The organism is Arthrobacter sp. UYCu512 (genome assembly GCF_040547075.1).
Classification (GTDB): domain Bacteria; phylum Actinomycetota; class Actinomycetes; order Actinomycetales; family Micrococcaceae; genus Arthrobacter.
In genome coordinates, this window is the sequence record NZ_JBEPPA010000012.1 from 1 (window position 1) to 54,987 (window position 54,987).

Genomic DNA, 54,987 nt, shown 5'->3' on the forward strand with positions numbered 1-54,987 from the left:
GCTAGACTTCTACAACCACCGCCGAAACCACGCAGCCCTCGGAGGACGACCACCCATCAGCAGATGTAACCAACCTGCTGGCTGAGTACATCTAGCCCGCCCGCCGGCCCGCCCGCCGGACCAAATGGTGCCGGGCCAGGGCTTTACGGATGTGCCAGGGATGGCCGCTGTGTCAACCGGCATGGCGGCCATCTTTGTCAGCGCCGCCCGCACCCTGGCAGCGGCGGAAGTTGTCACGCCGGCGCCGGATTGGAGTGGCCGTGACGGATTAGAAGCAGCCTGGGCCCGGTCTCGTTGGGCCCGGACTATTTGACTTCGTCGGTACCCTGCGGGTCGCTGCTGCCGTGGGCCTCGCCGGACCCGGAGCCGCGTGCGCCCTTGCCGTCATCGTCGGTGCGCTCTTTGGCGTCCAGTTCGGCTTTTAGCTTCCTGAGCCGCTCTGCTTCGGCCTGGCTGCGGCGGCGGAGCTCGAGGTTGCGCAGAAAATCCGGGTCGTCGTCGGGCGCGCTGGTGTGGCTGTAGGCGGCGCGCACGGGGGCGGTGCCGCGGGGCCGGCCGATGAGGAACCACAGGATGGCGCCAATGACCGGGAGGACGATCTGCACCACAACCCAGGCCGGCTTCGAGATGCCTTTGGTCTGGCGGGGATCAGTGCGGATCACATCGACAAGTCCATAGACGAATACGACGAGAACAGCGACAACGACCACTACACGGAGCATGTAAACAGTCTAGTCGCCGCCGGCGCTCCCGGCGCTTCCCGGCCCACACCACAGAACGCCGGCTGCGGCCCCGGTGGGGTGGGGCCGCTTCCGGCGGCTAAACTGGGACCGTGGCCTTCCTGAGATACTCCCTGATCCGTCTGGTGCTGTTCGCACCGTTGTTCGCCCTGTTCCTCTACCTGCGGCTTGGTGTGCTGCTCGCGGCCCTGTGCGCCGGCATGATGGCCTTCGCGGTGAGCTACCTGTTTTTCCAGAAGCAGCGCGCTGCCGCCACCGCCTCGCTCCACAGCCGCTTCTCCGGAAAGGCAAAGCCGCTGCGCAGCGCCGGCGAAGTGGCGGACGCCGACGCCGAAGACCGGCTCGTCGACGAACACCCGGACGTAACGGTGCGTACGGACAGCCGGCCCAAGGACTCCTAGGCCCCTGGCGGCTGCCGACACCGCCGGTCAGGTCCCGGCCGTGGACGGTGGCTTAGAACCCGCGGCTGAGGATCAGGCCCAACGAGAACAGCACCGCATAGCCGAGGTTGATCAGGCCCGTCTGCTTGAGCACCGGAATCAGGCTCTTGCGGCGCCGGCCGGCGATCATAAGCCAGGACGGCATCAGGCTTGCCGGGATCAGCAGCAGCACGATCAGCATCCACGGCCGGGCCGGGGCCAGCACAATCGGCAGCAGGATGGCGACGGCGAGCATCAGCACGTAGCTTTCGCGGGCATGCTTGTCGCCCAGCCGCACGGCGAGGGTTTTCTTCCCGGCTTTCCGGTCCGTGGGGATGTCGCGGACGTTGTTGGCCATCAGCAGCGCGACGGCGATGAGTCCGGTGCCAATCGCACCGATGACCGCGGGCAAGCTGATCTGCGCGGCCTGCGTGTAGGTGGTGCCCAGCGTGGCGACGAGGCCGAAGAACACAAAGACGAACAAATCCCCCAGTCCGAGGTAGCCGTACGGGTTCTTCCCGCCGGTGTAGCCCCACGCTGCCAGGACGCAACCCACACCGACCAGGATCAGCCACCACGCCTGCGAGAGGATGACCAGGGCCAGCCCGAACACCATCGCCAGCCCGAAGGCGGCGAACGCGGCGTACTTGACGTGCGCGGGCATCGCGGCGCCGGAGCCGACCAGCCGAAGCGGGCCCACCCGGTCCTCGTCAGTGCCGCGGATGCCGTCCGAATAGTCGTTGGCATAGTTCACGCCGATTTGCAGCAGCAGGGCCACCAGCGCCGCCAGGACGGCGTTGACGGGACGAAACGCGTTCAAGGCGTACGCGGCAGCGGTCCCGATCAGGACAGGCGCAATAGCGGCCGGCAGGGTGCGCAGTCGGGCGCCTTGGATCCATTGAGCGGCTGTAGCCACGTGTCAGTACCTCGTGTTGGTTTGGCGGTGCCGGGAGTGCCCGGCTTGTCTATTTTCCCTGATGCAGCTCCGAGAGCCGAACCGACATGGCAAGACGGTCAGGTTTCCCGTTGGGCAGCAGCAGCAGTTCAGCGGCGGCAAGGACGGTTTTTGGCGCCAGCGTGCCCAGCGCCGCGGCCCATCGGGATCCTGCGGCGAAGTTGGCGAAGCCCTGCGGGCTGGTGTCCGCCACCGCCACGAAGGCGGCGAGGGCCTGGCCCCACTCGGCCGAGGGGACCCCGGCCACAAACGCGGCCCGCACGCCGTCGAGTTTCTCCAGTTCCGCCTGCACATGGGCGGCGGAAACCTTCACCCCGCCGGTGATAACAACGTCGTCGGCCCGCCCCAGGATCCGCAGCTTCCCGTCGCCGTCCAGCTCGCCAAGATCGTTGGTCCGGTACCAGCGGACGCCGTTGTCCGCCACGAATGCCGCCGCATCGAGTTCAGGGGCGCCCAGGTAGCCGGCTGCAATGGTTGCCCCGCCGAGCAGGACCCGCCCGTCCTCCGCAACGCGGACCAAGACGCCTTCCAGCGGGACGCCGTCGTACACGCAGCCGCCGCAGGTCTCGGCCGAACCGTAGGTGGTCACCACCTGCAGGCCGGCGTTACGGGCTGCGGCAAGCAGCGCCGGGGGCACCGGTCCGCCGCCGAGCAGGATCCCGTTGAACCGGCGGAGCGCTGCGAGGGTGTCAGTCGACGGCGCGTCCAGCAGCCGCTGCAGCTGGGTCGGCACCAGCGAGGTGAACCGCTTCTGATCGGTGAGCTCGGCCGCTGCGGCTGTGAAGGCCTCCGGTGTAAAACCTCCGCTGAGGTCCATCGCCCACGGCCGGGTTCCGGCAAAGAGCGAACGGACCAGCACCTGCACGCCGGCCACATATTGCACGGGCAGGGCGAGCAGCCACTGGCCTTCGCCCTTGAGCGCCAACGCGGTGGCCATCGAGGAGGCAGCCAGCGCGTCAACGGTCAGCACTGTAGCCTTCGGCACGCCGGTGGATCCGGAGGTTCGCACCACAACGGCGGCGTCTTCGATGCCGGGCGTTTCGGGGAAGGCCAGCACCGGGGACCCGTCGGGCCCGTCGGCGAGCTCGACGGCGGGTCCCTCCCCGTGGAGGGCCGCGGCCAGCGCCGCGAGGGCGGCTTCGATGTTGACAGCTCCGGAAGTCACGACGGCCGCCTTAGAAGTAGTAGGGGAAGCTGGACCAGTCCGGATCGCGCTTTTGCAGGAAGGCTTCCTTGCCCTCCACGGCCTCGTCGGTCATGTAGGCAAGCCGCGTCGCCTCGCCGGCGAAGACCTGCTGGCCTGCGAGGCCATCGTCGGCCAGATTGAAGGCAAACTTGAGCATCCGGAGGGCCTGCGGCGACTGCCTGGCAATGTCGGCGGCGTATTCCAGCGCCACATCCTCAAGCCGTGCGTGATCCACGGCCTCGTTCACCGCGCCCATCCGGACCATGTCCTCTGCGGAATATTCGCGGGCCAGGAAGAAGATTTCGCGGGCGGCCTTCTGGCCGATCTGGCGGGCCAGCAGCGCGGAGCCGTAGCCGGCGTCGAAGCTGCCGACCGTGGCATCGGTCTGCTTGAATTTGCCGTGTTCGCGGGAAGCGATGGTCAGGTCTGAAACGACATGCAGGGAATGCCCGCCGCCGGCGGCCCAGCCGTTGACAACGGCAATGACAACCTTGGGCATGGTGCGCATGAGCCGCTGGACCTCAAGGATGTGCAGCCGGCCGGCGCGCGCCGGGTCGATGGTTTCGGTGGTCTCGCCGTCTGCGTACCGGTAGCCGTCGCGGCCGCGGATCCGCTGGTCACCGCCGGAGCAGAACGAGTGGCCGCCGTCTTTGGCGGAGGGGCCGTTGCCGGTCAGCAGCACAGTGGCCACATCCGGGCTCATCCGGGCGTGGTCCATGGCGCGGTAGAGCTCATCGACAGTGCCGGGGCGGAAGGCGTTACGGACCTCGGGCCGGTTGAACGCGATACGCACCGTCGGCAGGTCCCGGACCACGGCACCGTCCGCGGAGCGCTCCACCTGCCGGTGGTAGGTCATGTCCTGGAAATCGTCGAAGCCGGACACGGTGCGCCAGCGGGTGGGGTCAAAGACGTCGGATACCTTGGCGGGGATTTGGTTGCTCACAGTCAGAGTCTAGTAATCGCCTCAGCTGATGCAGAACTCGTTGCCTTCAGGGTCCGCCATGGTGTGCCAGGAATGCGGTCCTTCGCTGGCGGTCCAAAGGAAGCTGGCGCCGCGGGCTTCCAATGCGGTGCGGAACGTGTCCTTGTCGGCGCCGGCCAGGTTAACGTCCCAGTGGATCCGGTTTTTAACTGTCTTTTCCTCCGGGGCCGTCTGGAAGAGGATGCGGCGGGCAGGGGCTGTGGCGTCGAGTTCCTCAGTCGGGCGGATGGCGGCACCGTCACGCCAAACGAGCTTGCCGTGGTGGACCTTGGTCTCCGCCTCGGTGGCGAAGCCCTGCTCGATCATGGAGCGGATGAAGCCCTCGTCCTGCGGCTCCACCGCCCACGCGAGGGTCTCGGCCCACCAGCCGGCCAGCTCATGCGGGTTCCGGCAGTCGACTGCGATCTGAATGTTGAGTGTCATGGAATGAAACTACGACGTCGGGACGCGCAGCGGTAGGGCCCGGACCACGCCAGCTGCGCGAGTTGACACCTCGTGGCAGTGTGTGTGCCCGCGACTGCCCTGATCTGCACATTCGACGGCGGTACGGACCCGCAGCGCTGCTGCCTGCGGCTAGCCCTGGACCTTCTGGAGCTGCTCCATCACATCCGGCGGGATGGCGTAGAGGAAAATGACCGCGAGCAGGTTCTTCGACGCGTGGACAAAGTAGGAGAACATCACATTTTTGCCGGTCCAGACGTAGACGAATACCAGGACGGCGCCCATCGCGAGATACGGCATCAGGACCGGGAGGGCCAGCGCCTCCTGGCCAATGATATGCAGGGCCGCAAAGAACACAACTGACAAGCCGGCGCACACCCAGACGTTGACCCTGCGGCTGAGCTTGCCGATCAGCAGGTGGCGGAAGATGTACTCCTCCACAAACGGACCCACGATCACCAGCAGCGGCACCATCAGCCAGGCCGACACCTGCTGCATCAGCGCCTGCAGGCCCGCCTGGTTGGCGGACGTCTGCGGCGGGCCGGTTACGGCGACGAGAATCGCGGTGAGAATCATCATCGCCACCACGGCGAGAGGGACCATCAGCAGGCTGAACCACGGCCGGGTGGCGAGGACCCTGAGGTCCCGAGCGGCGATGCGCCGGACGGCGGCCAGTGCCAGGATGCCGATCCCGCCGTAGAAGATCAGGTTCACCGAGTACGACGCCACCGCCGGGTTCGGCGAGAGCCGCAGCATCAGCGGCGCCAGCAGTGAGCCGAACACGGCAAAAAATCCGGCGACGGCGACGTAGAGGCCGGCCGTGAGGTAGTCGAGCCGCGAGAACCTGTACAGTTCCGGCCGCGGTGCTGGTGTGCGAAGAGCGGTGCCCATGCCTCCAGCCTAGCGCCACGGCCTGCCTGCTGACCGACCGGTACTTCCGCCGGCGCCGCAGTACCTCAGTAACCGCCGACGGTGTCATACTTGACGACTCAAGCCGCCGCCGGGCTGGCCGTGCACCTACTTGCGAGGACTCCTTGAGCGAACATCTCCGCCTTTCGGGCGTATCCCATGGTTACGGGGACCGCCAGCTTTTCGCCTGCGTCGACATTGCCATCAGCGCCGGTGAACATGTGGCAATCGTCGGCGAAAACGGCGCGGGCAAATCCACGCTGCTCCGGATTTTGGCCGGGCTCGAGGCCCCGGACGAGGGCACCGCCGTCAGCCAGGGCCGGGTGGGCTACCTTGCCCAAACCCTGGGCCTGCCTGATGCGTTCACCGTGTCCAACGCGATCGATGCCGCGCTGGAATCCCTCCGCGAAATGGAGGCCGAGCTGGAGCGCCTGGAAGACGGGCTGGCCGGAGCGGAAGCAGGCGAACTGGAGCGCTACGGAAACCTGCAGACGCAGTACCAGTTGCGGGAAGGCTACGCCGCGGAATCCCGGGTAGAGGCGGCGCTGGACCGACTTGGCCTCGGCGGTCTGGGCCGGACGCGGACCCTGGGCTCGCTCTCCGGCGGGGAGCAGGAACGCGTGGCGCTGGCCTGCGTGCTGGCCGATCCCGCGGACATCCTCCTCCTGGACGAACCCACCAACCACCTCGACGCCAGCGGCACGGCCTGGCTGGAGGCGCGGCTGGCCGCGCACCGAGGAACCGTGGTGGTGGTCTCCCACGACCGCGTCCTGTTGCGCAAAGTAGCGTCAACAGTGATTGAAGTAGATGCCGAACGCCTTACGGTCAACCGGTACGGCAACGGCTACGAAGGCTATCTGCGGGAGAAGTCGGCCGAGCGCCAGCGCTGGGCGCAGCAGTACCACGGGTGGCTGGACTCGATGGCGGCCGAGCGGCTCCAGGCGGACACCGTCGCGGGGACGATGGGCTACGCCCGCCAGCGCGACAATGACAAAATGGGGTTCGACTTCAAAGCCGGCACGTGGCAAAAGGCAGCCACCAGCAAGGTCCGCAATGCCCAGGAGCGTCTCCGCCGGCTGGAGGCAAACCCCATCGACCGTCCGCCGGTGCCCCTGAAACTGGCAACGAACCTTCGGGCGGACGTTGCGGCGGGTCCCGCCCTTGAAGCGACGGGAGTGACGGTACCGGGCCGCCTGGAACCGACGGACCTCCGGGTGGAGGCGGGCCAGAAGATCCTCATTACCGGTCCCAATGGCGCCGGCAAGTCCACGCTGCTCGCCGTCCTGGCGGGCACGCTGGAACCGGCCACAGGCACCGTAGTGCGGCACGGCCGGATCGGATACCTGCAGCAGGAACTGGAGCTCCCGCAGCACCCCGGGATGCGTCTCCTGCCCGCTTTCGCCGCGGGCCTGGGCGGCAACATCGATGAGCACGCCGAGGCGCTGCTGCGGCTCGGGCTTTTCCGCACCAGCGAATTCCACGTCCCGGTGGGGAGCCTTTCCGCAGGGCAACAACGCAGGCTGGCGCTCGCCCGCCTGCTCCTGGGCGGGTATGGAACGATGCTCGTGGATGAGCCCACCAACCACCTGGCGCCCGTGCTGGTGGAACAGCTCGAAGCGGCTCTTTCGGACTTCGCCGGGACGCTGATCCTGGTCAGCCACGACCGCGCCCTGGGGGAGTGGTTCAGCACGTGCTCCGGTCACGACACCGGGCGGGGCGCCGGAGCCGGAAACTGGCTCCGGTACGGGATGCGGGATGGCGCCCTGGTCTGATGGACGGATCCTTGGGGATTCAGCGGATGATAATCGAAGATTATTCGGGATTACAGCAGTAATGAGGTCGATAATTAGTACAAGTGCCTGCCCGGTGTTGTTCCCGTCACGGTTTGGTCTCAAATGCCAGTAGAATAGACGAGCCGCGCGAGCTTCGACCTTGTGAGGTTCGGTACACGTCGTGGCCCCTGTTGGGGGTCGGGGCCCGTTCATTTGTGTATGCGAACCCGCTGTCCCTGTCCCGGCCTTACAACGAACTGCAAGGAAACAGCTGTGCCATCAACTACCCCCACAGAACTTAAGAACCCCGAGGCGCAATCCGCCGTCGTCGACTCAACTCTCAGCGCCGAGGGCTACAAGAAGTCGCTCAGCGGCCGCCAGGTCACCATGATCGCGATGGGCGGCGCCATTGGCGTCGGACTCTTTATGGGCGCCGGCGGGCGCCTGGCCTCCACCGGTCCGTCGCTCATTTTCTCCTACGCCTTGGCCGGCGTCATCGCGTACCTGCTGATGCGCGCCCTGGGCGAGCTGATCATGTACCGCCAGACGTCAGGCTCCTTCGTCAGCTATGCCGGTGAAATGTTCGGCAAAAAGGGCGCTTATGTCTCCGGCTGGATGTACTTCATCAACTGGGCCATGACCGGCATTGCCGAGCTCATCGCGATCGGACTGTACTTCCAGTTCTTTTTCCCGAACGTGCCGGTTGAACTGTCCGCCATCGCAGCGCTGTTGCTGCTAGTCGGCGTCAACCTCCTGAGTGTCAAGGCGTTCGGCGAATTCGAATTCTGGGCCTCCGTCCTCAAGGTCGGTGCGATCCTCATCTTCTTGGCCGTCGGTACTTTTATGGTGATCACCAACGCCCAGGTGGGCGACGGCAACGCCTCGGTCAGCAACCTGTTCGCCGCTGAGGGGGGCATGTTCCCCAAGGGCGGGCTCGTGATGATCCTGGTGCTGAACGCGGTGATCTTCGCCTACAACGGCATTGAGCTCGTTGGCGTCACTGCCGGTGAAATGCAGGATCCGGCCAAAGAAGTGCCCAAGGCCATCCGCGCTGTTGTCTTCCGGATCGTGGTGTTCTACGTCGGTTCCGTGACGCTGCTGGCCATGCTGCTGCCGTCGGACCAGTACGTTGCCGGCACCTCGCCGTTTGTCACAGTGTTCGGCCAGATGGGCCTCGGCTGGATGGGCGATGTGATGAACATGATTGTCATCACCGCCGCCCTCTCCTCGTGCAACTCGGGCCTGTACTCGATCGGCCGGATTTTCCGGACCATGGCCAACAACGGGCATGCTCCGCAGTGGCTGACCAGGATGTCCAAGAGCCACGTGCCGTACGCCGCCATCCTGGCCATCGGCGGCGTTTACCTAGTCGGGATCCTGCTTAATATCTGGCTCGGCGGCTCGTATGCCTTTGACCTGGCGCTGAACTCGGCCTCGGTCGGTGTGATCTTCACCTGGGCTGCCATCTTCGCCAGCCAGATAGCGCTGCGGAAAACCAAGGGCAAGGTCTCCTCCCTGCTGGCGCCCGGCGGAGTCTGGGCCAGCTGGGCAGGCTTGATTGCCCTGCTGCTTATCACGGTGCTGATCGGCTTCGACACCATGACCAGCAAGGGCGGCGAAGTCTTCCACCTTGGTCTTTGGACATTGGCGACCATCCCGTTCTTCGCACTCCTGCTGTGGCTCGGCTGGCAGAAGGTCAAGGACAACGAACCGAAGAACGCGCTCTTCAACTAGCCTTCCGGGCAAGTGCGCAGGCGACGGCGGTCCTCCGGTGAGGGGCCGCCGTCGTTCGTTTAAGCTGCGGCGGCGCGAGTGGCACCAGAGCCCTGGGCCGGCACAAAAAAGCGGCGGTGGACATCCCCCAAAGGAATGTCCACCGCCGCCTTTTGTACGGACTAATCCTTCTTGAAGGCGTCCTTGACGTTTTCGCCGACCTTCTTTGCGTCGGCTGCGACCTGGTCCTTCTGGCCCTCGGCACGCATTTCGTCGTTGTTGGTGGCGTTGCCCGCAGCTTCCTTGGCCTTGCCGCCGAGGTGCTGTGCTTCGTTCTGAACCTTGTCGCCGATACCCATGGTGTAAACCACCTCTCGTTTCCGGTTGAAATACAACGTCTCCCCACCATAACACAAAGCATGCTTAGTAATTCAAGGGCCCGGCCGCGAACGAGGGATGAAATGCGCACCGGAGCCGGGCTAGGCTCGATGCCATGGACCACACAACCAGCCTGACCCAGCATGTCAACGCGTCGACGGACAAGGTATGGGCCGTCATTTCCGACATCCCCGGTTCGGCCGCGACACTTTCCGGCATCACCTCGATCCAGATGCTCTCGCAAGGCCCCTACAGCGAGGGGACGCGCTGGAAAGAAACCCGCACCATGATGGGGCGGGCGGAAACGGTGGAAATGTGGGTGGCCCGGGCCGATCCGCCCCGGAGCACAACGGTGAAGGCCGTGCAGGGACCGACGGAGTACACCACACGCTTTACGCTTGCCGAGCGCGACGGCGGCACGGACCTGACGCTGACGTTTAGCGCCGATGTGCTGAACCCTTCCCGGATGACCGGGCTGTTAATGGCACTTTTTGGAAAGCTGGGAATGCGCATCACCCGAAAGGCGCTCGCCAAGGACCTGGCAGAAATCGCGGCCAAGGCCGAGTCGCTCTGATGGGGCGCAGCACCGGGACGCCCCCGCCGCCCAAGGTGACGGCGCCGCGGCTCAGTCCGGTCCGGCTGACGGACCTCAGGGACGACCCGTCGCCGGCACTGCGTTCCGGTGAGCGCTACGACGGCGTCCGGTACGGCAAGTTATCCGCCGACGGCCTGGAACTCGGCGGCACCGACTTTGCCGAGTGCGACTTCCGCGGCGTTTCGTTCAACGAGACCCAGCTGCGGGGCGCCTCTTTCCGGGATTGCATCCTGGCCGAGGTGTACGCCCCGGTATTTATGGCGGCCCGAAGCACCCTGCGCGACGTCGAGATCGCCAACCCGCGCTGGGGTTCAGCGGAACTGTACGAGAGCGGCTGGCAGTCAGTACGGATCGACGGCGGCAAACTCGATTATCTGAACCTCCGTGGTTCCAAGCTCACGGACGTGCAAATCAGCGACTGCATCATCAACGAGCTGGACCTGGGTTCCTGCCTGGCGACGCGGGTAGCCCTGAAGAACTGCACCATCGGCACCCTCGACCTTGCCGGCGCCAGGCTGAAGGACTTTGACATCCGGGGCACGGACTTCCGCGCCATCGCCGGACTCGAAAGCCTCGCCGGCCTTGTGATCGACGACTACCAGCTGGGCCTGCTGGCGCCATTAATGGCCAGTCACCTCGGCGTCGTCGTCGCGTAATCCAGCCCGGCCCCGATTGACCCCCTTGCGGTGCCGTGTAATCTTTATAGAACGAACGGTCGGTAAATTGGCGCGCTAGCGGTCCGAACCTGGTTCCGCCGCCGATGAGAGTTCTTTTCGATGACAGTGCTGTTTATCGCGTGAAGGGTGTACCCATGGCATCAGCAGTTGCAGGACCTCAGGCATTTCTCGTAGGCGGTGCCCGCACCGCTGTGGGCCGGTATGGCGGAGCACTCTCCGCGGTCCGCCCCGATGACCTGGCCGCCTTGGTGATCCGCGAGGCCGTCGCCCGGGCCGGGCTGGACCCGGAGGCCATCGATGAGGTCATCCTTGGCAACGCCAACGGCGCCGGCGAGGAAAACCGCAACGTCGCCCGGATGGCCACCATCCTGGCCGGACTGCCGCTGCACATCCCCGGCATCACCGTGAACCGGCTCTGCGCCTCGGGCCTCAGCGCCATCATTATGGCCAGCCAGATGATCAAGTCCGGAGCAGCGGACATCGTGATCGCCGGCGGTGTCGAATCCATGAGCCGCGCCCCCTGGGTCCAGGAGAAGCCCCAGGCCGCCTTCGCGAAACCGGGGCAGATCTTTGATACGTCCATCGGATGGCGCTTCGTCAACCCGCTCTTCCAGCAGGGCGAACTTTCCCGGGACGGGAAGATGACCTACTCCATGCCGGAAACGGCGGAAGAAGTCGCCCGCGTGGACGGGATCACCCGCGAGGACGCCGACGCCTTCGCCGTCCGCTCCCATGAACGCTCCCTCGCGGCCATCGCCGCGGGCCGCTTCGCCGACGAGATTGTCCCGGTAACGGTTACGACGCGCAAGGGAAAAACCGTTGTCGACACCGACGAGGGGCCCCGGGCCGGCACCACAATTGACGTTCTCGCGGGCCTTCGCCCCGTCGTCGCCGGCGGTTCGGTAGTCACGGCCGGAAATTCCTCCACCCTGAACGACGGCGCCTCCGCCATCATCGTCGCGTCCGAAGCAGCCATCAAGAGGCTTGGCCTGACGCCTCGGGCCCGGATCATCGACGGCGCCTCCGCCGGCTGCGAACCGGAAATTATGGGCATCGGCCCGGTTCCGGCGACCCGTAAAGTGCTGTCGCGGACCGGCCTCAGCGTCGGCGACCTCGGCGCCGTCGAACTCAACGAAGCCTTCGCGACCCAGTCGCTTGCGACCATGCGGCGGCTCGGCCTGGACCCCGAGATCGTAAACCGCGACGGCGGCGCGATCTCGCTCGGGCACCCGCTGGGTTCCTCCGGTTCACGGCTCGCCATCACCTTGCTGGGGCGGATGGAGCGCGAGGACGCCAGGATCGGTCTCGCCACGATGTGTATCGGCGTGGGCCAGGGCACCGCGATGTTGCTGGAGCGGGTCTAGTGCCGGCCGCCGCGACGGGCCTCGACCCGCGCGATTTCAGCACGCTGCTGATCGACGAACGCGAAGACCGGCTGGTGGTGCTCCTCAACCGGCCCGAGGTCCGCAACGCCATCGACCAGCAGATGGTCGATGAGCTGCACGCTGTCTGCGCCGCGCTGGAACGGTCGCCGAAGATGCTCATCATCGCCGGTACCGAAGGTGTCTTCGCCTCGGGGGCGGACATCGGCCAGCTGCGCGAACGCCGCCGCGACGACGCGCTCCAAGGCATCAACTCCACCATCTTCGTGCGTATCGCCAAACTCCCAATGCCCGTCATTGCAGCCCTGGACGGCTTTTGCCTGGGTGGCGGCGCCGAGCTGGCGTACGCCGCGGACTTCCGGATCGGCACCCCGTCCGTGCGGATCGGCAACCCGGAGACGGGCCTGGGCATCCTCGCCGCAGCCGGCGCGAGCTGGCGCCTGAAGGAGCTGGTGGGGGAACCGGTGGCCAAGGAAATGCTGCTGGCCGGCACGGTGCTACGCGCCGAGCGGGCCCTTGCCGTCAACCTCATGACCGAGATCCACGAGGCTTCCGGGCTGATGGCGGCCGCCCATGCCCTGGCCGACAGGATCGCGGGCCAGGATCCCCTCGCGGTCCGGATCACCAAATCGGTGTTCCACGCGCCGGCCGAGGCCCACCCGCTGATCGACCAGCTGGCGCAGGGCATCCTGTTTGAATCGCAGGCCAAGTTCGACCGTATGCAGGCATTTCTGGACAAGAAGTCAGCGAAGAAGCCTGCACAGCAAGACGCCAGGACCTCCGCGCAGGAAAACCGGAAGAAGAATTGACGATGAACAACTCCGCACACTCCGCTAACCTTCCCGGCGGCGCCCTGCCAGACTTCGTCGGGGTGCTGGGCGGCGGCCGGATGGGCGCCGGGATCGCACACGCCTTCCTGGTCAACGGCGCCAACGTCCTCGTCGTCGAGCGCGACGAGGAGTCCGCCGAGGCTGCCCGCGAACGGGTGGAATCAGCAGCGGCCAAGAGCATCGAGCGTGGCGCCACCGACGGGAACCTGGACGAGATGGTCTCGCGGCTCGCGGTGACGGTGGACTACAACGACTTCAAGGACCGCCAGCTGGTCATCGAGGCCGTCCCCGAGGACTGGGACCTCAAGGTCAGCGCCCTGCGGGGGATTGAGGCCCGGCTCGGTGCCGACGCCTATCTCGCCTCGAACACGTCGTCGCTGTCCGTCAACGGCTTGGCCCGTGAGCTGAAGCGTCCGCAGAACTTCCTCGGCCTGCACTTCTTTAATCCCGTGCCGGCCTCGACCCTGATCGAGGTGGTGCTCGGCGAGCACACCTCAAGCCAGCTGACCCAGGCGGCCCGCGGCTGGGTTGAGGCGCTGGGCAAGACCGCCGTCGTCGTCAACGATGCCCCCGGGTTCGCGTCCTCACGGCTGGGCGTCGCGATTGCCCTCGAGGCGATGCGGATGGTGGAAGAGGGAGTGGCATCCGCCGCGGACATCGACAACGCCATGGTCCTGGGCTACAAGCACCCCACCGGACCCTTGCGGACCACTGACATCGTAGGCCTGGACGTCCGCTTGGGCATCGCCGAATACCTCGCCTCCACGCTCGGGGAGCGCTTCGCCCCGCCGCAGATCCTGCGGGACAAAGTCGCCCGAGGAGAACTCGGCCGCAAGTCCGGCAAGGGCTTTTTCAACTGGACCGAGTGAACTGACCAGCTACCCGAGGATCCCCACGATGTAGCCGACGAAGAAAAGCAACACAAAGAGCACCACCACGGCGATCATAAGGATCCAGAGGTACTGGCCGAACCCCCGGTCCTCGCGGATCCGCGGCCCCTGCGGTCCCACCGAGGTCCCCTCGCCCGGTGGCGTCTCACCCGGAGGCACACCGCCTCCGGGTTCCAAGCCGGTGAGGTTGTTCTCCAGGGGATCCGGATTCTGGGATGTCACGGTGTGCTCCTGTTTCAGCTCGGGCCGCTACTGCGACGCCTGTGAGTCTAGGGCTTTTTTCATGCCGGCCATGGCGGGGTCGGCCAGGGACTGGAACGCTGGTTTCATAAACGGTTCTGCGACCTTAAGCCATCCCTTGAGCCGGAATTCCGCCGTATAACGGACTTCCGAACCGGATCCCGAAGGCTTAACGTCGATCGTATCGACGGAAATGACCGTCTTGTTTTCGCCGCGCAGCTTGATGAGGGTACCTGCCAACTCCACGACCTCGTAGATCAGCGTTTGGCGCTTGCCGCGGAACTCCGCTTCGGCGTGATAGCGGTGCCCAACGGCGACCGGCCCGTCGGAGAGTTTCTTGGCCACCGGTGTTCCCGGGTCCCACTCCGGCGTGTGTTCGAAGGCGGAGAGGTACGCGAAGGCCTTGCCGGCCTCCAACGGGGAACGGACCGTGCCGGTGACTGTGATCATGGCCCCAGCCTATCCAGAACTCCCTGCATTGTGACCGAAACAGTGGAAGAAACGTTGGTGGGCCAACTGGTTCCCGGCCCCGGCATTTAGGCCGTCCCGCGCATTTATGATGGTGCAGTGACTACCCCCGCAATCGCTCCCATCACCCTGACCGGAAAATACGTCGTGCTGGAACCGTTGCGCCCGGACCACCACGACGGCCTCGTCCAGGCCGCCAGCGACGGCGAACTGTGGAACCTCTGGTACACGTCAGTGCCCGGCCCTGACCAGATGGCCGCCGAGATTGAGCGGCGCCTGGCCCTGCAGGACAGCGGCGACATGCTGCCCTTTACAACGCGGCTGCTTGACCCCACCACCGGCGGACCGGGCCGGGTGATCGGCATGACCACCTACATGAACATCGATGCCGCCACGCCGCGGGTGGAAATCGGCTCCACCTGGAACGCGGCGTCCGCCCACGGCAGCGGCAGCAACCCGGACTCCAAACTGCTCCTGCTCCGGCATGCCTTCGAAACGCTGGGCTGCCCCGCCGTCGAGTTCCGGACCCACTGGCTCAACCACCAGTCCCGCGAGGCGATCGCGCGGCTGGGCGCGAAACAGGACGGTGTGCTCCGCAGCCACACCCGCAGCAGCGACGGCGCGCTCCGGGACACGGCGGTCTTTTCCATCCTGGAACACGAGTGGCCCATGGTCCGGAACGCCCTCGAGGCCAGACTGGCCAAGTTACGGTGACGACGGCGCCCGAGGCGATGGAGTGGGCCGGCGCGGTCAACGCCTGGCACATCGCCGGCGGAGTCTTCCGCATGGGCCGGCGCGAATGGCTTACCGAGGCGGGCTGGGAGCAGGTCTACAACGCCGGCGTCCGGACTGTGATTGATCTGCGCAATCCCGAGGAGATCCGCCGCCGCCCGACCGATCCGCGGGTGGGCGCGGCAAGCCTGTCCGCCTTCGACGTCGTGCACGCCCCCACCGAGGACCCCGGCAACAGCGAATTCCGGAAGCTCTGCGTTCCCTACCTCAACGATCCGGCCTACTACGCGGACAACGCCCGAATCTTCCCGGAGAAGCTTGCCGCCGTCTTCAAAGCCGTAGCCGATGCGCGCGGCGGAGTTGTGATCCATTGTTCCGCCGGCCGGGACCGCAGCGGGATGATCGCTGCCATGCTCCAGGACCTTGCCGGAGCAGGAGAGGCCGTCATTTCCAAGAGCTACGAGCAGGCAATGCGCGGCATCAACGAGTACCACCGGATGTCGGCGGTCCCGCATCCGCACGAGCGGTACCTGCCCGAGGAAGTCCTCGCGCCGCTGCTCGAACAGCGCTTGGAAAGCCTGCAGCACTTTGTCCGCCAGGTGAAGCCCGGTGACTTCATCCGTCACAATGGCCTAACGGACCGGGATCTGGGCGCCATCGTGGCCAAATTGGGGCGCTAGAGTAACCGGGTGAAGACTCCGACGTTTCAGCTGACAGTGCGGGCGGTCGCGGCTGCCGCGATCGCGCTCGCCGGATCGTTCTACGCCGTTCCTGCCCTGGCCGAAGCCGGCGGGACGGACCCCGCTCCGTCAGCCGCTCCCGCAGCATCCGCGCAGGCGTCCCCTGCCGCACCAACGACGCCGGCAGCTGCGGCCGCTGGTTCCAACACGACCGCAGCTGACGCTCCGGGCGCGCCAGCCGTCACCGCAGCGCCGGGGATCAGCGATGCCGGACTCGCCGAGGCCATCCGGCGCGACCTGGGCATCACGCTCGAGGAGTTCAATGCAGCAGGCCAGCTGGGCCGGACCGCGGCCGATGCCGTTCCGTCGCTGCGGGAGTTGCCCGGCTACCTGGGCATCAGCCTGCGGGCCGGAAAGATCCACATCGAGGGCAGCGGCCCCGAGCTGCGCGCCCGGGTCGATGGGCTGAACGGCAACGGCGCTGCGGATGTGTTTGTGCTCGAGGCGCCTTCCGCTGCGTCGCCGGCCGCGCCCACGGACGTGCCCACGGCTGCACCCACTCCCGCACCCACTCCTGCACCTTCGACGGCTCCCACTCCCGCACCTTCGGCGGCCGAGCTGGTGGCGTCCAACACCGAGCAGCTGTTCCAGGACTACGTCCGCGAGGTGGGGCCGGCCGGTCTGCAAGCCGTGGCCTACTCCGCCGGCCGGTTCGTTATCCGCACCGGCGGAACAAACGCTGCCGAAGCCGAGCTTTCCCCGGCCCCCGACCAGCCGAGCGAGCCGACGATTAACTCGGCGCCAGGGAAAATCTCCGCGGCCAGCTTTGTGGCCCGCTATACCAACGTCCGACTCGAACAGGCGTTGCCGCTCACCACCGAAGCGGACGTTTACGGCGGGGAAGGCTACATCATTGACCGGCGGACGATTTGCTCGACCGGGTTCGGCGCGTTCAGCGCGGCGGGGCTGCCCCTGGTGCTGACAGCTGGTCACTGCGCCGAAGACGGTACGGCACGGGTGGCCGAACTCGAGCCGCCTGTCTCCGCCACAGCCGGCGGGTCGGCGCCGCTGCCGGGCACCCGCGCCCCGCTCGGCAGATTTGGCTTCAGCCAGTTCGGCGGGCCGCTCAACAGCTGGATCACCGGCAGTGAGCAGGCCCCCGGCAACGTGGGCACCGACATCGCCGTCATCGAGTCACTCGACGGCGGAGTCAACGTGCAACCCGCCGCCACCACCTGGGCCAGCGCCGCCAACCCGGGCCCATCAGCCGTGAAGATCATTGGCGTGGTCGCACCGTTCCAGGGCCAGGAGGTGTGCCGGTCCGGCCGGACCACGGGATGGTCCTGCGGGCAGGTGGAAGAAACCGGTGTCTACGTGGTGGGGGGAAGGACGGCCGCCGCGGAGGATCTGCGGGCCTTCCGCGGCTTTTTGTCCAAAAACGTCCAATCCAGCGGTGGCGACTCCGGCGGTCCCTGGATCAGCGGCAACTTCGCCGTCGGCACCCACTCGGCCGGCGAAACTTCCGGCGAGAACTTCGCGATCGCCACCACGCTGGAGGACGCCCTGACCGCATTCCCCACCGCCGTGGAGCTCCAGCTGTTCCTGAACAAACCCGAGCTTGTGGCGCCGGTGAACCTGACAGTCAAGGCCGGGGAGGACATCACCGGCAGGGTTCTGGCAGCCCCGGCATCGGCCGTAGCCGCCAACTCAAAGGTCCGCATCACAGTTGCCAACCAGGCGCCAACGGAGGTCCCGGTCGACTCTGCCGGCAACTGGACTTTCCGGGCTCCGCTGCCGGCCGGGCAACTGGCCTTCTCGGCCGAGACCGTGAACGGCTTCAGCCATTCTGGACCCGCGTCCTTCACCGCCACCGTCTCACCGGCGCCCCTGCCTGCGCCTGGAATAACGACGCCGGCGGACGCCGCCCTGCCGGGCCTGGGCAGTGTTGCCGGAACGGGAATGCCCGGCGCTGTCGTGACGCTCTCCGGTGACGTGGCCGGGACAGGGACGGTGGCTTTGGACGGTCAATGGACCGTTCCGGTGGAGCGGCCGGCCTTCGGGAAAGTGACGGCGACCGCCACTCTCTCGTCCCCGGGTATTGCGGACAGCCCTTCATCCAGCAAAACTTTCACTGTCATTCCCCCCGCGCCTGCGGAAACCACTGTCCCGGACGGCTGGCACTTCCGCCAGGACGCGCTTCCCTCCTCGATTTCCGGAACGGGCGTTGACGGCGCCGACGTCATCGTCTCGATCGACGGGGCACCCGTGGGCGCTGCACACGCCGGTGCCGGCGGCGCCGGGACCGGGGCCCGGGCAGTGGTCCGGTCCTTCGTTCCGCAGGTCCTCGTGGCAGGCGGGCGCTGGAGCGTCCCGTTCCCTTCAGGCCTCGCCGTGGGGGCGCACACGCTGTCCGTCACCCAATCGGTCGACGGCGTGGCCTCGGACCCGCTGCTCGTAGCGTTCACCATTGATGCCCGGGCTGCAGTACCGCCGGCCCGGCCCGCCGTAAATCCGCCGGCCCAGCCTGCCGTAAATCCGCCGGCCCAGCCTGCCGTAAATCCACCAGCGCGGCCCATTGTGGTTTCGGCCGGCTCAGGACGGTTGCCGGATACCGGTGCGGGGGTGCTGCTGCCGATGGCGGGCCTTGCCGGCGGCACAGTTTTGCTCGGCGTCGCCTTGTTGGCCATTGCCCGGCGTCGGACGGTGCGGTAGTCCGGCCGGAATCCCGGCCCCGGCGCCCGGGGTGGCCCGCTTAGCCCCTGCGGTCCAGCAGCAGGTTGGTGATCCGCAGGGTACAAAGCCGCTCGCCGGCCGCGTTGGTGATCAGCACCTCGTGGGTGGTGACGGTGCCGCCCAGGTGGATGGGGGTGGCGGTGATGGTGATGATTCCCTCGCGGGCAGACTTGTGGTGCGTTGCCGAGACGTCCACGCCAACGGCGGTCTTGCCGAGCGTGCTTGCGTGGATGACGGCAGCCCAGGAGCCCACCGCTTCGCCCACAGCCAGCGAAGCGCCGCCGTGCAGCAGCCCGAAGGACTGCCGGTTGCCCTCCACCGGCATGGTGGCCACCACCCGCTGGACGGATTCCTCGACGATCTTCACACCCATTTTTTCGTCGAGTTCCCCGAGGGTGATCTTCCATAGCTCGGTATTCCGGGGCTCGGGGGTCATAACGTCTCCTCTTTGGCCGGAAAGCCCAGGGCTCAGGCCGGTATGTGCCGCCGCAGCTAGTGTGCGGCAGGCCTCATTCATGTACTGTGGACATATTACCGAACGGACGGTCAGTAATGCTGGCCGTGTTGATCTTGCCCCTGTTGGAAGGACCCGTCAACGATGACCACCACTGCAACTGCTCCGGAACCCACAGTAGACACTGTCGGGATCGTTCCCAGCTTCGTCCGGGATTCCTGGTGGACCCCCGACGCCGGCTCCGCGGCCGGCGCCGCGTCCGTCCTGGACGCCAGCACCGGTGAACTCCTCGCCAAGGTGAGCACCGATGGACTCGACCTCGCCGCCGTCGTGGACTACGGGCGCACCACCGGCCAGGCGGAACTCGGCAAACTGACCTTCCACCAGCGCGCGCTCAAGCTCAAGGAACTCGCGCAGTACCTGAACGGTCGCCGCGAGGAATTCTATGCGCTCTCGGCCCAGACCGGCGCCACCAAGACCGACTCGATGGTCGACATCGACGGCGGCATCGGCGTGCTGTTCACCTTCGGTTCCAAGGGCCGGCGCGAACTTCCCAACTCCCAAGTGATCGTGGACGGGCCCATGGAGGTGCTGTCCAGGGACGGTTCCTTCGCCGGCGAGCACATCTACACCCGCATTCCCGGCGTCGCCGTGCAGATCAACGCCTTCAACTTTCCGGTGTGGGGGATGCTCGAGAAACTTGCCCCGGCCTTCATCGCCGGCGTGCCCACGATCGTTAAGCCCGCCACCCCGACCGGTTACGTCACCGCCGCGGTGGTCAAGGCCATCATCGATTCCGGCATCCTGCCCAAGGGCTCGCTGCAGCTGGTTTCCGGCTCGGTCCGCACCATTCTGGACCACCTCGACTACCGCGACATTGTGGCCTTCACCGGCTCCGCCTCCACCGCAAACACGCTTAAGTCCCACACCAACGTGGTCAAGGGCGGAGTCCGCTTCACCTCGGAAACCGATTCCCTGAACGCAGCCATCCTGGGCCCGGATGCCGTCAAGGGCACGCCGGAATTCGATGCCTACATCAAGTCGCTTGTTACCGAGATGACGGCCAAGGCCGGCCAGAAGTGCACATCGATCCGCCGGGCCATCGTGCCGCAGGCGCTGGTCCAGGACGTCGTTGCCGCCGTCGGGCAGCGGATCACCGAACGTGTGATCCTCGGCGACCCGCGCGCGGACGGCGTGACCATGGGCGCCCTGGCGTCCCTGGAGCAGCTCGACGATGTGCGGGCAGCGGTCCAGTCAATGCTCGATGCCGGCGGCGAACTCGCCTACGGCACGCTCGATTCGCCGAAGGTCACCAGCGCTGACGGCACAGTCGGCGTCGTCGCCGATGGCGCCTTTATGTCCCCCGTGCTGCTGAGCTGGGCGGACCCGGAAGCCGAAGCGGTCCACTCGCTGGAAGCCTTCGGCCCGGTATCGTCCGTGATTGGCTACACGGACCTGGCCGACGCCGTCCGCCTAGCCGCCCGCGGCGGCGGCTCGCTCGTAGCCTCCGTTTGCACCAACGACCCCGGGGTTGCCCGCGAACTCGTCACCGGCATCGCCGCCCACCACGGCCGGGTGCACATGCTCAACCGTGAGGACGCCCGCAGTTCCACCGGCCACGGTTCGCCGGTCCCGCACCTGGTCCACGGCGGCCCGGGCCGGGCCGGCGGCGGCGAGGAGCTCGGCGGCATTCGCTCGGTCCTTCACCACATGCAGCGCACCGCCATCCAGGGTTCACCGAACATGCTGACCGCCGTCACGGGCGTCTGGCACACCGGCGCGGACCGGAACTTCACGCTCGAGACCGAAGGCCAGCACCCGTTCCGCAAGCACCTGAGCACCCTGCACATCGGTGACGCGATCCGCTCCGGGCTGCGCGAAGTGACTCTGGATGAAATCACCAAGTTCGCCAACTCCACCGGGGACACCTTCTACGCCCACACCAACGAGGAAGCAGCGGCGGCCAACCCGTTCTTCCCGGGCATCGTGGCGCACGGTTACCTGCTGCTGGCATGGGGCGCCGGGCTGTTCGTGGAGCCCGCGCCGGGACCCGTGCTGGCCAACTATGGCCTGGAAAGCCTGCGCTTTATCACCCCGGTGGCGGCGGGCGATTCGATCCGGGTCACCCTGACCGCCAAGAAGATCACGCCGCGCGAGACCGACGGCTACGGCGAGGTGGCCTGGGACGCCGTCCTGACCAACCAGAACGACGAAATCGTGGCCACCTACGACGTCCTCACCCTCGTGGAGAAGTAGCCCTTCCGACGCTCCCTCACGTCCTGCGGTGCCGGCTCCGACGCTCCCTCACTTCGCTGAGGGAGCGTCGGGTGTATTGCGGCCATAGCTGAGGGAGCGTCTGGGGGTTGGGGCGCGATTGACAGGCTCTTTCCGCCCGGCGCCGGCGTAAAATATTCCGTGTAGGAGGTGGCGAAATGACTTTAATTCTCAACAAAGCCACAACAATCCTGCCAGTCGATGATGCACAGCGCGCCCACCGCTTTTATGCGGACACCCTGGGCCTGCCGCACCGTGGAGTGACAGGCGACGGAAGCGATCTCTTTGGCAGCGACGGCGGCCCCCTGCTGCAGTTGATGGCCGTCGGGGACGGAAAACATTCCGAGCACACGACCCTGAGTTTTGAAGTCTCCGGGATCGAGCGGACCGTCCAGGAGATGGAAGCCAAGGGCGTCCAATTCCAGGACTACGACCTGCCGGAGCTCAAGACCGACAATCACATCTGTACAACCGATTCGGAAAGGTGCGCCTGGTTCCTGGATACGGAGCACAATATCCTTTGCGTCCACGAGAACATCACGACGGCGGCTGACTACCAGCTTTGACGTGCAGGATCCCACAAAATAGCGTCCCGGCCCGCCGGGACGCTATTTTGTGCCCCGTCCGTCAACGGGCGTCCGGACCGTCCGGGCGGGACCACGGCGACACCGGGCGGGGCTGGAGCACACCGTTGACCCTCAGATCGATCCGTTCGTTAAAGAAGCAGATGAGGCCGTGGATCTGGGCGGCATCCCGGAACCGCCCGTCATAGCTCCATGCAATATCCCGGCCGTGCGCGGAGTCCGGGTAGCTCCAGTAGCTGGCCTGGCCCTTGTAAGGGCAGACGCTCCGCTTGGTGCTCTCCCGCAGCAGCTCCAGCCGTACGTCCGCCGGCGGAATGTAATACCGCACTGGGAGCATTGTTTCGTAGAGCAGTTGCGCGCCATTCGTTTCGGCCAAGGTCGCGCCGTCGAGCGCCACCTGCACCTCCGCGGATGAGGCGCGGATGTCAACGCGGTGGAACGGATCGCGCGGGTGGCCAATGATCTCCTCGTCGTCCTCGAGCCAGTCGAAGGCCGCGAAATCGAGTAGCACGTAACCGGCCAGGTCCGGGTCCGCGGGCCGGAAAGCGGCCCTGGGCAAGGTAGCAGCGGCAGTCATAACGTCGAGTTCCTCGCCGGCGCAGCTGTGATTGCCAAACGCTGTACCGGGGTCAAGGGAAGTCGGGGCTTCGCCCTGCCGCACGGCGAAAGGGTGCTCCTCTGCAACGGCCGCGGGCAGCGCCGGCGCGGCGAGTCCGCACAGCAGGTCCTGCTCCGGCACGGCATAGATCGGGGTGATCCGCCGCGGTTCCCAGATCAGCCAGGCCTGCCGCGTGTCGACGACGGCAGCCTGGTCGATGATCGCGCGGATCCTCTTGGCAGTGGGTTCGTAGCGCAGTTGGGGGAAAGTTCCCATCAGCACGCGGGATAGTTTGGTGGCCATCCTCCCAGCGTGGCCCTGGCGCCGGGCCCGGTCAATAGCTTCCGCCGGCGTCCGTAGAACCCGGGCTAGCGGGGAGCCTGGAGGCCGTTGAAGGCCATCGTGATGACGTCGTCAGCCAGTTTTTCCGGTGAGAGGGAACCGCCGGGTTTGTACCACTCGACAATGGAGTTGATCGTGCCGAAGAGCAGCCGGGTGACGGTGCGGGGGTCGATGTCCTGGCGCAGCGATCCCTCGTCTCGGGCCGCGGAGATCAGGGCCGCCACCTTGTGGTCGAACGTGCGCCGGCGTTCCATCGCGTTGCGCTCAATCTCGGTGTTGCCGCGCAGGCGCAGCAGCAGGGTGACGAACGGAAGCCGCTCCACTAGCACCGAAATGGTTTCGCGCAGGACGAATTCCAGCCGGGCTTCGGCGGTGCCGGACTGCGCTTTCGGCTGGTCCAGGATGGCTTCCAGGCCGCCCAGGGCGTGATCCAGCGCCAGCTTCAAAAGCTCGCCTTTGGACGGCACGTGGTGGTAAATCGCGGACTTGGAGATGCCCAGGTTTTCAGCAAGGATGCCCATTGAGGTGGCATCGTAGCCATGGCGGTTAAAGACATCGACGGCGATCATCAGCACTGACTGCTGGTCATAGCCGGGACGGCCGCGTTTGGTGCTGGTTGCTGTTGTGGGCATAGTCGCTAGTTTCTCACGATCGGAAGATCAGCCTGCCCGCCGGTCAGCCTTTAACGGGCGGGCCGGCGGGCTGGGCGTGCTGTGGTCAGGCCTTGGGCCGCAGGTCGTAGATCCGGCGGAGCTTGCCGTTGGACCGTTCCAGGGAGCCGGGCTCGACGACGTCGACGGCGCAGGAAGACCCGACGTGGATCTTGATCTGTTGCTGCAGGGCCTTGGACGCCGAGGCAACACCCTCGATCGTGACGGACTCGCGCCGTTCGATCCGGACGGTCAGCTGGTCCATCCGCTGGCCCTCGGGCCGGGTGAGTTCGAGCTGGAAATGCGGGCTCAGCTCCGGGATCCGCAGCGCGATCTCCTCGATTTGGGAGGGGAACAGATTCACGCCGCGCAGGATGATCATGTCATCGCTGCGGCCGGTGATGCGGCCCATCCGGCGGTGCGCAGGTCGGGCGGTGCCCGGCAGCAGGCGGGTGAGGTCCTTGGTGCGGTACCGGATGATCGGCAACGCTTCCTTGGTGAGCGAGGTGAAGACCAGCTCGCCGTGTTCCCCGTCACCCAGGACCACAGTGGGGTCGAAGGCGTCGACGATTTCGGGGCGGAAGTGGTCCTCCCAGATGTGGCTGCCGTCCTGGGTTTCCACGGCCTCGCCGGCAACACCGGGCCCCATGACCTCGGAGAGCCCGTAGATGTCGCAGGCCTTGATGTTCATGGTGACTTCGAGCTCGTGGCGCATTTCCTCGGTCCACGGCTCGGCCCCCAGCACGGCGAATTTGAGCGAGGTGGAGGCCGGGTCGATGCCCTGTTTCATCATGGCGTCGGCGATGGTCAACAGGTACGTCGGAGTGGCGAGGATGGCGTCGGGCTTGAAGTCCTGGATGAGGGTGATCTGGCGTTCGGTCTGGCCCCCCGAGATCGGGATCACCGTGCAGCCGAGGGCCTCGGCGCCGGCGTGGGCCCCCATGCCGCCGGTAAAAAGGCCGTAGCCGTAGGCGTTGTGGACCTTCATGCCGGGGCGGACGCCGGAGGCTCGGAGCGAGCGGGCCACGAGCTTTGCCCAGTCGGCGAGGTCCTTCTTGGTGTAGCCGACGACTGTGGCGCGGCCGGTGGTGCCGGAACTGGCGTGGATCCGGGCCACCTCGTGCTGGGGCACGGCGAACATGCCGAAGGGGTACTCCAGGCGGAGGTCCTCCTTTGTGGTGAACGGGAACTTGCCCAGGTCGGAGAGCTCGCGGAGATCCGAGGGGTGGACGCCGGCCTCGTCGAACTTGCGCTTGTACAGGGGGACGCGGTCGTAGGCGTAGGCCACCGTGTGCTGCAGGCGGCTGAGCTGCAATGCCTCAAGCTCGTCCCGGGAAATGGTTTCTTCGCGGTCCAGGACGGCATCACTGGTGGGGGCGACGGTTTCTTGGGTCATCTTGGGGTTCCCTGTTTCTATTTCTTGGAGATGGTGCGGCTGCGGCCGCGGAACTCAGCGACGAGTTCGCCCGGGGGGATGTCGGCGGGGAGCCTGCCCGGGACCGTGGCGGCGGGTGCCGGGCCGGCGGGTGCCGGCTGCGGGGCCGAAGGCGCGCCCGCGCCCGGATCGACGGCGTAGATCTGGATGTCATAGAGGCCGCTGCGTCCGGTGCTGGCGCGGCGGTTGGCGACGGCGGTCAGCACCTGGCCGCGGAAGGCTGGCTTGAGGAAGTTGATATCGACGCCGGAGGCCACGGTGATGGTGCCGGTGTCGATTCCGGCTTCACCTGGTTCCGGGCTGGCCGGGTTGCAGGCCAGCGCGAAGGCCGTGTCACCGAAGGCGAAGATCATTCCGCCGTGGGCCATGCCGAATCCATTCAGCATTTCCTGCCGGAGCGTCATGCGGATCGTGGCGTGTCCGTCGTCCAGTGCCACAACTTCTATGCCCATCCACTCTGAGGCGTAGTCGTCTTTAAGGATGGGGTGGGTGTCGCCGGAAATCGTCAGTTCAGCCATGCGTCATTGCCTCCAGCTTTATTTACCGAATGTTCATTAGGTAATCCCATCCGGGTGCCTCCTGTCAAGAGCGGGCGGGCGTGTGAAGCGGTTGGCAGCGGCCGCAGAACAGTCAAACTCCGGCAAAATCCGCCGGGAGCCCGCGCCTGGAACCCGCGGCCCGAAAACGGGTACCGCGCCGGAAGAAAGTAGGCTGGGAGGGATGCAGCACCACTTCACAGCAAAGGGCGGATCATGGCCAAGGGGATATACGTCAGCGCGACCACGCCGGGTTCCGGGAAGTCGCTCGTAGCGCTGGGACTGGCGGACACGCTGCACCGCCATGCTGACCGCATCGGCTTCTTCAAGCCGGTGGTTCACGGCAACGACGCCGCGTCGGACCCGATGGTGGCGCTGATGAAGGCCCGGTTCGATCTGGACGACCAGCGCTGCCGCGGCGGCCTGACGTACGCCGAAGTCCGCGCGCTGCTGGCCGAGGGCAACCGTGCGGAGATCGACGCCCGCTGCGTTGAGATTTTCGCCGACATCTCGCGGAACTGCGACGTTGTGATCGTGGAGGGGACGGATCTCACCGGCCAGGACGCCGCCGTCGAATTCGACCTCAACGCCCGCCTCGCCAACAACCTCGCCGCCGCCGTCGTCGCCGTGGTGGGGGCTAAAGGCAGGACCATTGCGGAGGCGGCCGACGCCGTCGAGGTTGCCCGGAAGGAACTCCTTGCCGAACGCTGCTCGCTCCTGGCGATCATGGTGAACCGGGCCGACCCGGAGGACCTGGACGGCATTGCGGCCGCCGTCCGCCCCGGCGCCTCGGGCCGGCCCGTGTACGTCCTGCCCGAGCTGGAATCAATCGCCAGGCCCACAACCGGCGAGGTTGCCGCAGCCCTTGGCCTGGGCCAGGTAGCCGGACGGCCGGACCTGGAACGCGACGTGCACTCGGTCAAGGTGGCGGCCATGAACGTCGCCAACTTCCTGCACGTGCTCGACGACGGCGCCCTGGTGATCGTTCCCGGTGACCGCGCCGACGTGCTGGTCGCGTGCCTCGCTTCGTCGTTCTCCCCGGAGTTCCCGGTTCCGTCCGCGCTGATCCTGACCGGCGGGCTGTCTCCCGAGCCCACCATCTACTCGTTGCTGGCGCAGGCACCGTTCCCGATCTTTGCGGCCCCGGACGACACCTACGTCACCGCAAAGCGGGTGTCCGAGGTGCGCAGCGAGATCTGGTCGGGCCACCGCCGCAAGGTAGCCTCCGCCCTGGGCCTGTGGTCCAAACGGGTGGATGAGGCTGAATTGCTGGAACGGCTGCACCTGCCCCGGCCGGAGCGAATGACGCCGCTGCGGTTCCTGCACGACCTCATCGAACGGGCCCGGCTGCAGCGCCGGCACATTGTCCTGCCCGAGGGGGCCGATGTGCGGATCCTGCGTGCAGCCGAGATCCTGCACCGGCGCGATGTCTGCGACCTCACGATTTTGGGCAACGAGTCGGCGGTACGGGAACTGGCGTCCACCCAGGGGATCGACCTCTCCGGCATCAGCATCGTGGACCCCGCGACCTCGGCGTTGCGCCAGCAGTTTGCCCAGGAGTACGCGCAGTTGCGTGGCCACAAGGGTGTGGACCTGGCCCGTGCCCTGGAGGCGATGCTGGACGGCAGCTACTTCGGGACCATGATGGTGCAGCTGGGTGTGGTCGACGGCATGGTGTCCGGTGCCGCGCACACCACAGCCCACACCATCCGTCCCGCCCTGGAGTTCGTCAAGACCCGCGAGGGCGTCAAAATCGTTTCCTCGGTGTTCCTGATGCTGATGCCGGACCGGGTCCTGGTCTACGGCGACTGTGCAGTCAATCCGGACCCGAACGCGGAGCAGTTGGCGGACATCGCACTGGCCTCAGCCGAGACCGCAGCCCAGTTTGGGGTGGAGCCGCGGGTGGCCATGCTCTCCTACTCCACCGGTGGCTCCGGCACCGGCGAGGCGGTGGACAAAGTCCGGCAGGCCACCGAACTTGTGAAGTCCCGCCGCCCGGACCTCGCCGTGGAAGGTCCCATCCAGTACGACGCGGCCGTGGACGCCGCGATCGCGCACTCCAAAATGCCCGGTTCGTCCGTCGCGGGGCAGGCCACCGTGTTCATCTTCCCGGACCTGAACACCGGTAACAACACCTACAAGGCGGTGCAGCAGTCTTCCGGGGCGGTCGCCGTCGGGCCAGTGCTGCAGGGACTTCGGAAGCCGGTGAACGACCTGTCCCGCGGCTGCACCGTGGAGGACATCGTAAACACGGTGGCCATCACGGCCATCCAGGCGCAGTCCGTGGAGCCCGCCGCGCAGCCGATCCCCGCGGCTGCCCATGCGTAGTCAGCTGTTTTCCGGATTTGCCGGGCTGTCAGGATCTTCCTGCTCGGCAGGTGCGTCGGCCAGGCCCGTAGGCGTGAGATCCAGGTCCGCCAGGTTTTCGGGGGCCTCGGCGGCTTTCCCGACTTCGGCGGCCTTAAGCTTCCCGGTGTCGTCGAGGGCCGGGTTCGCGCCCTCCACCCCGGTGGGATCCGGCGTGCCGGACCCGCTGTCCGGTTCGGCGCTGTCGTTAGGGGTTGCGTTCTCAGTCATGGAAATCCCTTCAGGAGTCGTCCAGGTGGTCCGCCGACTCTAAACCGCCGCCGCGGCTCTCCGCAACGGATGGCCGGCCGGGCAATTTATAGTGGTTTCCAGGAGCGCTCCGACAGGCTCCGGCGTGATGCCCGTCCCGGCGCGCCCTTCGGGGTCAGCCCAGCAGCCAAGGCGTAGGAGGCCCCATGCTCGTGCTCGTTATCAACTCCGGCTCGTCGTCGCTGAAGTACCAGGTGCGCGACGTCGATGCCGGCAGTGTGCTTGCCGAAGGACTCGTCGAGGAGATCGGGATGGGCAACGGCGGCGGGGGCGACGGCCGGATCGTAGGCCCCCGGGACCACGCGGAGGCACTGGAGCGTGTGGATGCGAAGATCCACGCGGCCCTCGGCGGCCGGGCGCTCGACGCCGTCGGGCACCGGGTGGTGCACGGCGGGGAACGCTTCGCCGAGCCGGTCCTGGTTACCAACGAAATCATCCGCGCCATCGAGCGGCTTAATCCGCTGGCTCCGCTGCACAACCCGGCGAACGTGCTCGGCATCCGCGCGATCGCGAAGAAATGGCCGGACATACCGCAGGTGGCAATGTTCGACACCGCGTTCCACCGCACCCTTCCGGAGTACGCTTGGCGCTACGCGGTGCCGGACGAGCTCTACAGCAACCATGGAATCCGCCGCTACGGCTTCCACGGCACCTCGCACGAATACGTCGCGCACCGGGCCGCGGCGCTGCTGGACATCCCGTCCGAGGAGTTCGACGCCGTCATTGCGCATCTGGGCAACGGCGCCTCGGTCGCGGCGATCCGCGGCGGACAGTCCATTGACACCTCCATGGGCTTCACGCCGCTGGAGGGACTGGTGATGGGTACCCGCTCCGGTGACCTGGACCCCTCCATCCTGGTCTTCCTGGGCCGGGCCGGGTGGTCCCCGGAGGATCTGGACGCCATGCTCAACCGGCAGTCCGGGCTCAAGGGCCTGGCCGGCAACAACGACATGCGCTCCGTGGTGGAGGCCGCCGGGGCCGGGGACGCCAAAGCCGCCATGGCCCTCGCCGTCGCCTCCTACCGGCTTGCCAAGTACATCGGCGGCTACCACGTGGCCGTCGGCGGGGCGAAGGCTCTGGTGTTCACGGCCGGGATTGGGGAAAACTCGCATCAGTTCCGCGCCCTGGTGGCGGAGCGGCTGGGCGCCCTGGGCGTTCAGCTCGACGCCGGCCTGAACGGCGAACGCTCCCGGGAGCCCCGGGTCATCTCCTCGACGTCCTCGGCCATTCCCGTACTGGTAGTTCCCACCGACGAGGAGCGTGCCATCGCGGAGGCTACGGCCGCCGTCGTCTCCTCCTCGTCGCCTGCTCGGTGACCTCCCAACTGACTCGCAGCAGGGGCCGTTTTGGGCGCCCATAACGGCCGTAACTGCGAGTCAGTTGGGCGGGTAGCCTTGGGGCCATGACGGAACTGAATCTGCCCCTGCGCACCGAACGGCTGGTCCTGCGCCGCTTCCGGGCCGGGGACCTGGCTGCGTACCACGCCTACCATTCGCTGCCCGAAACCGCCAGGTTCCTGCCGGGGGAGGCGAAGAGCTACACCAAGTCCATGGAGTCCGTGGGCAAATACGCCAATTTCGTCTTCGAGCAGGAGGGCGACTGGATCTGCCTGGCCATCGAGGCTGCGGACTCGCCCGGTTTGCTCGGCGAGGTGGTGCTGAAGTGGTTGCCGGGCCGCGGTCAGGCGGAGATCGGCTGGAGCCTCGCCCCGGCGGCACGGGGCAACGGCATCGCAACCGAAGCGGCACAGGCGCTGCTGAGGCTTGGTTTCGAGGAGCTCGGCTTCCACCGGATCAATGCCAAGCTTGATGCCCTCAACGCGGCCTCCGCTGCGCTGTGCGAACGGCTCGGCATGCGGCTGGAAGCTACGCAGCTGGACAAGTGGCACTACAAGGGGCAGTGGGCCACGGAAGTCGTCTTCGCCATCCTCGCGGACGAGTGGATGTCCCTGCAGCCGGCTTAGGACTCAACGTACTGACGAAGAGGACAGGCTGGGGGAGTCCCCCAACCAGCCCCTCCTATTTCAGTCCGGCGCCCGGGAGGAGCTTCGTGGCGGCCAGGGAGTCGGCAACGAAGGCGTAGTCCCAGGCGCGTTCCTTCCACTGCACGTAGCGGCCCGACGCTCCGCCGTGGCCGCCCTCCATCTCGATCTTCATCACGATCGGCTCGCTGCCGGTGTTCAGTTCGCGCAGCCGCTGCACCCATTTCGCGGGTTCCACGTAGAGCACCCGCGTGTCATTAAACGAGGTGACCGCCGCGATCTTGGGATAGTCCACCGCACGGACATTTTCGTAGGGGGTGTAGGACTTCATGTACGCGTAGACTTCGGGGTCCGTGATCGGGTTGCCCCATTCCTCCCATTCCAGTGCGGAGAGCGGCAGCTCCGGGTCCAGGATGGTAGTCAAGGCGTCCACGAACGGAACGGCCGCGACGATCGCAGCGTACTTCTCCGGCGCCAGGTTGGCGATGGCGCCCATCAGCAGGCCGCCGGCGGAGCCCCCCATCGCCGCGATCCGTGCCGGGTCCACCCAGCCGGACGCTGCCAGCCAGTCAGTGGCCGCGATGAAGTCCGTGAAGGTGTTCTTTTTCTGCAGCTTCTTGCCGTCGTCATACCAGTGCCGGCCCAGTTCCCCGCCGCCGCGGACGTGCGCGATTACAAAGACGATGCCCCGGTCCAACAGGGAGAGCCGGGGGATGCCGAAGCCGGGGTCCATGCTCATCTCGTAGGAGCCGTAGCCGTAGACCAGGCCTGCCGCCGTCGAATCCTGCTGCACGGCGGCATGGCGCAGCACTGACAGCGGGATCCTGGTCCCGTCCGCAGCCACCGCCCATTCGCGGGTGGCAACGTAGTCCGCGGCGTTGTAGCCGCCCAGGACCGGGCTTTCCTTGCGTAGCAGGAGTACGCCTGCGGGCTGTTCCGCGGTGGGCAGGACAAAGTCGTAGACCCGGGACGGCGTGAAATAGGAGGTGTAGCCCATCCGGATGACGGGGGCCTCGTAGTCCGAACCGGCAACCCCCGCGGTGTAGAGCTCTTCCTCGAAGCCGGGTTCCACCGCCGCGCCCTGCTCCGGCGTTCCGAGCCCGGCCAGCGGCAGTACCTGCACCCGCTCGATCGTGTCCTTGCGGACGGAGACCACCAGGTGCGTGGACGTGACGCCGGCACCGTTGACTCGCACCTCGTCGGAGTGCTCGACGACGGTGGTCCAGGCCTGCTCGGCGAGCGGCTTGGCAAGTTCGGCCGGATCCACCAGCGAGACCATGGAATTGATGGCGTCCCGGTTGTGGGTGAGCAGGATGGTTTCGGCACCGGCCAGCAGGAAGGGTTCGGCCTCGTAGAGGATGCGTTCGTCCCGGGAGATTACCGTGCTGAGCCCGGCCTCGGGTGCGTCGAAGCGCAGCAGCCGGGTTTCGCTGAACTCTGAGCAGCCGATACCCAGCACCAGATGGCGCCGGTCGGCGGAGAGCTCGAAGCCCAGCCACATGGCGACGTCGTCCTCCTGGTAGATGACTTTGTCCGATGTGACGGGCGTGCCGAGCACATGCGACTTCACCTGGTACGGCCGCCAGGAATCATCTGTCACGGTGTAGAAGATCCGGGTACCGTCGGGGGAGAAGGAAATGCCGTAGAAGATGTTCTCGATCAGATCGGGGAGCAGCTCCCCGGTTTGCAGGTCCTTGATGCGCAGCGTGAACCGCTCGTCCCCGGCGTTGTCCACCGCGTAGGCGTAGAGATTCCCGTCAAGGGTCACTGCGGCCCCGCCGACGGCGAAGAACGGCTGGCCCGCTGCTTCGGCGTTGCCGTCCAGCAGGACTTCCTCGCCCGGAATGTCGACGCCGACCTCGACGGCGGGGGGAGTCCAGTCAGCGACGCGGTCCCCGGTGTCCTGGGCCCGTACCCGGCACTGGATGCCGTATTCCTGGCCCTCCACCGAACGGGTGTAATACCACCAGCCGTCCTTGCGGTTGGGGACGGATAGGTCCGTCTCCTGGGTGCGGCCCTTGATCTCGGCGAAGATGGCCGCGCGCAGCGGTTCCTGGTGGGCAGTCATGGCCTCCTGGTAATCGTTCTCAGCCTGGAGCAGTTCCACGACCTCGGTGGATTCCTTGTTTCGCAGCCACTCGTAGTTGTCCTCGAAGGCATCGCCGTGGCGGGTGCGGACGGCGGGGACTTTTTTGGCAACGGGGGCTTGCGGGGACGGCTGCGCCGGAGTCGTGGTCATGGCTCCAATCTACCGTCCGGCAGCACTGTCACTGCTGCGGCCCGGTCACCGCGGCGGGTGCTTCAGTTCCCGTTCTGAAGATTGTTGGCGGCAATGTACCCGGGCAGGGTCCCGGAGGTCAGTGCTGCCGAGACGGCGGCCGTGGCAGCGGGGTCCTGCAGGACGATGGATTGGCCGTCACTGCTGGTTCCAACGCCGGCGGTGGGCAGGGTAAAGAACACACCGTTGCCTGGTGCCGTGCTTCGCAGGCTGGAGGCGAGCCGCTCCAGCGTTTCCAGCGTGAGTCCCGGGTCGACGGTGATGTGCGGGAGGACCGTCGCCACGAGTTGCTTCACGGTGTTGGCGTCCGAGAGCCCGCCTTCGGCCGCCATTTTGGCCAGCACGGCCTTCAGGAACGTCTGCTGGTTCCGGACCCTCTGGTAGTCGCCGTCGGCGAAGGCATGGCGCTCGCGGACAAAGGCCAGGGCCTGCGGTCCGTTCAGTCTGTTCACACCCGCCGGAAAGTCCACGAAGTCGTCGATGGTGCCGGTGAAGGGCTGCTTGATGTCGACGTCGACGCCGCCGAGGGCGTCCGTCAGGGCCGCGAAACCCTGGAAATCCAGCATAAGGCTGTGGTCCACGCGCTGGCCCAGCAGGGATTCCACCGTCTGTGTCATCAGCGGCACCCCGCCCAGTTCGAGTCCGGCGTTGATCTTTGCTGCCCCGTAGCCCGGGATATCGACCCAGAGGTCGCGCATGATGGAGATGCCGTAGACACTTTGCCGGTCGGCCGGGAGATGGATAAAGACCAGCGCGTCACCGCGCTGGTCCGAGGCGGCGCCGGAGGCCGCGATGGCCCGCTCGTTCACCCGGCTGTCGCTGCCGATCAGCAGGATGTTCAGCGCGGCGGGCGGCGGATCCGGCGTCGGGGCTGGGGTGGCGGCGGGCGATTGCTGCGCTGCCGGGGACGTTTGCACCGGGGCTGCGGTTTCGGTGCGGGGCATGTTCAGGAGCAGCGCCGCGGCGGCGACGGCGAGGACCGCCAGGCCGGCAATGAGGGCGATGATAACTGTCCGGCGCCGATGCGCCACGCCCGGTGCCGTGGCTTTGGCTGCGTCTGCCGGTTCCGGCTCCGTTCCCATGGCCGGACACTACCACCGTAAGCGATCGACCGGGAGCAACCGACGGCGCCGGGTTCAGCCGTGGGCTGCCGGGTTCAGCCGTGCTGCCGGGCGAACCGCAGGATGGTGCGGATGGCCGGGGAAAGTTCATCCTCCATTTGGCGGTAGATTTCCGGCCCGCGCCGGTAGGGGTCCACCACGTCATTGTCGGCCGGTTCCGGGGCTTGCGCGAGATGCCGGACAGCGGCCGCGCGGGCCGGGAGATCACGCCAGAACGCGGCTGTGTCGCCTGCCGGGGCAGGGATGCCACGGTCCTCAAGCGCTTCGAGCATCCGGGCAAATTCGCGGATGGTGAAGGTGCGCTTTAGCAGGGCGGCGTCCAGATGGATGACTTCGCCGCGGTGCTGTGCCGACATCGCCAGCACCAGATCTGCTTGCCGCAGGATCTCCGGGGTCAGCTGACGGGCCGCGAACCCGTCCGGCGTGCCGCCGTAGCTTGTGATGATGTCTTGGGACAGCGGCTGGATCGGATCGCCCGCCATGGCCCGAGTTCCAGCGCTCCGCACCTCAAAAGCCCCGGGCTGCACCTGGTTCAGTCCGGTTTGGAGCAGGCGTTCGGCAACGGGGGACCGGCAGATGTTGCCGGTGCACACGGTAAGGATCCGAATGGGTAACGACGGCGAACCATCGCTAGTTTCCGGCTCCGAGGCCTTGGGCAGCAACATAGTCTCCGAGTCTATCGTTGCTGAGGGCGGCCTTGATCTCCTCGATGGCGGACGGATCAGGCAGGACAATGGACTGCCCGTCTGCCGACGTGCCGGTCCCGGCCGTGGGCAGGGTAAACATGGCGATGTCCTGGCGGTGGACGTCCCGGAGGCTGACGGCCAGGCGGCCGGCTTCGACCAGGTCCAGGGCAGGCGCCACGCTCACGAAGGGGGCGACGGCGCTAAGCGCGTGTTCGAGGGTGAGCGGGCGTTGGACGGTGCCGGCGTCCAGGGTTTTGCCGATGACGGCGGCCAGGAGCAACTGCTGGTTGCGGACCCGCTGGTAGTCGCCGTCGGCGAAGGCATAACGCTCGCGGACAAAAGCCAGGGCTCGGGCGCCATCGAGGGTGTTCGCGCCCGCATTAAAGACATATTCGCTCTTGGCCCTCGTCCCGGTGAACGGCACCTTGACGTCCACGGTGACCCCGCCAATGGCGTCGACGAGTCCCTGGAATCCTTCAAAGTCAATCCGTACCACTTGATCGATCCGCTGCTGCAGCAAGGATTCCACTGTCTGCACCACCAGGGGGACGCCGCCGAAGGCCAGGGCGGCATTGATCTTGGCTTCGCCGTGCCCGGGGATGGTCGTCCAGAGGTCGCGCATGATCGAAATGCTGTAGATATGGGCGCGGTCAGCCGGGATATGAACCAGCATCAGCGTGTCGGAGCGTTGGTTCGAGGGTGCTCCGGCCACCGCCTCGGCAGCCGCGCCGCCGGAAGCATCGCGGCTGTCGCTGCCCATCACCAGGATATTTATGGGTTTCGCGGAGCCGGCCGGCACCGCCTGGGCCCGGACCCGGACGGCCTCCGCCGGGAACGCGTTTTTGATCTCCCGGGTCTGGGATGCGAAAATCTGGGCCATCGAAAAGACGTAGGCTCCCATCGAACCGGGGACCGCGAGCACAAGGGCCAGCAGCACGCCCAGCAGGATCCGGCGGCCGCGTTTGCCGTGAACTGTCCTGGCCGCCCGGTCGCGGCGCGCCGCCCCCGGCGGCGTTCCGTTTCCTGACGATTCCTTCCGATCCACTTCCCCGTGATTCGACATTAGAGTCTCCTGAGTTCGGTGCAGCGTCCGGCGGAGAGCGCCGGGAGACCTCGCTGCAGTCGATGGTGCAGACGGTACGCTCCGGAACTTGGGTTTTCCTGCAGTCGTGGTGGAGCTCCAGTGCTTGACGCATCTCCGGCCTTCCGCATATCCTGAACGAACGGTCGGTAATTATTTATCGGAAAATGCATAGGAGCAACCATGGCAGCGCAGACCCTGCAGTCAGTGCCCGGAGAGCCAACAGCGGCACGGCACGAACAGAGCCTCGAAGATGTGGCCCGGCGTGACGCTGAAGGCCAGGCATACTTCGACAAAGTCATGGCTGACGATTCGCGGATCGAGCCCCGCGACTGGATGCCCCCGGCATACCGCAAGACCCTGCTTCGCCAGATTTCTCAGCACGCGCACTCGGAGATCATCGGCATGCAGCCGGAAGCCAACTGGATCTCCCGCGCCCCCAGCCTCAAGCGCAAGGCCATCCTGATGGCCAAGGTCCAGGACGAGGCCGGCCACGGACTGTACCTGTACTCCGCCGCCGAGACCCTCGGCCAGCCGCGCGATGAGATGAACCAGGCGCTGATGGACGGCAAAGCCAAGTACTCCTCCATCTTCAACTACCCCGCCCGCACCTGGGCGGACATGGGCGCCATCGGCTGGATGGTCGACGGCGCCGCTATCGCCAACCAGGTGCCGCTCTGCCGCGCCTCCTTCGGCCCCTACGGCCGCGCCATGGTCCGCGTCTGCAAGGAAGAATCCTTCCACCAGCGCCAGGGCTTCGAGATCCTGCTGGAACTTTCCCACGGCACGCCGGCGCAGAAGCAGATGGCCCAGGACGCGGTCAACCGCTGGTACGCCCCGGCCCTGATGATGTTCGGCCCGCCGGATGACGACTCGCCCAACTCCAAGCAGTCCATGGCCTGGAACATCAAGCGCTTCAGCAACGACGAACTGCGCAACCGTTTCGTCGGAATGATGATGGAGCAGGTCAAGGTCCTGGAGCTCACCCTCCCGGACAAGGACATCCGTTTCAACGAAGAAACCAAGAAATGGGAGCACGGTCCGCTGGACTGGGATGAATTCCACGAGATCCTCGCCGGCCGCGGCCCCTGCAACGCCCAGCGCCTGGAACGTCGCCGGGAAGCACACAACAACGGCACCTGGGTGCGCGAAGCCGCCGCGGCCTACGCTGAAAAGCAGAGCCGCAAGCAAGCAGAGAAGGAATCCGCAGCATGACAACTCCCGAACCGCACGCAGGCAACGTCTGGCCCATCTGGGAGGTTTTTGTCCGCTCCAGCCGCGGCCTCTCCCACGTCCACGCCGGCTCCCTGCACGCGCCGGACGCCGCCATGGCGCTGCGCAATGCCCGAGACCTCTACACCCGCCGCAATGAGGGGGTGTCCATCTGGGTTGTCCCGGCGGACGCGATCGCCTCGTCCGATCCTGACGCCAAGGGCTCCTTTTTCGAGTCTCCCCAGGGCAAGGACTACCGGCACGCGACGTACTACACCAAGAGCGAGGGCGTGAAGCACCTGTGAGCACCTCACCTGAAACTGCCGCAGCGGCAGCACCCGCAGCAGCGGAAACGGCCGGTCACGGGGACATCTCCGTCGGCGTCAACGGCTCCGGCAACAGTGGCGAGGCCACGGCCAGCGCCACCCGGATCACCCCCGGCAATGCCCTCCGTCCGGAGGACATCGCCCTTGCCGTAAGCCAGGGAACCGCGAAGCCGAGCGCTGACGCCGCCGAGTTCGCCCTGCGGCTGGGCGATGACGCCCTGGTCCTCGCGCAGCGGCTGGGCCACTGGATCTCCCGCGCCCCGGAGCTTGAGGAAGACATCGCCCTGGGCAACATCGCCCTGGACCAGCTGGGGCACGCCCGGTCCTTCCTCAGCTATGCCGGCGGATTAGACGGTCGAAGCGAAGATGACCTCGCCTACTTTCGCCGCGAGCCGGAGTTCCGGTCCGTCGAAATCTTTGAACTTCCGAATGGCGACTTTGCCGTCACCATCGCCCGCCAGCTCGTGGTCAGCTACTACCAGTTCGAGCTTTACCGCCGGCTGGCCGCCTCCACCGACACCACCCTGGCCGGGATCGCCGCCAAAGCGGTCAAGGAAGTGGATTATCACCGCGACCACAGCGCCCAGTGGGTGCTGCGCCTGGCCCAGGGCACTGACGAGTCCCGCGCGAAGATGATCCACGCCTTCAAGGTCATCTGGCCCTACGTCGACGAGCTCTTCCGCGACGACGAACTCACCGCCCGCCTGGCCGGGTGCGGTGCCGCCGTCGAGCCCTCCAGCCTGCGCGCCGATTTCGACCGCCTTACCGGCGAGGTCCTGGCCGCAGCCGAACTGGACGTTCCCGCGGTTCAGCCGGCCCCCGGCGGCGGACGCCGGGGACTGCACTCCGAACATCTCGGCTACCTCTTAGCCGAGATGCAGGTACTCGCCCGCGAGTACCCCGGGGCAAGCTGGTAACCACGATGGACATGTACGTCAGCCACCCCACGGCAGCCGACGGCCGCCCTGCGGCCCCGCGGACGCCCGAGCAGAAGGCCTGGGAACTCGCGGCCACGGTCTGCGACCCGGAAATCCCGGTCCTGACGATCGAGGACCTGGGGATCCTGCGCAAGGTCAGGATCTACGACGACGGCGGGATGGTCCCCGCCGTGCAGGTCACGATCACTCCGACCTACTCGGGCTGCCCCGCCATGGACGCCATCCGCGATGACCTCACGGCGGCCTTCAAACGGGAAGGCTACCCCAGCGTCAACGTCGACATGGTCCTCTCCCCGGCATGGAGTACTGACTGGATGAGCGAGGCCGGCAAAGCCAAGCTGCAGGAGTACGGCATCGCGCCGCCGTCGGGCCGCTCTGCCGCCCTCCGGCACGCCGGCCCGGTCCGGTTGTCCCTCGCCGTCAAGTGCCCGCAGTGTTCGTCGCTGAACACCAAGGAACTCACCCGCTTCGGTTCCACCTCCTGCAAGGCGCTGTACGTCTGCCAGGACTGCAAGGAACCCTTCGACTACTTCAAAGTCATCTAAGGAAACGCCATGATTGTTCTCCGACAGACCGCCGCTGAAACGGCCGCAGCCACCGGCCGCCGTCGTGCGTCCTTCCACCCGCTGGCCGTGGATGAGGTCCGCCGGCTCACCGATGATGCGATCGAGGTGACCTTCGGCGTTCCGGCCGAACTCGCGGGCCAGTTCGATTACCTCCCGGGCCAGTACGTTGCCCTGCGCACTACCCTCCCGGATGAGTCCGGCGAGCCGAAGGAAGTCCGGCGCAGCTACTCGATTTGCGCCGAGCCGAGGAGCTTTGCGGACGGCAGCAGCGAGATCCGGGTCGCGATCAAGAAGGACCTGGGCGGGCAGTTCTCCACCTGGGCGAACGCCGAGCTCACGGCCGGGGACGTGCTGGACGTGATGAGCCCGATGGGTGCGTTTGTGTCCCGGCACGGCCGGGACGGCAAAGAGCAGAACCTGATGAACTCGATGAACCATCCGGAGGACATGGCCAGCGAGCTCGCGGGGGAGCCCGGCTCTTTCGTCGCGATCGCCGCCGGTTCCGGGATTACCCCGGTGATCGCGATTGCCCGCACGCTGCTCGCCGCACATGCCGAAACCCGCTTTGACCTGGTCTACGCCAACAAGGCCGCGATGGATGTGATGTTCCTGGAGGAACTCGCCGACCTGAAGGACAAGTACCCGGCCCGGCTCGCGTTGCACCACGTGCTCTCCCGGGAACAGCGGATCGCCCCGCTGCTCAGCGGCCGGATCGACGCGGAAAAGCTGCAGGCCCTGCTGGGGACCGCCATCCACGCCGAGGACGTCGACGAGTGGTTCCTGTGCGGCCCGTTCGAACTCGTGCAACTGTGCCGGGATACCCTGGCCGAGCGCGGCGTCGACCCGGAACAGGTCCGCTTCGAACTGTTCAGCACCGGTAAGCCGGACCGTCCCGAAGGCAATGCCGGCCGCCCGGTGATTGTGGACGAATCCCAGTCCACGTTCAAGATCACCTTCAAGCTGGACGGCCTCCAGGGCGAGGTGGCCAGCCCGACCCACGCCCGTGAATCCATCCTGAACGCGGCGCTCCGCGTCCGCCCGGACGTACCGTTCGCGTGTGCCGGCGGCGTCTGTGGAACCTGCCGTGCCAAGGTAGTCACCGGTGCCGTCACAATGGATGAGAATTACGCGCTGGAGCAGGACGAACTGGACAAGGGCTACGTGCTCACCTGCCAATCCCACCCCACGACGCCGGAAGTCACCGTCGACTTCGACGTCTAACGGACCAACCCCGACTCCCGCCCCGACCCCAGGAGCCCCATGATTTCCCTCTCCATCGCCGACGGCATCGCCGAGATCGTCCTGAACGCCCCCTACAAGCTCAACGCGCTGGACGAGCAGGCGCTGCGGGATCTGTCTCAGGCGTACGACGACGCCGCTGCCGCAGCCGCCCGCGGAGAGGTGCGTGCGCTGCTCCTGAGGGGAGAGGGACGGGCCTTCTGCGCGGGCCGGGACATCGCCGGCGTGACGCCGGAAACGGATGACGTCCAGGGCTATCTCGGCGGGTTGCTGCAGCCGCTTCTGAAGAAGATGTCCGCCTTTCCGGCGCCCACCTTCGCGGCAGCCCAAGGAGCCTGCCTGGGGGTAGGGCTGGGCCTGCTGCTGGCCACTGACGTGGTGTACGTGGCGGAGAACGCCAAATTCGGCTCCCCGTTCGCGAACCTCGGTGCCACCCTCGATTCGGGTGGCCACTGGTACTTCACCGAACGCCTCGGTATGCACCGGACGCTGGACCTGATCTATACGGCGGAGCTGATGAGCGGTGCTGACGCCGTGGCGCAGGGAATGTTCTCCCGGGCCATGCCCGCAGCTGACCTCCTGGCGGACACCCGCGCCATCGTGGCGAAGGCCGCCACCGGCGCCACCAGTGCCTTCACCGCCAGCAAGGACCTCGTGGCGCACATCCGGGACCAGCGGCTGGGCCTGTGGGAGTCCATGGCAGAGGAAAACGCCGAGCAGGCACGGCTCTGCAACACCGCGGACTACACTGAGGGGTTCCTGGCGTTCCAGGAGAAGCGGACGCCGGTTTTCAAGGGGTAAAAACGACTGTCGCCGGGCGACCGGCCCGGCTGCTTCTCTTTATCGAAGCCATTCTCATTTCGAAGGTGTCCTTGTAGGGTTCGGTTATGACTTTGGGGAAACCGGTAACTAAGGCTGTCATTCCTGCCGCCGGACTGGGAACACGCTTTCTGCCCGCCACCAAAGCCATGCCGAAGGAAATGCTCCCAGTAGTCGACCAGCCGGCCATCCAGTACGTCGTGGAGGAAGCCGTCCGCGCCGGGCTGACGGACCTGCTGATGATTACCGGCCGGCAGAAGCGCGCCCTCGAGGACCACTTTGACCGGGAGCCCAGCCTGGAACGTGCCCTGGAACTAAAGGGTGACCGGGAGAAACTGGCGGCCGTCCAGCACGCATCCGCCCTGGGGCCGCTTTACTATGTGCGCCAGGGAGACCCGCGGGGACTCGGCCACGCCGTCCTGTGTGCCCGTCAGCATATCGGCGCGGAGCCCTTCGCCGTGCTGCTGGGCGATGATTTGATTGACGAACGCGATGAGTTGCTGAGCACCATGATCGAGGTGCAGGCCCGGACGGGCGGCTCGGTGGTTGCCCTGATCGAGGTGGATCCCGCCGAAATCAGCGCTTACGGCTGCGCAGACGTCTCGGTCATCGCCGGCGAAGACCATGTGCGGGTTAACCGGCTGGTGGAAAAACCCTCGATCGCCGATGCGCCCTCCAACCTTGCCGTGATCGGCCGCTACGTCCTGCACCCGGCGGTGTTTGACGTGCTGGAGGAAACAGGACCCGGCCGCGGCGGAGAAATCCAGCTCACGGACGCGCTGCAGACGTTGGCCACCTCAAACTGCGAGGGCGGCGGGGTCAGCGGAGTGGTCTTCAAGGGCCGCCGCTATGACACCGGCGACAAGCTCAGCTACCTGAAGGCGGTCATCTCGATTGCCTCGGAACGGGTCGAATTCGGCGAGGAGCTCAAAGCCTGGATGAAGGCCTTCGTCAACTGAAACCGCGTCAACTGAAACCGCGACGCCAGGCTAGCGCGTATCGACATCCTCAAACACCAGGAACGTCTGGGTGTCCAGCACCCCGGGCATGGACTGCAGCTGGTCGAAGATCACCCGGCGCAGATCGATGTTGTCCACGGCGCGCACCAGCAGGATGACATCGAAGTCGCCACCCACCAGGGCGATGTGGTGCACCTCTGGAATGGCGCGCAGCAGTTCCCGCAGTTCCCGCCAGGAATGCTGGCGGACCTTCAAGGTGACGTAGGCCGAGGACTTCAGGCCGGCCTTAATCGGATCGACCAGTGCCGTGAACTTGGTCAGCACACCCTCGCCGGTCAGCCGGGCAATCCGTGTGTAGGCGTGGGCCCGGGAGATGTGGACATTCTCCGCGACCTGCGTGACGGACATCCGCCCGTCCCTGGTCAGTTCCGCGATGATGTTCCGGTCCACATCATCCAAGGGCACCGCCGCCTGGTCCGCCCCGTCCTCTGCCATTTGTCCACAACCCCCGCCGGTAATCCAGCTCACATCTACGATTTGTCTTCTAGAGTAAGGCAATTCTCTGGACTTCTCCACGATTTCCGCGAGAGCTGGATACGAAACATCGCCCAGCCCCATAATTGGAGTGAATAGTGGCTACAGAAGGACGGACCAATGACGATCTCCGCAGACCACCCTGCGCAGCCCGCAGCGCAGGACCAGATGGCAGGCGCGGCCAATGAGGCCGTGCGCAAGTTCGGCATCACGGTCGAGGACTACATGCTGCCCGCCCGGCACCAGATCCAAATGGTGGGTCCGGACGGCACGCTGAACCCCCACACCGAGCAAGGCACCCAGCCCGGCCACGAGTACAGCCTGCCCGGCGAGGCGGAACTGATGGCCGCATACGAGCAGCTCGTCGTCGGGCGCCGCGTCAACGATCAGAACTCAGCCCTCGTCCGGCAGGGCAGGATGGCGGTCTACCCCTCCAGCCACGGCCAGGAGGCCTGCCAGGTCGCAGCGGCGCTCTGCCTGTCCGACGGCGACTGGATGTTCCCCACCTATCGTGACTCCGTGGCCGTGATGGCACGCGGTGTGGATCCCGTCCAGACCATGACGCTGTTCCGCGGCGACTGGCACGGCGGCTACAACCCCGCCGAGCACAAGGTCGGTATCCAGTGCACCCCGCTGACCACCCAGCTCCTGCACGGCGTCGGCGTCGCCCACGCCGCCAAACTCCGCGGCGAGGACACCGTTGTCCTCGCCATGTGCGGTGACGGCGCCACCAGCGAAGGCGACTTCCACGAGGCACTGAACTTCGCGGCCGTCTTCCACCTGCCGGTTGTGTTCTTCGTCCAGAACAACCAGTACGCGATCTCCGTGCCGCTCGCGCACCAGTCGGTCGCACCGTCGCTCGCCCACAAGGCCGTGGGTTACGGGATGGCCGGCGAACGGGTGGACGGCAACGACATTGTGGCCCTCCTCGCGGTGCTGGGCCGGGCGGTCAAGCTGGCCCGGGAAGGCTCCGGACCGCTGCTTGTCGAGGCCCACACGTACCGGATGCAGGCCCACACCAACGCCGACGACGCCACCCGCTACCGGCAGGACAGCGAGGTCGCCGAATGGGTGGCGAAAGACCCGCTGAGCCGGATGAAGACCTACCTGACGGACCGGGGACTGCTCGATGACGGCCGCACCGCCGCGATCGCAGAAAAGGCCGAAGCCGTTGCCACGCAGCTGCGCGAAGGACTCAGCGAGGAGGTCCCCGTCGATCCGCAGGACCTGTTCAAATACGTCTTCTCTACTCCCACTCCCCAGTTGAAGGAGCAGTCCGCAATGCTCGCCGACGAACTCGCCCGGGACGCCGCATCAACGACGGAGGCCGCGAAATGAGTCCCACCATCACCACCTCGTCCGAGGCGAACGGCAACGTCAGCGCCGCGACCGCGCAGGCCGCGGCAACGGCAGCCGCCAAGGCAGCGGTCAAGGCCGAGCAGACCGGCCCGCAGACCATTACCCTGGCCAAGGCCCTGAATGCCGCCATGGCCGACGCCATGCACGCCGACCCCTCGGTCCTGGTTTTCGGCGAGGACGTTGGTATGCTCGGCGGCGTCTTCCGCATCACCGACGGCCTGACCAAAACCTTCGGCAAGAGCCGCTGCTTCGACACCCCGCTGGCCGAGTCCGGCATTGTCGGCATGGCCGTGGGTATGGCGATGAACGGCATGCGCCCGGTCATCGAGATGCAGTTCGACGCCTTCGCCTACCCGGCGTTCGAACAGATCGTCAGCCACGTGGCCAAGATGCACAACCGCACCAAGGGCGGCGTGAAGCTGCCCATGGTCATCCGGGTTCCCTACGCCGGCGGCATCGGGGGAGTGGAGCACCACTGTGACTCCTCCGAGGCCTACTACGCCCACACCGCCGGGCTTAAGGTCTTCACCCCGGCCACTGTGGCGGACGGCTACCGGATGCTCCGCGAGGCCATCGATTCCGATGACCCGGTGATGTTTATGGAGCCGAAAAAGCTCTACTGGTCCAAGGACCAGGTGGACCTGGACGCGCTCCGGGCCGAACATGCCGCGAACACCGAACGCGGCACGTCCTCGGAAGGCCGCGCCGCCGTCGCCCGCCCCGGCACCGACGCGACGCTGATCGCGTATGGACCGTCCGTCCCGACGGCGCTGGCTGCTGCTGCCGCCGCCGCCGAGGAAGGCCGCTCGCTGGAAGTGATCGACGTACGCTCGATTGTGCCCTTCGACGACGAGACGGTCTGCGCCTCGGTCCGCAAGACCGGCCGCGCGGTGGTTATCGCCGAAGCGCACGGCTTCGCCTCGGTGGCCTCCGAGATCGTGGCCCGGGTCCAGGAACGCTGTTTCCACCACCTCGCCGCGCCGATCCGCCGGGTCACGGGCTTTGATGTGCCGTACCCGGCACCCAAGCTCGAGCACTACTACCTGCCCGGCGTGGACCGTATCCTCGACGCCGTTGACGACCTCCAGTGGGAGAACTGACCATGCGCGAACCGAAAGTATTCCTCCTCCCGGACCTTGGTGAGGGCCTCACCGAAGCCGAACTGGTCAGCTGGCTCGTGAAGGTGGGCGACGAAATCCGCGTCGACCAGCCGATCGCCGAGGTGGAGACGGCCAAGTCCATGGTCGAGGTGCCCTCCCCTTACGCCGGCACCGTCGCCGTGCTGCACGGCGAGCCGGGCCAGACGCTCGACGTCGGGAAGCCGCTGATCTCGGTGATGCCGGTTGGTGCGGCTCCCGCGGTTGAGTCTGCCGCAGCCCCGGTGGCTGAGCCGGCCGCAACCCAAGATGCCGCGGCAGAGACCTACCGCGAGGAGGAGAAGGCCGGGTCCGGGAATGTCCTCATTGGGTACGGGACTCCGGGCGGGCATGGGGTTGCCCGGCGGACCCGGGCTTCCAAGCGGGCTGTGGCGCAGGTGCCTGAGGCCGAGAAAGCTGCCGATGATCTGTTGCTTATGCGGACCCGGGTTCCCGGGAAGCTGGGGGCTGTGATTTCTCCGCTGGTCCGGCGGATGGCTCGGGACCATGGGGTTGATTTGGGGGATCTCCAAGGTTCGGGAGCCAGCGGGCTTATTATGCGCCGCGACGTTGAGGCGTTCATCAAGCCGGCGCCTGTGGTTGAGCCCGCCGGAACCAGGCCGGTCGAAACGCCGGCGGTATCAACGGATGTGGCCGCCGCGATCACGGACACGGATGCCCGCACGGGGCTTGGGATCTCCGGACGCACGGCTGTCCGCGGCGTGCGCAAGGCCGTCGCGGCGAACATGGCGCGCAGCCGGTCCGAGATCCCGGAGGCCACGGTCTGGGTCGATGTCGACGCCACGGCGCTGGTGGAGCTGCGCGCCGCGCTGAAGAACGCCGACCCGGACCACACCCCGGGCTTGCTGGCGTTCATTGCCCGCTTTGTTACTGCCGGCCTCAAGAGGTTTCCGGAGTTGAACTCCCGGATCGTCAGCGCCGGGGACACCGCCGGTGGGGCCGGCCAGGAGATCGTGGCCTTCGACGGCGTCAACCTCGGTTTCGCGGCCCAGACCGACCGCGGCCTGATGGTGCCGTCCGTGCGCAACGCTGACAAACTCAGCGCCCGCGAACTGGACGCCGAAATCCGGCGGCTCACCGGCGTCGTCCGCGAGGGCAAGGCAACCCCCGCGGAACTGGGCAGCGGCACGTTCACGCTAAACAACTACGGCGTCTTTGGGGTCGACGGCTCGGCCGCGATCATCAACCACCCCGAGGTAGGCATCCTCGGCGTCGGGCGGATCATCGACAAGCCCTGGGTAGTCAACGGCGAACTCGCCGTGCGCAAGGTCACCGAGCTGACGCTCACCTTCGACCACCGCGTCTGCGACGGCGGAACCGCCGGCGGCTTCCTGCGTTTTGTGGCCGACGCGATCGAGAACCCGGGGTCGGTACTGGCCGACTTGTGAGGAACGGGGGAGCCGGACCAGCGCCTGCCGGAGGCGCTGGTCCGGGGGTGCAAGCGGCGGCCGGCGGCCGGACTAGCGCACAGTTGCCCGCCTGATGTCCTGCCCCGGCGGCACTTTGGACAGCAAGGTCCGCGCTGCCATTTGCGCCATCTTCCGTGTTGCCGGGGAAAGATAGGCGCCCTCCCGTTGGACAAGGGCGATTGTGTCGAACAATGGTTCTGCAAAAGGGACAGCGTGAACGTTTTTCGGAAAACCCGGCGCGCTAACTATTGCGTGGGGGACAAAAGTGTCGGCCGCGCCGGCGGCAACCAGGCCCAGGGCGGTATCGACATGTTCCACCTCGATTGCCGCATCGATTTTCAGCCCCTTGAGCCGGGCACGCTCCAAAATCTGCCGCCGGGTGGGATCACGCCAGCCGGCAAAGGCGTCATAAAGCACCAGCTTCGACTCGGCGAGTTCCTCAGTGGTCACGGGGCCGCGCGATGGGTTACGGGTAGCCGACACGTAAAAAACTTCGTCACGAAAAAGCGGCCTGACCTGGAGGCCGGCCTCTGCAACCGGCAGGACAATCAGCCCGGCCTCAATTTCGCCGGAGGCCACCGACTCGGCCACTGCCAAGGAGTTCAGTCCGATGAGGCGCACCTTCACCTTGGGGTAGCGCCGGTGAAATCGCTGCACCAGGTCGGCCAGGTCGTAGTACGCGCCGTAACGCAGAACGCCGAAGGTGCAGACGCCCCCTTCCAGCGAAGACATGGATTTCAATGCCTCCACGCCGTTGTCGAAAGAGGTGACGGACTGCAACGCATGCACCTGCAGTTCAACGGCAGCCGTCGTGGGAAGAAGGCGCCGCCCGCCCCGAATGAAGAGGCTGTGCTCAAGCTCGTGTTCCAGCCTGCTGATGAGCTCGGAGACGGAAGCCTGGCTTGTTTCCAGCTTTCGTGCCGCGGCGGTGAAAGAACCGAGCTCATAGGCGGCGAGAAAGGCCCGTAGTTGCGCAAGGGTCATGGGCCCACTCTAGTCAGCGAGCGGAATCCAGGGGTTTTGTGGCGCCGGGAGATACCACCACGGGTCTGTTACCTGCGTGAAACACAAGCCGCCAGCCATCGGGTCACCCTATTGCGGGCACCCGTTAGCGTCCCGTTGTGCGATAGGAACGGACTGAGTAGCTTGGACCTATGCAGATTTCCAGCCGTGATGCGGCACACATTCAGGGCAGTTTCCTGGTCCTGAAGAGCCCGGCCATTGGCGGCGTTCCCGCCCAGCGGCTTCCCGACGTCGTGGAGACGGTGTCCGCCATGCTCGCTGACATTGAGGCCAACGGAATGGACGCCGTCCTTAAGTACGCTCGTCAACTCGACGGATGGCAGGGCTCCAACCTTGAACTTAGCCAGGCCGCTCTGGCCAAAACCGGCGACGGGCTCTCCCCGGACCTGCGGGAGGCCCTGGTGGCCAGCGCAGAGCGGACCCGGCTATTTGCGGTGGAGCAGCGCGAACACCTCAGTGATTTTGAAACCGAGCTGCTCCCCGGCGTTTTCGTCGGCCAGAAGTACGTCCCCGTGGGGCGCGTTGGAGCGTATCTCCCCGCGGGAAGGTTCCCCATTCTGGCCAGTGCCTTTATGACGGTTGGGGTCGCCAAGGCGGCCGGCGTTCGCAACGTCGTGGCCTGCACCCCGCCTGCCGGACCCGACGGCGGGAACCCCGCCGTCCTCTATGCCGCCTATCTGGCCGGCGTGGACCGGGCCTTCGCCCTCGGGGGTGTGCAAGCCATGGCCGCCATGGCCTTCGGGCTCCTGGACGAACAGCCAGCGGACATACTTGTCGGTGCCGGCAATGCCTACGTCACCGAGGCCAAGCGGCAACTCTTCGGTCGAGTCGGTATTGACCTGCTGGCGGGCCCGTCGGAAGTCGCCGTGATCGCCGACGAAACCGCCGACGCAGAGCTGGTTGCCGCCGATCTCCTCGGCCAGGCCGAACATGGCCCGCAGTCACCGGCGTCCCTGGTCACCACCTCACGCGAGCTGGGCGAAGAGGTAATCCGGCAGATCGACAAACAACTGCGGACGCTGGCCACCCGCGACATCGCCGGGCCGGCCTGGCGGGACTACGGCACCGTCTACGTGGCTGAAGACCGGGCAACGGCAGTGGAGATTATGGACCTCCTGGCGCCGGAGCACCTGGAAATCCAGACCGCCGACGACGCGTACTATCACGGGAACCTGCGCAACTACGGCTCCATCTTCCTGGGGCCGTGGTCCACCGTGGCCTACTCGGACAAGGGCTCGTCCGGCACAAACCACGTACTTCCCACCGGCGGCGGTGCCCGGTCATCAGCCGGGCTCTCCGTGGCACGCTTCCTCAAACCGCTCACTTTCCAGCGGGTCGAAAAAGACGCAACCCCGCGTCTGGCCAACTACGTCACAACGATTTCGGACGCCGAAGGCATGGCAGCCCACAAGGCCACCGCCACACTCCGCCTCGACCGCTTCATCCGATAGACAACAATCTCTAACAAAGGCCCGTTATGACTAAGACAAAAACGCTCCGCACCCGATTCGCCGCCCTCGTGCCGATGGGTGTTGCAGTCGCCCTGGCCATGACCGCCTGCGGCTCAACAGGCGGCGCAAGCAGCGGGGGTGGCACCGACCAAAAGACCATCACCATCGCGACGTCCAACGATGCGCCATTCTCTTTTACCGACCAGGCCAGCGGAGAGCTCAAAGGCATCGATGGGGACATGATCAATGCCATCGCCGAAGCCAAAGGCTGGAAGGTCAAGGTCTTCACCTCCGAGTTCGCTACGCTGATCGCGGCGCTTAATGCCAAGAAGGCGGACGTGATCGTCGACGCCATGTACATCACCGATGACCGCAAGAAACAAATCAACTTCACCGATCCCTGGTACACCGAGGGTGAAGCCATGGTGGTCCCCTCCGATTCAACCCTGACCTCACGCGACGATGTAAAGGGAAAGGTCCTCGGCGCCCAGACCGGCACCGTATTCAAGGACCTGGTGGACAGCCTCGGTGGCAGCCAGGTTAAGCTTTTCGACTCGCAGGCAGCCCTGCTCGCCGCCGTGGAGAACAAGCAGGTTGATGCTGTTTTCACCGACAGTGCAGTGATCGGCTACAGCCTGGTCCAGAAGCCGAACCCGAAGCTGAAGCTCGTCTCCCCGTACAAGCCGTTCTACCCGGGCATCATCGGCGCCGGCGTCCGCAAGGATGATACCCAGTTGCTGGCGGACCTGAATTCCGGACTGGCAGATCTCAAGAAGACCCCCAAGTACCTTGAGATCCTCAAGAAGTACGGCCTGGACGACTCGAACATGAGCAAATAACTTTCAGAATCACGCAGGGGCGGCGGCATCCCCAACACTGCCCGCCGCCCCTGGCCGACCCTCATTTAGGGATTCCAAGTGGACTTTATTAACAACACCTTCGCCGTGTTCCCAGCCCTCCTTCAGGCGGTTCCCGTTGTCATTCAACTGGCCCTCGGCGCCATGGTCCTGGCCCTCGTGCTCGGCCTGCTGGTGGCCCTGGCACGCATTTCCTCGCTCAAGATCCTTCGCGCTATCGCCACCGTCTACCTCGAGGTCATCCGCGGCACTCCGCTGCTGGTCCAGCTGGTCTACATCTTCTTTGTGCTCCCCAGCATCGGCGTCAGCATTGAGCCCGTGCCGGCCGGCATCCTCGGACTTGGGCTGAACTACGCTGCCTACCTGTCCGAGGTTTTCCGGTCCGCGATCCTGTCCGTGGAGCACGGCCAGACCGAGGCTGCGCTGTCCCTTGGGTACACCCCCAGCAAAACGCTGTGGAAGGTGGTTATTCCCCAGTCTTTCGTGGTCTCCATGGGGCCGATCGGCAACTACTTCATCGCCATGATCAAGGACACGGCACTGACCTCGGTGATTGCAGTGACCGAGATCCTGAAGACGGCCAACATCCTCAACAGCCAGACCTTCCAGACCACGGCCATCTACACCGCCGCGGCCATACTTTATCTGATTATCAGCCTTCCACTCTCGCGCGTTGTGGTAGTGCTTGAACGAAAGGCACGGGCCAATGGCTGACGAGACCATTATTGATGTCCGGGACGTCCACAAGACCTTCGTCTCGGAGACCAAGCCGAACCTGTGGCAGCGGCTCAGGGGCAAGCCCCACGTGCAGAAAAGGGTCGAAGTGCTCAAGGGCGTGGATCTCGTGGTTCACCGCGGCGAGACGATCGCCATCCTGGGGTCAAGTGGATCCGGCAAAAGTACCTTGCTGCGCTGCATGAATAAGCTCGAGACGATTGATGCCGGCCGTATCTACGTCAACGGACACCTGATCGGCTACGACGAACGCAACGGGGAACTGGTCGCCGAAAAAGCATCCATCACGGCCCAAAAACGGACCGACATTGGCTTCGTATTCCAGCATTTCAACCTGTTCCTGAACAAGACGGCCTTGGGAAATGTCATGGCGCCCCTCCGGGACGTCAAGAAGCTCTCAGCGGTCGAGGCCCGGGCGATCGCTGTCCCCAACCTGGAAATGGTGGGTCTGGGCGAGAAGATGGACAACTATCCCAGCAAGCTTTCAGGCGGCCAGAAGCAGCGGGTTGCGATTGCCCGTGCCCTCGCCATGGATCCCGCCGTGATGCTCTTCGATGAGCCGACCTCGGCGCTGGATCCCGAGCTGGTGGGTGAGGTCCTCGCTGTCATCAAGAAGATCGCCCAGCAGGGAACCACCATGGTGATCGTGACCCACGAGATGCAATTCGCCCGGGACATTGCGGACCGAATTGTCGTGATGGACCAGGGCGTCATCGTGGAGGAGGGGCCGCCGGCCCGTATTTTCACTGACCCGCAACATCCGAAAACCCGGGCGCTCCTGAGCCGCTCGGGCATCCTGCCAGCCTAGGCACTGCCCGCAGCGGGGCAGGCGAACACCCGGGAGCGGGTACGTTTCCCGGGCATCCGCCTGCCCAGCTGCGGGACAAGGCCTTCATTCCCGGCCCCCGTTCAGGCTCCGTGGGTAGAATCGGGGGCAGAACATCGCACCAACGACGCCGGAACACCGCGGAATACGGAGATTTAATGTCACGATGGCTCGAGGCTGGCCCGGACAACTACGTCCTGACCACCCAAGGTTCCCTGCTCAACACAGGCCTGGTGGTCGGCTCCGAACGAGCCCTGGTGATCGACACCGGCAGCGGACCCCGGCAGGGACGCGAGATCCTTGACGCCGTGCGGGAAAAGACACAGTTGCCGCTTGTTGTTGTCAACACGCACGCCCATCACGACCACTTCTTCGGCAACGCCGTGTTCGCCGAAGCTGGCGCGACAGAGTTCTGGGCGCATGAGAACTGTGCTGCGGAAATCGCCGAGAACGGCGGCAGCCAGCGCCGCGCGGTTATTGCCGGCGAGCCGGAAATGGCTGCCGGCGAGGGCGGCAACACCGAAATCGTCGTTCCCAACGCCATCGTTAAGGATCAGCCGGTCCTGCTGGACCTCGGCGGCCAAAGCGTTACGTTCTTCTACCTCGGGTGCGGTCATACGGACGGCGACCTGCTGGTGGGAACGGCCACCACACTTTACGCCGGTGACCTTGTGGAGCACGGCTCGCAGCCTTCTTTTGAGGATTCCTACCCGGAGGAATGGGCCGACGCCCTCCGCCATCTCTCGGCGCTGCGCCACCGCTATGAGTTCCTGATCCCTGGCCACGGCGAGCCGTGCAGCGACCAGTTCGTCAAGACCATGGCCAACACCATGACCACGGCGGTGCGGCAGGCCACCCAGGCGACCCGGGAGACGCCGGACGACGCCACCAAGGCCATCCCCATCCTGCCCTACGGGCCGGTGCAGTCCCGCTGGTTCATCAGGCGCCTGCAGGAGACCCGGGCGCGCCGCTGAGCCTGCTGCCCGGGACCGCTATTGGCAGGGGCACCCGGGACAGCGCCTAGAATTGGGGTTGAACCAATTCAAACGAGCACCGCAGCGGTCTGCGCTGTGAGTCCCAGGGGGGACCAATATGCCCGATCCGGTGGACAACAACACAGCCAAGGCCGGCGCGCAGGTAGAACAACCCGAACTTCGTCGCCGGCGTGACCGCCGCCGCGGCGGGGACTCCGACGCCCGGACAGGAACCATGCCAATCACCACCTCTGACCCCGTCGAGAGCGAAGCGGCCCGTCCGCTGCGCCGTAATTCCTGGGCTGAGGCCGCGGAAGCGGCCGACGAACGACAAGCCGCCACGGTTGCCGTTCCCGTCATCCGGGAGGTCCCCTCCGCGCCCGAGCCGCCAGCAGTCCCGCCGGCGTCGGCCGCCTCCGATGCCAACCCGCCGGCAGATCCGGACGGCGAGGCGTTGGAAGACCCGGCGTCCGAGCCGCGCTCCTTCCCCGCGTCGCGCCGGTCGGCGTTTCCGGCGGCGCCGGAAGGTGCCCCTGCCGTGCCGGCCCTCCCCAGCCGGGCCACTCGCTCTGCCAGCCGGGCTGCCGCCCTGAGCGCGCCCGCCCCCGATTTCATTAGTTCCCCGGGGCTCTTTGTCCGCGAGCAGAAGCCACGCCCGGTCGGCGGACTCCGCGGTGCCCTCTACGCCCTGACCGGCGGCGGCGTGAACCTGGGTCCGAGCGCACGCCAGCGCGAAGAAGACGAGCTGGCGAGGCGCATCTCCCGGCAGCTCCAGGGCAGTTACAACACGGCCGTCCTGAGCCTGAAGGGCGGCATCGGCAAGACCTCCACGACCGTGGGCGTCGGGCTGACCCTGGCTGAGTTCCGCGGCGACCCGCCGTGTGCCATCGACGCCAACCCTGACTCCGGGGACCTCGTGGAGCGCGCCCTCGGCGAGGGCATCTATCAGCAGCAGAGCCCGCGAACCATCACAGACCTGCTGAAGAACATCGAATCAATTGATTCCCTCACGGCCCTGGCCCGGTACATGCATCATGCGGGCCGGTTGCACCTGATTGCCGGTGAACAGGACCCCGAGGTTTCCGACTCCCTGACCGCCGAGGAATACCTGCAGATCCGCAAACTCATCTCCGGGTACTACTCGGTGGCCCTGACCGACTGCGGAACCGGCGTCACGCACAACGCCATGAGCGGCATCCTGCAGTCGGCGGACAACCTGATCATCGCGGCAGGCTACGCCGTCAGCGGCGCCAAGCGCGCGCGCAGCACCCTGCACTGGCTCGCCGACCACGGCTACGAAGAACTGGCCCGCAACGCCATCGTGGTCATCACGGACAAGGACGAGGTCTCCTCCCGGGTAGACAAGGACGCGATCGAGGACCACCTGTCCGGCATTTGCCGCCAGCTGATCGCCGTGCCGCATGATCGCGGCGTGGCCGACGGCGACCTTGTCACCCTCGATGTGCTCCGCCCGGAAACCCGGCGCGCTTACCGTGAAATCGCTGCGGCAATCGTGGACGGCTACCTCTAGGCTTTGGACGGCGGGGCCAGCTAAGTTGTTTCGCCCCGGGGACCGGCTTAGATTGAGGCATGACTAACAACGTCGGGGACGAAGCCGCCCTGCAGCTGCAGGACCTTCTGATGGGAACGGAGAACGTCGAGGATTTCCTCGGCCGCCTCGCGGAATTCTCGGCGGCCACACTCAGCCACGCCGCAGGCGCCGGGATCGAATGCGGCGTGACACTGCAGCGCCGCAAGAAGACCATGACGGTGGCGGGGAGCAGCCCCCGGGCGGTGGTCCTGGACCGGATCGAACAAAGCATGGGCGATGGCCCGTGTATCGAAGCCCTGCGGACACGCTCCGTGACTCTGCTGGCCGACGTCGCCACCGATCCGCGGTGGCCCGGCTACCAGCTGGAGCTCGCGGCGCAAGGCTGCCGCAGTGTCCTGGGGGTGCCCCTGGAAATCGGCGAGGATGCGGCTGCCGCCCTGAACTTCTTCGGCTCAAGTACCGGGCTTTTCACGGCGGAAATTATTGCCGAAGCGTCCGGCTTCGCCGACCTCGCCGGCCGCTCCCTCCGCTTGGCTGTCCGGATCGGCACGGCGCAGTCCCGGGCCGAGGACCTCAAAGCCGCCATGGAGCACCGCACCTCCATCGATCTCGCCTGCGGCGTCGTGATGGCCCAGAACCGCTGTTCCCAGGAGGAAGCGATGGGCATCCTGACCAAGGTTTCCAGCAACCGGAACCAGAAGCTCCGCGACATCGCGGCCGGGGTGCTCCGGAACCTCACCGGCGGGGAAGTCCGAACCCACTTCGAGGCCTGAGCTGCCAGGACCGCAGCCAGTCCTAGGATGAAGGGGATGACCACGCATACCGCCCCCTTCAGTCTCCGCAGCATCGCCGTCCCGGCCTTCGGCCCGGCCCTGCTGTTCAGCATCGGCGAGGGAGCGATCCTGCCCGTTGTGGCGCTGTCGGCCCGCGACCTCGGTGCTTCGGTGGCCGTCGCCGCCTTGGTGGTCACCTTGATCGGCCTCGGCTCTTGGCTCTTCAACCTCCCCGCCTCGTTCATCACCCTGAAGTTCGGCGAACGCTGGGCCATTGTCGGCGCCGCGGCCGCGGCCGCCGTCGCCCTTGCCGCCGCGGCACTGGCTCCCGGGATGCCCGGGGGGCTCTGGTTGCTCGCTGGTGCGATGCTCGTCGTTGGTATGGCGGCGAGCGTCTTCGCACTGGCCCGGCAGAAGTACCTGACCGAGGCGGTACCGGTGCTGCTCAGGGCGCGTGCCCTATCCACGCTCGGCGGCGTCAACCGGGTTGGCATCTTTATCGGACCCTTCATCGGCGCTGCAGTGATGCAGTTCGCCGGCATCACCGGCGCCTACTGGGTCGGAGTTGTGGCGATGGCCGCGGCCGCGGCCCTGTCGGTGACCATCCCGGACCTTGTGGCCACGCCGGCGGTGGACGGTGTCCCCGTCCGGCAGGCGACGCTGCGCAGTGTGGCCGTCTCCCACGCCGGGGTTTTCCTGACCGTCGGCATGGGCGTGCTGCTGCTCAGTGCGCTGCGGGCGTCCCGGCAGGTGGTGGTCCCGCTCTGGGCCGAGCACCTCGGGATGGACGCGACCCAGGCGTCGCTGATCTACGGGCTCTCCGGTGCCATCGACATGCTGGTCTTCTACCCGGCGGGCAAACTCATGGACCGCAAGGGACGGCAGTGGGTGGCTGTTCCCTCTACCCTCATCATGGGCGC

55 protein-coding genes (1 of these 55 only partly in view) are annotated in these 54,987 nt (G+C 66.3%); 34 read left to right on the forward strand and 21 right to left on the reverse strand.

Annotated elements, in window-relative coordinates:
• Window positions 1-305 precede the first annotated feature (305 nt).
• A complete protein-coding gene (locus ABIB49_RS13505) occupies window positions 306-722 on the reverse strand; it encodes a PLD nuclease N-terminal domain-containing protein (protein ID WP_226773116.1) in 417 nt (138 codons plus the stop codon).
• A gap of 110 nt (window positions 723-832) precedes the next feature.
• Here ABIB49_RS13505 and ABIB49_RS13510 point away from each other — a divergent pair, with 110 nt between their 5' ends.
• Window positions 833-1,141, forward strand: a complete 309-nt coding sequence (locus tag ABIB49_RS13510; protein WP_354157163.1) for a DUF4229 domain-containing protein — start codon at window positions 833-835, stop codon at window positions 1,139-1,141.
• Between the two features lie 52 nt (window positions 1,142-1,193).
• On the opposite strand, the gene ABIB49_RS13515 is transcribed toward ABIB49_RS13510, so the two are convergent.
• The 5 genes from ABIB49_RS13515 to ABIB49_RS13535 all read right to left on the reverse strand — a co-directional run bounded on the left by ABIB49_RS13515 (window position 1,194) and on the right by ABIB49_RS13535 (window position 5,614).
• Entirely contained in the window at window positions 1,194-2,075 is an 882-nt protein-coding gene (locus ABIB49_RS13515) for a 1,4-dihydroxy-2-naphthoate polyprenyltransferase (protein WP_226773118.1), read from the reverse strand.
• Window positions 2,076-2,124: 49 nt separating this feature from the next.
• Window positions 2,125-3,279 carry an AMP-binding protein gene (locus ABIB49_RS13520; RefSeq protein ID WP_354157164.1) on the reverse strand — a complete coding sequence of 385 codons (1,155 nt, stop codon included), beginning with the start codon at window positions 3,277-3,279 and terminating at the stop codon, window positions 2,125-2,127.
• Window positions 3,280-3,289: 10 nt separating this feature from the next.
• Entirely contained in the window at window positions 3,290-4,243 is a 954-nt protein-coding gene (locus ABIB49_RS13525; protein ID WP_226773120.1) for a 1,4-dihydroxy-2-naphthoyl-CoA synthase, read from the reverse strand.
• Between the two features lie 21 nt (window positions 4,244-4,264).
• The gene (locus tag ABIB49_RS13530; RefSeq protein WP_283480885.1) at window positions 4,265-4,705 is read right to left on the reverse strand and encodes a VOC family protein; all 441 of its coding nucleotides are present in this window, start codon (window positions 4,703-4,705) and stop codon (window positions 4,265-4,267) included.
• 150 nt (window positions 4,706-4,855) lie between these two features.
• The gene (locus tag ABIB49_RS13535) at window positions 4,856-5,614 is read right to left on the reverse strand and encodes a CPBP family intramembrane glutamic endopeptidase (protein WP_354157165.1); all 759 of its coding nucleotides are present in this window, start codon (window positions 5,612-5,614) and stop codon (window positions 4,856-4,858) included.
• A gap of 143 nt (window positions 5,615-5,757) precedes the next feature.
• Between ABIB49_RS13535 and ABIB49_RS13540 the strand changes: the two genes are divergently transcribed.
• A complete protein-coding gene (locus ABIB49_RS13540; protein ID WP_354157166.1) occupies window positions 5,758-7,404 on the forward strand; it encodes an ABC-F family ATP-binding cassette domain-containing protein in 1,647 nt (548 codons plus the stop codon).
• A gap of 273 nt (window positions 7,405-7,677) precedes the next feature.
• On the forward strand, window positions 7,678-9,138 hold the full coding sequence (locus ABIB49_RS13545; RefSeq protein ID WP_226773124.1) for an amino acid permease: 1,461 nt from the start codon (window positions 7,678-7,680) through the stop codon (window positions 9,136-9,138).
• 161 nt (window positions 9,139-9,299) lie between these two features.
• Here ABIB49_RS13545 and ABIB49_RS13550 read toward each other — a convergent pair whose 3' ends face one another.
• Complete coding sequence (locus tag ABIB49_RS13550) at window positions 9,300-9,476, reverse strand: CsbD family protein (protein WP_226773145.1); 177 nt, start codon at window positions 9,474-9,476, stop codon at window positions 9,300-9,302.
• 134 nt (window positions 9,477-9,610) lie between these two features.
• Between ABIB49_RS13550 and ABIB49_RS13555 the strand changes: the two genes are divergently transcribed.
• From ABIB49_RS13555 to ABIB49_RS13575, 5 genes are all read left to right on the forward strand, one after another.
• Entirely contained in the window at window positions 9,611-10,069 is a 459-nt protein-coding gene (locus tag ABIB49_RS13555) for an SRPBCC family protein (RefSeq protein ID WP_226773125.1), read from the forward strand.
• On the forward strand, window positions 10,069-10,746 hold the full coding sequence (locus ABIB49_RS13560) for a pentapeptide repeat-containing protein (RefSeq protein WP_226773126.1): 678 nt from the start codon (window positions 10,069-10,071) through the stop codon (window positions 10,744-10,746). Before ABIB49_RS13555 ends, ABIB49_RS13560 begins: the two co-directional genes overlap by 1 nt.
• A gap of 155 nt (window positions 10,747-10,901) precedes the next feature.
• Window positions 10,902-12,131, forward strand: coding sequence for a thiolase family protein (locus ABIB49_RS13565; protein ID WP_283480195.1), 1,230 nt, complete (start codon window positions 10,902-10,904; stop codon window positions 12,129-12,131).
• The gene (locus ABIB49_RS13570) at window positions 12,131-12,958 is read left to right on the forward strand and encodes an enoyl-CoA hydratase/isomerase family protein (RefSeq protein WP_226773128.1); all 828 of its coding nucleotides are present in this window, start codon (window positions 12,131-12,133) and stop codon (window positions 12,956-12,958) included. Before ABIB49_RS13565 ends, ABIB49_RS13570 begins: the two co-directional genes overlap by 1 nt.
• Before the next feature lie 2 nt (window positions 12,959-12,960).
• Complete coding sequence (locus ABIB49_RS13575; protein WP_226773129.1) at window positions 12,961-13,848, forward strand: 3-hydroxyacyl-CoA dehydrogenase family protein; 888 nt, start codon at window positions 12,961-12,963, stop codon at window positions 13,846-13,848.
• A 9-nt stretch (window positions 13,849-13,857) separates the two neighbouring features.
• Here ABIB49_RS13575 and ABIB49_RS13580 read toward each other — a convergent pair whose 3' ends face one another.
• A complete protein-coding gene (locus tag ABIB49_RS13580; protein WP_226773130.1) occupies window positions 13,858-14,091 on the reverse strand; it encodes a DUF6480 family protein in 234 nt (77 codons plus the stop codon).
• 27 nt (window positions 14,092-14,118) lie between these two features.
• On the reverse strand, window positions 14,119-14,559 hold the full coding sequence (locus ABIB49_RS13585; protein WP_226773131.1) for an SRPBCC family protein: 441 nt from the start codon (window positions 14,557-14,559) through the stop codon (window positions 14,119-14,121).
• A gap of 117 nt (window positions 14,560-14,676) precedes the next feature.
• Between ABIB49_RS13585 and ABIB49_RS13590 the strand changes: the two genes are divergently transcribed.
• From ABIB49_RS13590 to ABIB49_RS13600, 3 genes are read left to right on the forward strand one after another with little or no spacing between them, the layout of a single operon-like run.
• Window positions 14,677-15,291: a GNAT family N-acetyltransferase gene (locus ABIB49_RS13590; RefSeq protein ID WP_282358625.1), complete on the forward strand. Its 615-nt coding sequence runs from the start codon at window positions 14,677-14,679 to the stop codon at window positions 15,289-15,291.
• 17 nt (window positions 15,292-15,308) lie between these two features.
• A complete protein-coding gene (locus ABIB49_RS13595) occupies window positions 15,309-15,989 on the forward strand; it encodes a tyrosine-protein phosphatase (protein ID WP_282359022.1) in 681 nt (226 codons plus the stop codon).
• Between the two features lie 9 nt (window positions 15,990-15,998).
• Entirely contained in the window at window positions 15,999-18,701 is a 2,703-nt protein-coding gene (locus tag ABIB49_RS13600; RefSeq protein ID WP_283480197.1) for a S1 family peptidase, read from the forward strand.
• Window positions 18,702-18,741: 40 nt separating this feature from the next.
• Here the strand turns inward: ABIB49_RS13600 and ABIB49_RS13605 are convergent, their stop codons facing one another.
• Entirely contained in the window at window positions 18,742-19,158 is a 417-nt protein-coding gene (locus tag ABIB49_RS13605; protein ID WP_226773134.1) for a PaaI family thioesterase, read from the reverse strand.
• Window positions 19,159-19,320: 162 nt separating this feature from the next.
• On the opposite strand from ABIB49_RS13605, the gene paaZ reads away from it, so the two are divergent.
• Window positions 19,321-21,432, forward strand: coding sequence for a phenylacetic acid degradation bifunctional protein PaaZ (gene paaZ / locus ABIB49_RS13610; protein WP_226773135.1), 2,112 nt, complete (start codon window positions 19,321-19,323; stop codon window positions 21,430-21,432).
• Window positions 21,433-21,608: 176 nt separating this feature from the next.
• Window positions 21,609-22,016 carry a VOC family protein gene (locus tag ABIB49_RS13615; RefSeq protein WP_226773136.1) on the forward strand — a complete coding sequence of 136 codons (408 nt, stop codon included), beginning with the start codon at window positions 21,609-21,611 and terminating at the stop codon, window positions 22,014-22,016.
• A 61-nt stretch (window positions 22,017-22,077) separates the two neighbouring features.
• On the opposite strand, the gene ABIB49_RS13620 is transcribed toward ABIB49_RS13615, so the two are convergent.
• The 4 genes from ABIB49_RS13620 to ABIB49_RS13635 all read right to left on the reverse strand — a co-directional run bounded on the left by ABIB49_RS13620 (window position 22,078) and on the right by ABIB49_RS13635 (window position 25,577).
• Window positions 22,078-22,935: a DUF427 domain-containing protein gene (locus tag ABIB49_RS13620; RefSeq protein WP_226773137.1), complete on the reverse strand. Its 858-nt coding sequence runs from the start codon at window positions 22,933-22,935 to the stop codon at window positions 22,078-22,080.
• A gap of 65 nt (window positions 22,936-23,000) precedes the next feature.
• Window positions 23,001-23,606, reverse strand: a complete 606-nt coding sequence (locus tag ABIB49_RS13625) for a TetR/AcrR family transcriptional regulator (RefSeq protein WP_226773138.1) — start codon at window positions 23,604-23,606, stop codon at window positions 23,001-23,003.
• An 85-nt stretch (window positions 23,607-23,691) separates the two neighbouring features.
• The gene (gene paaK / locus ABIB49_RS13630; protein WP_226773139.1) at window positions 23,692-25,020 is read right to left on the reverse strand and encodes a phenylacetate--CoA ligase PaaK; all 1,329 of its coding nucleotides are present in this window, start codon (window positions 25,018-25,020) and stop codon (window positions 23,692-23,694) included.
• A 17-nt stretch (window positions 25,021-25,037) separates the two neighbouring features.
• Window positions 25,038-25,577 carry a hotdog fold thioesterase gene (locus ABIB49_RS13635; protein WP_226773140.1) on the reverse strand — a complete coding sequence of 180 codons (540 nt, stop codon included), beginning with the start codon at window positions 25,575-25,577 and terminating at the stop codon, window positions 25,038-25,040.
• Between the two features lie 234 nt (window positions 25,578-25,811).
• Here ABIB49_RS13635 and pta point away from each other — a divergent pair, with 234 nt between their 5' ends.
• Window positions 25,812-27,923, forward strand: a complete 2,112-nt coding sequence (gene pta / locus ABIB49_RS13640) for a phosphate acetyltransferase (protein WP_282358614.1) — start codon at window positions 25,812-25,814, stop codon at window positions 27,921-27,923.
• Here pta and ABIB49_RS13645 read toward each other — a convergent pair whose 3' ends face one another.
• Window positions 27,924-28,172, reverse strand: coding sequence for a hypothetical protein (locus ABIB49_RS13645; RefSeq protein ID WP_226773142.1), 249 nt, complete (start codon window positions 28,170-28,172; stop codon window positions 27,924-27,926).
• A gap of 185 nt (window positions 28,173-28,357) precedes the next feature.
• On the opposite strand from ABIB49_RS13645, the gene ABIB49_RS13650 reads away from it, so the two are divergent.
• The gene (locus ABIB49_RS13650) at window positions 28,358-29,527 is read left to right on the forward strand and encodes an acetate kinase (protein WP_354157167.1); all 1,170 of its coding nucleotides are present in this window, start codon (window positions 28,358-28,360) and stop codon (window positions 29,525-29,527) included.
• A gap of 86 nt (window positions 29,528-29,613) precedes the next feature.
• Window positions 29,614-30,174, forward strand: a complete 561-nt coding sequence (locus tag ABIB49_RS13655; RefSeq protein ID WP_283480199.1) for a GNAT family N-acetyltransferase — start codon at window positions 29,614-29,616, stop codon at window positions 30,172-30,174.
• A gap of 55 nt (window positions 30,175-30,229) precedes the next feature.
• On the opposite strand, the gene ABIB49_RS13660 is transcribed toward ABIB49_RS13655, so the two are convergent.
• From ABIB49_RS13660 to ABIB49_RS13675, 4 genes are all read right to left on the reverse strand, one after another.
• Complete coding sequence (locus ABIB49_RS13660) at window positions 30,230-32,431, reverse strand: S9 family peptidase (protein WP_226773537.1); 2,202 nt, start codon at window positions 32,429-32,431, stop codon at window positions 30,230-30,232.
• A gap of 62 nt (window positions 32,432-32,493) precedes the next feature.
• Window positions 32,494-33,552 (reverse strand): LCP family protein, encoded by a 1,059-nt coding sequence (locus tag ABIB49_RS13665; protein WP_354157168.1) that lies wholly within the window; start codon window positions 33,550-33,552, stop codon window positions 32,494-32,496.
• Between the two features lie 74 nt (window positions 33,553-33,626).
• Entirely contained in the window at window positions 33,627-34,256 is a 630-nt protein-coding gene (locus tag ABIB49_RS13670) for an arsenate reductase/protein-tyrosine-phosphatase family protein (RefSeq protein ID WP_282358605.1), read from the reverse strand.
• Window positions 34,222-35,340, reverse strand: a complete 1,119-nt coding sequence (locus ABIB49_RS13675) for an LCP family protein (RefSeq protein ID WP_226773534.1) — start codon at window positions 35,338-35,340, stop codon at window positions 34,222-34,224. The genes ABIB49_RS13670 and ABIB49_RS13675 overlap by 35 nt, the downstream gene beginning before the upstream one ends.
• 201 nt (window positions 35,341-35,541) lie before the next feature.
• Between ABIB49_RS13675 and paaA the strand changes: the two genes are divergently transcribed.
• From paaA to galU, 7 genes are all read left to right on the forward strand, one after another.
• A complete protein-coding gene (paaA, locus tag ABIB49_RS13680) occupies window positions 35,542-36,573 on the forward strand; it encodes a 1,2-phenylacetyl-CoA epoxidase subunit PaaA (RefSeq protein ID WP_226773533.1) in 1,032 nt (343 codons plus the stop codon).
• The gene (gene paaB, locus ABIB49_RS13685; RefSeq protein WP_024367847.1) at window positions 36,570-36,875 is read left to right on the forward strand and encodes a 1,2-phenylacetyl-CoA epoxidase subunit PaaB; all 306 of its coding nucleotides are present in this window, start codon (window positions 36,570-36,572) and stop codon (window positions 36,873-36,875) included. The genes paaA and paaB overlap by 4 nt, the downstream gene beginning before the upstream one ends.
• On the forward strand, window positions 36,872-37,813 hold the full coding sequence (paaC, locus tag ABIB49_RS13690) for a 1,2-phenylacetyl-CoA epoxidase subunit PaaC (RefSeq protein ID WP_226773532.1): 942 nt from the start codon (window positions 36,872-36,874) through the stop codon (window positions 37,811-37,813). Before paaB ends, paaC begins: the two co-directional genes overlap by 4 nt.
• An 11-nt stretch (window positions 37,814-37,824) precedes the next feature.
• Window positions 37,825-38,379, forward strand: a complete 555-nt coding sequence (gene paaD, locus ABIB49_RS13695) for a 1,2-phenylacetyl-CoA epoxidase subunit PaaD (protein ID WP_226773539.1) — start codon at window positions 37,825-37,827, stop codon at window positions 38,377-38,379.
• Window positions 38,380-38,388: 9 nt separating this feature from the next.
• Window positions 38,389-39,621 carry a 1,2-phenylacetyl-CoA epoxidase subunit PaaE gene (gene paaE / locus ABIB49_RS13700; RefSeq protein ID WP_226773531.1) on the forward strand — a complete coding sequence of 411 codons (1,233 nt, stop codon included), beginning with the start codon at window positions 38,389-38,391 and terminating at the stop codon, window positions 39,619-39,621.
• Between the two features lie 39 nt (window positions 39,622-39,660).
• Window positions 39,661-40,440: an enoyl-CoA hydratase/isomerase family protein gene (locus ABIB49_RS13705; protein WP_283480204.1), complete on the forward strand. Its 780-nt coding sequence runs from the start codon at window positions 39,661-39,663 to the stop codon at window positions 40,438-40,440.
• Window positions 40,441-40,526: 86 nt separating this feature from the next.
• Window positions 40,527-41,417: a UTP--glucose-1-phosphate uridylyltransferase GalU gene (galU, locus tag ABIB49_RS13710; protein WP_282358597.1), complete on the forward strand. Its 891-nt coding sequence runs from the start codon at window positions 40,527-40,529 to the stop codon at window positions 41,415-41,417.
• Between the two features lie 30 nt (window positions 41,418-41,447).
• Here the strand turns inward: galU and ABIB49_RS13715 are convergent, their stop codons facing one another.
• The gene (locus ABIB49_RS13715) at window positions 41,448-41,912 is read right to left on the reverse strand and encodes an Lrp/AsnC family transcriptional regulator (RefSeq protein WP_226775729.1); all 465 of its coding nucleotides are present in this window, start codon (window positions 41,910-41,912) and stop codon (window positions 41,448-41,450) included.
• A 159-nt stretch (window positions 41,913-42,071) separates the two neighbouring features.
• Here ABIB49_RS13715 and pdhA point away from each other — a divergent pair, with 159 nt between their 5' ends.
• Genes pdhA through ABIB49_RS13730 form a run of 3 tightly spaced genes read left to right on the forward strand, consistent with a single transcriptional unit; the run spans window position 42,072 to window position 45,855 of the window.
• Window positions 42,072-43,289: a pyruvate dehydrogenase (acetyl-transferring) E1 component subunit alpha gene (gene pdhA / locus ABIB49_RS13720; RefSeq protein WP_253032070.1), complete on the forward strand. Its 1,218-nt coding sequence runs from the start codon at window positions 42,072-42,074 to the stop codon at window positions 43,287-43,289.
• Window positions 43,286-44,410, forward strand: a complete 1,125-nt coding sequence (locus tag ABIB49_RS13725) for an alpha-ketoacid dehydrogenase subunit beta (RefSeq protein WP_354157169.1) — start codon at window positions 43,286-43,288, stop codon at window positions 44,408-44,410. Before pdhA ends, ABIB49_RS13725 begins: the two co-directional genes overlap by 4 nt.
• A 2-nt stretch (window positions 44,411-44,412) precedes the next feature.
• Window positions 44,413-45,855 (forward strand): dihydrolipoamide acetyltransferase family protein, encoded by a 1,443-nt coding sequence (locus ABIB49_RS13730; RefSeq protein ID WP_354157170.1) that lies wholly within the window; start codon window positions 44,413-44,415, stop codon window positions 45,853-45,855.
• A 72-nt stretch (window positions 45,856-45,927) separates the two neighbouring features.
• Here ABIB49_RS13730 and ABIB49_RS13735 read toward each other — a convergent pair whose 3' ends face one another.
• Window positions 45,928-46,860, reverse strand: coding sequence for a LysR family transcriptional regulator (locus tag ABIB49_RS13735; RefSeq protein WP_253032073.1), 933 nt, complete (start codon window positions 46,858-46,860; stop codon window positions 45,928-45,930).
• A 170-nt stretch (window positions 46,861-47,030) separates the two neighbouring features.
• Between ABIB49_RS13735 and hisD the strand changes: the two genes are divergently transcribed.
• The 8 genes from hisD to ABIB49_RS13775 all read left to right on the forward strand — a co-directional run.
• Window positions 47,031-48,350 (forward strand): histidinol dehydrogenase, encoded by a 1,320-nt coding sequence (gene hisD / locus ABIB49_RS13740; protein WP_253032074.1) that lies wholly within the window; start codon window positions 47,031-47,033, stop codon window positions 48,348-48,350.
• 26 nt (window positions 48,351-48,376) lie between these two features.
• Window positions 48,377-49,189 (forward strand): ABC transporter substrate-binding protein, encoded by an 813-nt coding sequence (locus ABIB49_RS13745; RefSeq protein ID WP_282358590.1) that lies wholly within the window; start codon window positions 48,377-48,379, stop codon window positions 49,187-49,189.
• 78 nt (window positions 49,190-49,267) lie between these two features.
• Complete coding sequence (locus ABIB49_RS13750) at window positions 49,268-49,921, forward strand: amino acid ABC transporter permease (protein ID WP_226775722.1); 654 nt, start codon at window positions 49,268-49,270, stop codon at window positions 49,919-49,921.
• Window positions 49,914-50,750 (forward strand): amino acid ABC transporter ATP-binding protein, encoded by an 837-nt coding sequence (locus tag ABIB49_RS13755; RefSeq protein ID WP_226775721.1) that lies wholly within the window; start codon window positions 49,914-49,916, stop codon window positions 50,748-50,750. Before ABIB49_RS13750 ends, ABIB49_RS13755 begins: the two co-directional genes overlap by 8 nt.
• Before the next feature lie 176 nt (window positions 50,751-50,926).
• The gene (locus ABIB49_RS13760; RefSeq protein ID WP_253032078.1) at window positions 50,927-51,742 is read left to right on the forward strand and encodes an MBL fold metallo-hydrolase; all 816 of its coding nucleotides are present in this window, start codon (window positions 50,927-50,929) and stop codon (window positions 51,740-51,742) included.
• A 118-nt stretch (window positions 51,743-51,860) separates the two neighbouring features.
• Window positions 51,861-53,273 (forward strand): MinD/ParA family ATP-binding protein, encoded by a 1,413-nt coding sequence (locus ABIB49_RS13765; RefSeq protein ID WP_226775719.1) that lies wholly within the window; start codon window positions 51,861-51,863, stop codon window positions 53,271-53,273.
• Between the two features lie 59 nt (window positions 53,274-53,332).
• On the forward strand, window positions 53,333-54,067 hold the full coding sequence (locus ABIB49_RS13770) for a GAF and ANTAR domain-containing protein (protein WP_226775718.1): 735 nt from the start codon (window positions 53,333-53,335) through the stop codon (window positions 54,065-54,067).
• Window positions 54,068-54,103: 36 nt separating this feature from the next.
• Window positions 54,104-54,987, forward strand: partial view of an MFS transporter gene (locus ABIB49_RS13775; protein ID WP_354157171.1) — the 5' portion only. 325 nt of this gene lie beyond the right edge of the window; only the first 884 of its 1,209 coding nucleotides appear in the window; it begins with the start codon at window positions 54,104-54,106; its stop codon lies off the right edge, out of view.

What these genes read in the sequence shown, in the direction of transcription:
- ABIB49_RS13735 (WP_253032073.1), bottom strand. Translation starts at nt 46,860, where the DNA reads ATGACCCTTGCGCAACTACGGGCCTTTCTCGCCGCCTATGAGCTCGGT.
- ABIB49_RS13585 (WP_226773131.1), bottom strand. Translation starts at nt 14,559, where the DNA reads ATGATCACAGTCACCGGCACGGTCCGTTCCCCGTTGGAGGCCGGCAAG.
- ABIB49_RS13770 (WP_226775718.1), top strand. Translation starts at nt 53,333, where the DNA reads ATGACTAACAACGTCGGGGACGAAGCCGCCCTGCAGCTGCAGGACCTT.
- ABIB49_RS13620 (WP_226773137.1), bottom strand. Translation starts at nt 22,935, where the DNA reads ATGGCCACCAAACTATCCCGCGTGCTGATGGGAACTTTCCCCCAACTG.
- ABIB49_RS13530 (WP_283480885.1), bottom strand. Translation starts at nt 4,705, where the DNA reads ATGACACTCAACATTCAGATCGCAGTCGACTGCCGGAACCCGCATGAG.
- paaE (WP_226773531.1), top strand. Translation starts at nt 38,389, where the DNA reads ATGATTGTTCTCCGACAGACCGCCGCTGAAACGGCCGCAGCCACCGGC.
- ABIB49_RS13725 (WP_354157169.1), top strand. Translation starts at nt 43,286, where the DNA reads ATGAGTCCCACCATCACCACCTCGTCCGAGGCGAACGGCAACGTCAGC.
- paaD (WP_226773539.1), top strand. Translation starts at nt 37,825, where the DNA reads ATGTACGTCAGCCACCCCACGGCAGCCGACGGCCGCCCTGCGGCCCCG.
- ABIB49_RS13565 (WP_283480195.1), top strand. Translation starts at nt 10,902, where the DNA reads ATGGCATCAGCAGTTGCAGGACCTCAGGCATTTCTCGTAGGCGGTGCC.
- ABIB49_RS13755 (WP_226775721.1), top strand. Translation starts at nt 49,914, where the DNA reads ATGGCTGACGAGACCATTATTGATGTCCGGGACGTCCACAAGACCTTC.
- ABIB49_RS13665 (WP_354157168.1), bottom strand. Translation starts at nt 33,552, where the DNA reads ATGGGAACGGAGCCGGAACCGGCAGACGCAGCCAAAGCCACGGCACCG.
- ABIB49_RS13615 (WP_226773136.1), top strand. Translation starts at nt 21,609, where the DNA reads ATGACTTTAATTCTCAACAAAGCCACAACAATCCTGCCAGTCGATGAT.
- ABIB49_RS13560 (WP_226773126.1), top strand. Translation starts at nt 10,069, where the DNA reads ATGGGGCGCAGCACCGGGACGCCCCCGCCGCCCAAGGTGACGGCGCCG.
- ABIB49_RS13635 (WP_226773140.1), bottom strand. Translation starts at nt 25,577, where the DNA reads ATGGCTGAACTGACGATTTCCGGCGACACCCACCCCATCCTTAAAGAC.
- paaZ (WP_226773135.1), top strand. Translation starts at nt 19,321, where the DNA reads ATGACCACCACTGCAACTGCTCCGGAACCCACAGTAGACACTGTCGGG.
- ABIB49_RS13660 (WP_226773537.1), bottom strand. Translation starts at nt 32,431, where the DNA reads ATGACCACGACTCCGGCGCAGCCGTCCCCGCAAGCCCCCGTTGCCAAA.
- ABIB49_RS13715 (WP_226775729.1), bottom strand. Translation starts at nt 41,912, where the DNA reads ATGGCAGAGGACGGGGCGGACCAGGCGGCGGTGCCCTTGGATGATGTG.
- ABIB49_RS13760 (WP_253032078.1), top strand. Translation starts at nt 50,927, where the DNA reads ATGTCACGATGGCTCGAGGCTGGCCCGGACAACTACGTCCTGACCACC.
- galU (WP_282358597.1), top strand. Translation starts at nt 40,527, where the DNA reads ATGACTTTGGGGAAACCGGTAACTAAGGCTGTCATTCCTGCCGCCGGA.
- ABIB49_RS13670 (WP_282358605.1), bottom strand. Translation starts at nt 34,256, where the DNA reads ATGTTGCTGCCCAAGGCCTCGGAGCCGGAAACTAGCGATGGTTCGCCG.
- ABIB49_RS13555 (WP_226773125.1), top strand. Translation starts at nt 9,611, where the DNA reads ATGGACCACACAACCAGCCTGACCCAGCATGTCAACGCGTCGACGGAC.
- ABIB49_RS13505 (WP_226773116.1), bottom strand. Translation starts at nt 722, where the DNA reads ATGCTCCGTGTAGTGGTCGTTGTCGCTGTTCTCGTCGTATTCGTCTAT.
- ABIB49_RS13605 (WP_226773134.1), bottom strand. Translation starts at nt 19,158, where the DNA reads ATGACCCCCGAGCCCCGGAATACCGAGCTATGGAAGATCACCCTCGGG.
- pta (WP_282358614.1), top strand. Translation starts at nt 25,812, where the DNA reads ATGGCCAAGGGGATATACGTCAGCGCGACCACGCCGGGTTCCGGGAAG.
- paaA (WP_226773533.1), top strand. Translation starts at nt 35,542, where the DNA reads ATGGCAGCGCAGACCCTGCAGTCAGTGCCCGGAGAGCCAACAGCGGCA.
- ABIB49_RS13745 (WP_282358590.1), top strand. Translation starts at nt 48,377, where the DNA reads ATGACTAAGACAAAAACGCTCCGCACCCGATTCGCCGCCCTCGTGCCG.
- ABIB49_RS13595 (WP_282359022.1), top strand. Translation starts at nt 15,309, where the DNA reads ATGGAGTGGGCCGGCGCGGTCAACGCCTGGCACATCGCCGGCGGAGTC.
- paaK (WP_226773139.1), bottom strand. Translation starts at nt 25,020, where the DNA reads ATGACCCAAGAAACCGTCGCCCCCACCAGTGATGCCGTCCTGGACCGC.
- ABIB49_RS13765 (WP_226775719.1), top strand. Translation starts at nt 51,861, where the DNA reads ATGCCCGATCCGGTGGACAACAACACAGCCAAGGCCGGCGCGCAGGTA.
- ABIB49_RS13655 (WP_283480199.1), top strand. Translation starts at nt 29,614, where the DNA reads ATGACGGAACTGAATCTGCCCCTGCGCACCGAACGGCTGGTCCTGCGC.
- hisD (WP_253032074.1), top strand. Translation starts at nt 47,031, where the DNA reads ATGCAGATTTCCAGCCGTGATGCGGCACACATTCAGGGCAGTTTCCTG.
- paaB (WP_024367847.1), top strand. Translation starts at nt 36,570, where the DNA reads ATGACAACTCCCGAACCGCACGCAGGCAACGTCTGGCCCATCTGGGAG.
- ABIB49_RS13650 (WP_354157167.1), top strand. Translation starts at nt 28,358, where the DNA reads ATGCTCGTGCTCGTTATCAACTCCGGCTCGTCGTCGCTGAAGTACCAG.
- ABIB49_RS13535 (WP_354157165.1), bottom strand. Translation starts at nt 5,614, where the DNA reads ATGGGCACCGCTCTTCGCACACCAGCACCGCGGCCGGAACTGTACAGG.
- ABIB49_RS13550 (WP_226773145.1), bottom strand. Translation starts at nt 9,476, where the DNA reads ATGGGTATCGGCGACAAGGTTCAGAACGAAGCACAGCACCTCGGCGGC.
- ABIB49_RS13645 (WP_226773142.1), bottom strand. Translation starts at nt 28,172, where the DNA reads ATGACTGAGAACGCAACCCCTAACGACAGCGCCGAACCGGACAGCGGG.
- pdhA (WP_253032070.1), top strand. Translation starts at nt 42,072, where the DNA reads ATGACGATCTCCGCAGACCACCCTGCGCAGCCCGCAGCGCAGGACCAG.
- ABIB49_RS13575 (WP_226773129.1), top strand. Translation starts at nt 12,961, where the DNA reads ATGAACAACTCCGCACACTCCGCTAACCTTCCCGGCGGCGCCCTGCCA.
- ABIB49_RS13730 (WP_354157170.1), top strand. Translation starts at nt 44,413, where the DNA reads ATGCGCGAACCGAAAGTATTCCTCCTCCCGGACCTTGGTGAGGGCCTC.
- ABIB49_RS13675 (WP_226773534.1), bottom strand. Translation starts at nt 35,340, where the DNA reads ATGTCGAATCACGGGGAAGTGGATCGGAAGGAATCGTCAGGAAACGGA.
- ABIB49_RS13705 (WP_283480204.1), top strand. Translation starts at nt 39,661, where the DNA reads ATGATTTCCCTCTCCATCGCCGACGGCATCGCCGAGATCGTCCTGAAC.
- ABIB49_RS13625 (WP_226773138.1), bottom strand. Translation starts at nt 23,606, where the DNA reads ATGCCCACAACAGCAACCAGCACCAAACGCGGCCGTCCCGGCTATGAC.